The organism is Neobacillus sp. NPDC058068 (assembly GCF_042885335.1).
In the GTDB taxonomy this organism is placed as follows: Bacteria; Bacillota; Bacilli; order Bacillales; family Cytobacillaceae; genus Neobacillus.
On the sequence record NZ_JBHVSI010000009.1, the window covers coordinates 66,579 to 124,249 of the forward strand.

Consider the following 57,671-nt stretch of genomic DNA (forward strand, 5'->3'; position numbering starts at 1 on the left):
GAGCGGTTCATAAAGTCCTTTTCGAAAAAAATCAAGTGGTAACGGTTCATAAGAGAAAGTCTAAAATTTTGTATTAAAACCATTTCCACAAAATAATTTACATTCCCGAAAACGGTCGCCAATAAGGATTATAGGAGCCCGTTTTGATGGAAAAAGCGAGAGAAAGGTCCCCAATAGAGAAATTTGTAAATTTTATACTCAAATCCCAATTTACGCTACAATTCATAGACCTCCCATAACCCTTACCAAAGTTACCAGGTTCTTCTTTTAAAAAAACCAAATAAAACAGTCCCCCGGTTTAAACGCGGGGGACTGCTTTATTCAGTTTATTTATTAGCGCCATAACTTATTAGGTTTGTGAAAATCCGGTAGCCGCCTGGAACTTGGCCTTGGATTTGTCGATAGAAGACTAGGTTTGTATAAAGGTATGTTCCTTTCCCGTAGTCAGCCATCAGAATTCCGCCATCGAATGGGTCTTCGCCCGGGTCAGCCATTCTGACAAATGTTTCGTAATGGTTATCCCACGCCATTGGGAAATATAATCCTCTTTCTTGTACCCAATGATCCCAATCACTATCAGTAATTTTATTTGGATAGTTGAATAGAGGGGAGTTAGGCTGCAACACCGTTACTTTAGCGTTCTCATCCGTAACCCGCCACTTAATGGACACATTTCCAATCGTTAATGGATATGGAGCCGTTGTTTGGGCGTTCCAGCCATCACCAGGTTTATGGTATTGCACGACTAAGTGTCCGCCATTATAGACATATTGTTTGAGACGCTCGTTGTTGGCGATTAAGTCAGCCCGTGAAAGGTAGGCGCGAATTCCTACAACGATGCTATCGAATTTACTTAAATCCGTTGTTTTCAAATCGGATTCCGTCAGTTTTGTTACATTTAACCCAACGTTAGTTAGATAATCTGCGACCTTATCAAATCCACTTTCAACATAGCCAATTTTTAAGTTGTCATTCTTCAAAAGTTCAAAGGCCACGCCGTTAACTTGTGCCGGATACTCGTAATAGAAGGTACCGATATGATCATAGTTAATGGTCTGAACAGTGGAGTTAAATGTTTTGCCGTTAACCGCTGCTTCAGCGTTAATTTTAAAGTCACCATCTTTAATATCTTTTGGAGGTGTTAACGTGAAGTTGACCGCTTTTTCTTCTAAGTGGCTCTTGAAAGTAACGTCTGCTTTACTTGGCGAGACCTTCCACCCTGCCGGAACATGTAAGGTTACGGATGTTTGGGCAGTACCGGCCCGATAATTTTTAACCTTTACGGTAACAGGGATTTTCTCTTGGACATCAGCTGTATTTACAACAATATCTTCAGGAGATAAGGTGAGACCAACATCTGGAAGAACTGCAATGGTACCGTTTAAATCTTTGATTTGGCTTATTTCTGTACCTGTGGATTCATAGGTGATGTTTGCTTGAATGGCCGGAGTTTTGTAGGCATGGTAATACTCGGCATCTACAGGAACTGCAACATGATAGGACAGTTGTCTGGATTCTCCTGGAGCCAAGTTACTCGCATTATTCTTAGAGGTAATCTTCCAGCCTGCTGGAACGAATAAATCAGCGCTGACATTGTGTAGTTTTTGTTTTCCGTTATTCTTTAATGTTACGGTTACATTTGTTGTTTGTCCCTTTGTAAGGATGTTGAATTCAGAAGAAGCGCTCACATCCAATTGTGACGCTGCAAAGCTAGCGGTTTGCAATTGCTCTTCTTTCAAAGAAAGCTTATGAAGCAAATCATTTTTTAGTGCCGGAGAAAGCTTTGATTTTTTTGTTTTGTCCAGCAAATTGCGTACATCCTTTAAACTGCTCTGTGATTGCTCAAATATCTGTTCCTTCTTAGGGTAGGAAGAAACGATGGCGTCTAATTTACTTTGGAGTTTCGTGAAGTGCACTTTTAGGTCATTTTCCGTTTTCGGAAGTTCTTTTGCCCATTCACTGAAATTATATGGGACGCCTGCAAAAAGAGCTGGTTGTTTTCCTACGGCTGTTTTGAGTAATTCAAGGTCAACCTGTCTTGGTGCGGCTGGAATATCATTCCCCATCCCTTGGCTTTTGTGCATATAACGAGATTGTTCCCCTAATTGAGGATAGGTCATTTTGTAAATTGGATCATACTTACCGATTTCAATCGAGGTTGTGGCTGTTGCTTTAGATTCCGCTGGTAAATAAAGTTTTTTAACCTGCCAGATAGTTAGTCCCTCTTTTAATTGCTCAGGGAAAATGGCTGGATTTGCAGCATCTTCAAAGGCACGTTCAGTTAATATTTCCATGGTACGGTGATGTCCGTGCTCAGAAGGAACGTTTCTAAATGAAGGCATGACAATATCAGGCTGATACGTCCGAATAAAGCGGATTAAACGCTCGTAGGTTAAGTCCTCTCCCCATTTGGCTAATGTTTCTTCAGGACTTTTGGAAAAACCAAAATCATAAATGGCATCAGATGTGGTTTCACTGAGATGATAGGCTTTGACGCCGGTAATCTTAGCTGCTTCAATCATTTCTCTTGAGCGGATGATCCCTAACCCATTTCCTAATTCGTCACCAATTTCGTTCTGACCTCCTTCACCGCGGTTAGCGATTAAACTGGATGTTTTAACACCGAGCCCTCTGGATAAATAGGCGAGAAAATCACTTCTCTCATCATCCGGGTGTGCGCCGGTATTAAGGAAAGTAACCGTTGTTTCGAGAGGTTTTACAGCATTCCATAGATCAACATCTGGTTCTTGTGCTTTGGCAGCGCTCCCGCCAAATGGCAGTAATGAAACTACCAAGAGAATAGAAAGTAATCCAAGAAAAAGCTTCTTCATCTTTGTAACCCCTTTCATTTTTTTAAAAAATAAAGGTTTTCACGTACACCCTCCTTTGGACCTTAACAGCTAATAGGTTAGTTAAATTTCCTAACTAACAGGATAAAAACACCCTTGACTTAATAATAAACACCTAGAAAGATAAAAGTAAATACTTACCGTATTTAGAAAATTAAAACAGTTATTTCGTCCTATGGGCAATTCAGGTATAGATATTTTAGACTATATAGTATGTATAGTTCTAATATTCTCTCTTTTCAAATAATCATTGTAAACGGTTTCTTTTTGAGTTATATTTTAGTTAATTATGGAAACTAACTAACTCAACAAAATATGTAAGGCCGTGATGCAATGGTTATCAATGAAAATAAAATGCAAAACAAAAAAAGAATACTGCAGTGTATTTTGGAACATGCGCCAATCTCAAGGGCAGAAATTGCTGCGAAAATGAGAATTAGTAAACCGACAGTCTCACTTATAGTAGATGAATTAATCCAAGAAAAATGGGTTTTTGAAAAAGGAATTGGCGAATCCACCTCACAAGGGGGAAGAAGACCGATTCACCTTTATTTCAACGAAATAGCAGCTTATATAATTGGCACTGATATTGGCGGCACAAAAGTAAAAATGGTTATCAGCGACTTAAACGGAAATATCGTTGCTTCGAGCAGTTTTCAAACAGAACACTACTTAAACACTGGTCTTTTGAAGAAAATGGAAAAAGAAATTGGTGTGATGATTCAAAAGAATGGTATTGATCAGCAAAAGGTTTTAGGGATGGGTGTAGGAGTGCCCGGGATAACTGAAACAACTGGAATCGTTGTAGAAGCGCCCAGCTTAAATTGGATCCGTTATCCCTTCATTAAAGAGGCTGAACGATATTTGCCGTTTCCGATTTACATGGACAATGATGTCAATGTTGCCGCACTTGGGGAACAATGGCTCGGAAATGCCAAACACAAGGAAAATGTTCTGTTCATGGCCATTGGCACCGGGATTGGAAGTGGCATTATTATTCATAATCAGCTATATCGAGGGTCATCCAATGCTGCAGGTGAAATGGGGTATATGGTTACCGATAAATACGATATGAAAAATGAATTCAAGCCGATATTTCATCGGTATGGTTATTTAGAGAGTGTGGCTGGCGGGAAAGCAATTGGCGACAAACTCACAAAATTGGTACAGCAAAATCCGGACCATCCCTTATACGAACAGGCTACATCAGAAGAGCTGACAGGTGAAATGGCATTTACGCTTGCGAAAAAAGGAGACGAGATCGCCCTCAAAGTAGTCGATGAGGCGATTGAGCATATAGCCTATGGAATTATTAACGCAGCTAGTTTATTAAATCCGGAGGTAATTATTTTGGGAGGTGGTGTGTTAAAGTCATCTGAATTCATCTTACCTAAGTTGCGTGAAATTGTGGATCACTATCTTCCTAGTTCAGTAGAATTGAACATTTCACAATTAGGAGAGAATGCAGGTGTTTTGGGAGCCGTTTCATTATTTATACGAGAGCATGATAGTATTATTAATTTTTCTTAAAGAGGGGGATTTTTTGTGAAAAATAAGAAAAAAGTATCGATTCTAACTGCTTTAACACTTTCAGCATCACTTTTACTTGCTGCCTGTGGCGGTGACGCTGAGAAAACTTCAAACACACCTTCAAAGAAACCGGCCGACAAGAAAGAAGCTAAACTAGAAGAGAAAATTGTCGTGTATTCGCCGCATGGAAAAGACATTTTAACGAAGTTCGAAAAACAATTTGAAGAGAAATACAATGTGGATGTTGAGTGGCTCGACATGGGTTCACAAGAGGTGCTTGACCGGATTCGTTCGGAAAAAAATAATCCGCAAGCGGATGTATGGTGGGGAGCACCTTCGGTAAACTTTGATCAGGCAAAGGATGAGGGGCTGCTGGCGCCATATAAACCATCCTATGCAGATAGTCTTGACGACAGCTTCCATGACTCTGACTGGAATTGGTCGGGTACAAGTCAAACGCCTGAAGTCATCATGTATAACAGCAAAGAGGTTAAGAAGGAAGATGCTCCTAAGGATTGGGATGAATTATTGGATGCGAAATGGAAGGATAAAATCATTATTCGTTACCCGCTGGCATCTGGAACAATGAGAACCATCTTCTCTGCTATGATTTACCGTGATTTCAAAGATTCAAATGATCCGGCAAAAGGATATGATTGGCTGAAGAAGCTGGACGCCAATACAAAAGAATATTCTGCTAACCCTGAGATGATGTACAACAAAGTGGCCAAAGGTGAAGGTGTTGTTTCTGTCTGGGCTATGCCTGATGTGGTTATGTTGAAAGAAAACAAGAACTATCCATTTGAATTTATTGTTCCAAAAAGCGGAACACCAGTCTTGACCGAAGGAATCGCAGTTGTAAAGGGCGCGCCGCATCCGAAGGCTGCCGAGGCATTCTACGAATTTGTGAATACACCTGAAGCTGCTAAATTATTGGCAGAAGAATTTTTCCGAATTCCAACAAGAACAGATGTGAAAGACCTTCCAAAGTGGATTACCGATACGGAAATTAAGAAGATGGATATCGACTGGAAAGTCTTCCAAAAAGAAGGCGACGGCTGGATGAAGTATTGGGATGAAAACATCAAGAGCGGTGCAAAAGAAATCAAACAATAGGAAGTGTTAGGTAATGGCGTCGATAAAAATAGATCAAGTCCAAAAAGCGTTTGGAAAAGTAATCGCAGTCGATCATTTAGACTTGGAAATTAAGGATGGAGAATTCTTTACTTTCCTTGGCCCGAGCGGGTGTGGAAAAACCACAACCCTAAGGATGATTGCTGGCTTTTATTACCCGACAAAAGGCATGATTCGTTTTGGCGATAAAGATATGACGCGTGTACCTCCAGAAAAAAGAAATACAGGCATGGTTTTTCAAAACTATGCCCTTTTTCCTCATATGACGGTGTTTGAAAATGTCGCTTTTGGTTTACGAGTAAGAAAAATCTCGGCAAAAGACCTGAAAACACGGGTACAAGACGTGCTTCGTAAAGTAAGGCTCGAGAAATATTCAGATCGTCAAGTGAGTCAATTAAGTGGAGGGCAGCAGCAGCGTGTCGCCTTGGCAAGGGCATTGGTCATTGAACCGGAAATTCTTCTCCTTGATGAGCCGCTGAGCAATTTGGATGCCAAGCTCCGGGATGAGATGAGATGCGAGATCTTAAGACTGCAAGAAGAATATAAGATCACGACCATTTATGTCACCCATGACCAGGCAGAAGCGTTATCGATGAGTGACCGGATTGCTGTTTTTAATTTTGGGGTATGCCACCAAGTCGGGACACCTTCTGAAATTTATAATGAACCTGCGAATGATTTTGTTGCTAGTTTCATAGGTGAAATTAATCTTTTACCGGTTAAAGTTGTAAGGGTTGAACAAGACAATGTCTATGTATCTGCCCAATTTGGTTCTGAGTCACAAGAATTGGTTGTACATAATTCTCCATATAATTTTAATCCTGACACAAAAGGTGATCTTTCCATATCGATTCGACCAGAAGCAATTAAAATTTTTGTACAGCAGACAGACGGAACAAACGTATTTAAAGGGAAAATTGAGGAAGTTGAATTTTTTGGCTCGGTCATCAATCTTAGTGTGAATGTAGCTGGGCAGCTTCTTCAAGTGAATCTATTAAACAACAGGGCTAATAATCTAGAGGCTGGGGCAGATGTGTGGGTACAATTGCGGGAAGACCTGATCCGTATTATTCCTGTTGTAAGTGGTGACGTCTCATGATAAAAAATCGTGATACTAGGTTTACTATACTGCTGCTGATTCCGGTTCTATTAGTATTGGTTGCCTATGTTCTTTACCCTTCGATCAGGACATTTATTGAAAGTTTACAAACAGAACGGGGAGTATCCTTAGCTAACTATTTGGATTTCTTTAGCCAAGGATCAAAAACCAATCTCCAAGCCTTGTGGAATTCGGTTTATATTTCTATATTAAGCGTGCTTGTTAGTGCACTCATAGGTATTCCTCTCGCGTTTATATTTAATCGTTATGATTTTCCAGGCAGAGGCTTTTTCTCCGCGGCGGCCATCATGCCAATCGTTCTCCCATCATTGGTAGGGGTCATGGCATTTATGTTTTTATATGGGGAAACAGGCTTAGTTCCTAATCTAATAAAAGATTTATTTGGTCTGGAAAAAGTCCCGTTTAAAATAGGCGGGGTTTCGGGAATTTTAGTTGTCCACGCCTATACAATGTATGTTTATTTCTATATGACAGTCTCGTCGGCGATTAACAAAATCGACCCGAGTCTAGAGGAAGCTGCCTACAATTTAGGCGCCAATCGATTCAAAGTTTTTTGGAAGGTAACCTTTCCATTATTAACCCCAGCGATTGTTGCTGCCTCACTGCTTGTATTTATGATCTCAATGGCATCCTTCAGTGCTCCTTTCTTATTGGCAGGCGGCTACCGTGTACTAAGTCTGCAAATCTATTTTTCAAAATTAAATGGGGATATGGAGGTTGCCGCAACGCAATCTGTCATCTTGTCCGTTGTTTCGATTGCCTTCTTATTATTTATGCGCTGGTATCAAAACAGGAAGGATTACCGAATGGCCACAAAAGGGATTGGTGCCCATCGCAGTGAGGTGAAAAATCCGTTGATGAAATGGATCATGGTGTTGATTGGCATCATTGGCGTTATAATTTTGCTGCTTCCGCACTTTACCATCTTGCTGCTTTCATTAGTACCAGACGGAACGTGGACATGGCAAATATATCCATCGGTTTTCAACTTTGAAAATTATCGCTTATTGTTACAGGATCCAAATATATTTAAGCCTTTAAAGAATAGTTTAATTTTGGCGTTTATCGCTACAGCTGGAAACTTAGTGTTTGGCGTTTTAACATCCTATCTTCTTGTAAAACGAAAATTTATAGGAAAGAATTTTGTCGATATATTGGTGATGATTCCTTGGGCATTACCTGCAACCGTTATCGGGATGAATCTAATCTTTGCTTTCAATGAGCCTAGTATTTTTTCATTCGGAAATATTCTCGTTGGTACGTTCTGGATCTTGCCGCTTGCCTATTTTGTCCGCCACATTCCATTAGTAGTGCGGTCAACCAATGCTGTTCTTGAGCAATTAGACGATTCCATTGAGGAAGCATCGAGAAATCTCGGAGCCCGCTGGTTTTATACGTTTAGGAAAGTAATTCTTCCGATTATTATGCCTGGTGTTTTATCGGGAACCTTACTTGCGTTCGTAGAGTCTGTTGGTGAATTTCCAACATCGGTATTGTTGTACACGATATCCAATCGACCAATATCAATTGAAATCATGAACCAGCTCAGAATGTTTAATATGGGTCAGGCTGCCGCATATGGAATGATTCAAATTGCCTTAATAGCTATTGTCCTGTTTATTTCAAATAAGGTTTTCGGTGTAAAAGCTGAACAATCATTGTCTTAAAATGAAACTTCAATCATTGGCGGGTCTGTCCGGCCGCTGATTGTTAGTTGAATCAACGGAGATGAAAATATGAGTAAGCTAGAGGAATTTATCAAATCTGAGGGTACTGCTTTTCCGGGAAAAACGTATGTGGAAGAGCTTTTGAAGCCGGTATTTGACGATCAGCGTGATTTCTTATTCGATGTCATGTTTGATATTCATCGTGCCCATGTCATCATGCTTGAAGAACAAAACATCATTAAAACCGAAGAAGCAAGAGAGATGTTAAGCGGCATTAATAAAGTAGCCAAGACGGATATTAGCCAGATTTCATATCTGCCGCAGTTTGAGGATTTATTTTTCATGATGGAGGCAAAAATCGGCGAAGAAATCGGGTCGGAATTAGCAGGAAAAATTCATATTGGCCGCAGCCGGAACGATATGGGTGTAGCCATGTACCGATTAGTATTAAGGGGGCATTTTTTGGAGTTGCTGCAAAGTGCTTATCGGTTGAGCGATGCCTTACTTGAGCAGGCTGAACAACATACCGAAACCTATATTACCGGTTATACGCATACACAGCCAGCCCAGCCTACTACTCTAGGACATTATTTATTGGCGATTTATGATGTGTTACAACGGGATATAAAACGTTTGTGGTCAGCCTATGAGACAGTTAATCAATCATCACTAGGTGCCGCTGCGTTGACTACAACTGGTTTTCCGATTTGCCGCACACGGACTTGTGAGCTTTTAGGCTTTAATAAAGTAATTGAAAACTCCTATGACTCTATTGCTGGGGCCGATTATTTACTGGAAACCTCATCTGCCTTGATGACCTGCATGGTGAACACAGGGAGATGGATTCAGGATTTCTTGCAGCATGTGACAAGAGAATTTGGTTCCTTCTATGTGGCCGACCCCTATGTGCAGGTCAGCAGCATCATGCCTCAGAAGCGAAATCCGGTATCGATTGAACATTCGCGCTCGATTGCGAGCAGTGCCTATGGTGATGCGCTAGCGGCGATGAATATGATTCATAATACCCCGTTTGGCGATATTGTTGATACCGAGGATGACCTGCAGCCCCATTTATATCGGGCATTTACGAATGCAAATCGGGTCATGAAATTAATGTACGCCGTGATTACGACCCTTAAAGTAAACGATGAGCATATGAAGAAGATGGCGAGTAAATCAAGTGTGACAATTACTGAACTAGCCGATACGTTAGCGAGGGACTACGGCATTTCTTTTAGAAAAGCCCATTCGGTTGCAAGCTTTATTTCGAAAAAAACAATCAGTGCTCGGAAGGAATTATATGAGTGGAAGATTGACGAAATTAACGAAATGATTAGCGGATTCGTCGACGTGGCACTGACAGAGGAGGAATGGAAAAAAATCATTTCACCGGAATACTTCGTTGAGATTCGGAGCATCCAAGGCGGCCCGAGTCCAAAAGAAGTCGTTCGGATGATTGGCGAGAGAAAACAGAAGCTAGGCATTCAACTTGAGGATTATGAAGGCCTTGTGGAAAAATTAACTGCTTTGCGGAACAAATTAGTAGAGTATTCGATTTGAGCACTGGATATGTTTTGACAAAAATGGAGGGATTTCAAATTAACGGGTCCCGTTTCCTATAGCAAACATCAATAAAAAATGAGTGCCAATTTGCTTATGAAATTGACACTCATTTTTTATTGATGTAAAGCAATTTGTACGGAAATTACATAAGAATTTGTATAGGAAAATACACCCCAAATTGTAGGGGTGCAATGGCTGTTGTATCCCTACAATTTTACCCTCAATTTGGTATACAATATGTCTTACAAAAAATGCTACACAACACATTGTCATTGGATATATATGTTAATATGGAGTCTTATTCATAATTGAGTAACCAGTGATATTTAAAATAAGCGGAGATTTTCCGGTTAGTCCGCAGAATAGAGCTCGGTTCGGGGTAAATAAGCGGAGGTTTTCCGATTAAGCAAAGCAAAATTACCCATTTTCACGTTTTTCGAGTAAATAGTCGGAATCCTTCCGTCTATTTAAGCTATTTTCAGTGCTTTTTCCTAAATAAGAGAAATTTCTCCGCTTATCTGGTAAGGGGTTAAGAGGAAAAGTCCTTCATAAAGACGATGAAGGACAAATCTCTCAAGGGAACAAAGGCACTTCCTACCTTTACATTCTTTTCCATATTTGATATCCTTAAATCGTAAGTAGTAAGTGATAAGTAGTTGCCACTTATTTTTTGAATCAGGGGGGACGTTTATGAAGGAACTTAGTTTTGCGCAAAACTTTTCCATAATAGCACTCAACGCCCAGGATAGTATTCATTTAACGACAGCAAAGAAGGTATTTTTGCGTTGTATCGCTGCAGCAACGATTTTAGAATTATATTTGGATAACAGCTTTGAAACGGAGGGTGATTTCCTTACATTAAAACGGGAGGATTTGCAGTCTCCGGCGATTACGAGGTATCAAGAAGCTGTTTTAAAAACTCTTTTTGGTAAAAAGGAAACATTAAGTGAACAGCTTCCTCAATATCTTCAGAAGGTTACCAAGCTATCGAAAAAGATGTTGAACGAGGTGGAGCACACTTTTGCCGTTTCTCTGACTGAAGCTAATGCTTTGGAGGAAATTCCAGCACTGCTGGGTTGTGATTTGGAATATGTAACAGCTGGTATCTCAATGAAGGAATACCGCAGTAATCCCGAAGTTTTTTCAAAATTGACGGAAAGCCTTCGTGCTGAGACATTAGAAGCCGGGGCAATGACAGACGAAGCCATCCTAATGCTTTGGTTGTTAAGGGAAAGCGGTTGTATTCATGATTACTTTTCAAGAGAGGAATTGAAACGGGTTGCGGAGCGCATTTATGAATTACTCGGGAGCAGCTCGTTGGCTAAACAGGTATTTCCGATTACGATTCATAAAACCATAGAAATGGGAATAAAGAATTTTTTAAAAGTAAAAAAGGAAGTTATGTCCACACCATCAGGGTCGGGACTCAATTTTGTCTTTCCTGTTATGGAACGATCACAATCTGTTTTTATTGATACGGAAGAGTTCTTTGCCAATAAAGAGGAGCGTTTGCGAGATGTAAAAGCGAGGTTGGAAAGTAAAGGCCATATCTTTACGGTGATACGCGAGGGCGAAGTACCGCTAATCAAGATTGATAATGTCCTGTATGAAGCCGTACCATCTGCCAAGCAATATCGAATACCTGTTCATGGTGTCCGGTTAAGAAAATATCCACTATCCTTATAACAGGGGGGAGAAAATGTCCCGTCAACGTTCGATGGAAAAAATTTTAGCTTCCGAATTTGTGTCTATTGGGGAACTGGTGCGCCTTAGCGGATGTCGTTACAGTACTCTAAAATTCTATACAGAAGAAGGGATGCTTCCTTTTAAGCAGGAACAAGAAAACCTAACCCGCCGTTTCTCCAGAGAAGAAGCATTAGTCAAAATCAAAGAAATACAGGATTTAAAAAAACAGGGACGCAATATTCCGGAAATAAAAGAAAGACTAGCTAAAAAATGTGAGGAATAATACTAATAATGCCTGACACTCGAAAGCATCGGGTGTCAGGCACATTTTTACTTTTATTTACAATTAATCTAAACTATTTACTCATCTTCCGTATATGCTTCAACAGTGGTATCTCTGCACTCCCAGCATTCGGTTCGGTTTCTCTCCATTATTGATAATTCCTTTCCACAAGAAATGCAAATATCCATAGGTAAAGATTCCCCTTTCTAGGCCGATAGGAAAGTAGAACTTTCCAATCAGGCATAAGTGCAACTGCGCCTCATGAACCGCCTAACGGCTCGCCAATCGGCGAGTTTTCTTTATGAAAATGTTTTATAAATATATGAGAAAACCGAATCAATTATGCTGCTTAATTTTTAATGGGACAAGGGACAGGCTCCCATTAATCATCAGCGATGCATTGTCCACATTCCAATATCCTTAAAACCAAGTCGCTTATAAATCCGGCCTGCTTCAGGATTATCGTAAAAAAGACAAAGTGTTTTTCCTTCGTCGAGGACATCCTTAAATAACTTTTGCATGATTGCAGTTGCAAGCCCCTTACGACGATATTCCTTTCGAGTACATACGCCGACAATCATGGCGGACATTGAATTTTCCGCTGTTGTTGACACACATGAAGTCATCACATCATTTTCAACGGTATAATAGGTTCTTCCTGTGTTGGATTCCATTGCTTGAACAAGGATATCGCGCGCATCACTTCTTACTTGAAACTCTTCAATCGAACTGCGGAGTGCAATGATTTTGTCGACATCCTCGATATCAGCCTTTTTAAACTCGACATCTTCGGCACTCAGGCATTCATCCGTCAGACATTCTGCAAAGAAAGTAACTTGTTTTTTACCAAGTATTAGTTCAGGAAAGGCTTCGAATTTCTCTACTATCTCGGACTTCCCGGATAAAGAAACAGGCTGGTTGTACTTTTTCATAATAGAAACAAAACCGCTCGTATCGAATTCTCCTTTAGCATATGGGATAAATGATTGATGAAACCTTAGAAGAACAGCTTTCATCATGTTCTGTTCATCAAACTCTGCCCAAATTTCTTGAAAATCTGAAGAGTAGCCGAAGGTTTCTAGATCCCCAATGATAAAAAGATTAATAGATGGTTCCTCACTTAAAAAAGCAATCACTTGTTGATGATCTTGGTCGGTTAGCTTTCTAATCACGTGACATTCCTCCTTGCTTTTTATTAGAGTATACACGCAATACGGAAATTTCAAGACCTTTTTAATATTCTATATTTTTAAAAGCGGCAGTTTTTATGGCGAACAGTGACTATCAAGTAAACATTCACTATGAAATGCCTAAAATGGATGATTTTTTAGCCTTTATAAATGGTAAAGGTTAATATGGTAAGACGTTTGCATGCCTTCTATCCGAGGGGAGATACTTTTTGGCTAAACGGGAGAAAGCGCTATTCTTATCTCTTTTGATTCTTGAAATAGACCCATTGAAAAGAGAAAGCAGTATTCCTTCTTCTTTAAATAGAAAAGAATGATTTAGAATTATGAAAAATGTGATAATATACCTCATCTATTGAAAGCTTCTTGATTTGGGATATGGTTTTAATCGATTCTTTCATCATGGAGGGTTGGGTCATCTTTCCAGTGAAAGGTCCTTCAAAAGGCCATGGACCATCCGTTTCGACCATGATTTGCTGAAGTGGATAGGATTGAACGAGCTGCTGAATTTCCTCTTCATACAAAACATCGGGCGTGACAGAAATGTAGTACCCGTTATCTGCCATTCGCTTTATTGTTTTGGAATCACCTTTGAACCAATGGAAATGGGCTTTTGGAACGGAGTTTCTCTCCAAAAGATCACAAACGATGAGTGCATCCTCATAAACAGCATGAAGGACGATAGGTTTTTCTAATTCCTTACAAAGTTTGATAAATGCTTCTAATAGTTCAATGTATTGGCTACGTTGAAGAGTCGTTAGTTTTTGTTCTTTTCCTAAATAATAAGGGAGCCCTACTTCACCAATTGCGACCATTTCATCTTGATTGCTCTTGATCCAACTGAAAAGTTCAGCCATTTGTTTCTCCGTAGGGGGCGTCTGCTCAGGATGATAGCCAAAAGCTGGCTTCACCTTTGAGTATCTTTTGGCAAGATCCTTATTTTTCTTACTCGATTCTAAATCGAAAGAAACGGATATTAGTGCTTCTAAGGATGAGTCTCTTTCAATGATATCCTTTATTTCTTCATCGTTGTAATGATCTAAATGAATATGTGCATCAATCATTTTTAACAACGTAATCACTCTCCTGTTTTTGTGGAAAATGGGCGGAGCGTCGCATAAATGCGTCAGCCTATCCCGTCTAAAGTTTGATAAATATATTTACCACTTTAAATTTGTGAGGTACTGCTCTGCTCACACCTCCTTTATTATGTTGGTATATAAACTCATATTAGGCTGATTTCCATGCCTAGATTTCGAGTTGAGACTCATGATAGTTTTTTTAGAGAATAGTAAATTTTCCTTTTCCATTCTAAGAACTCGTCTTCTAGAAATAGACTTTCCTCTCTTGGACGTGAAAAAGGAACATGAAATTCGGCTGCCACCTGAGAAGGTTTATTGGATAAAACAATAATTCGGTCAGATAGAAATAATGCTTCTTCAATATTATGTGTCACGAAAAGGATGGTTCTTCGATGTTCTTCCCAAATCGATAAAAGCCATTTTTGCATATCAAGTCGTGTTAATTCATCTAAGGCCGAAAAAGGTTCGTCCAAGCAAATGATGGATTGGGGACTTAATAATGCTCGAATAAAGGAAGCCCTTTGTTTCATACCACCTGATAATTCATGAGGATATGCATGTTCATAACCCGTTAATCCAGCGATATCGATCATTTCTAATGCTGCTTCTTTTTCTTTTTTTCCTTGAAGCTCTTGCCCAAGCAATACATTTTCGATAATCGTTCTCCAAGGAAGGAGAGAAGGGGTTTGTGGCATATAGCTAATAAACCCCCGTTTTCCGTTAATGACTTGCTGATCTAAGTGAATCGTTCCTTGATCCGGTGAGAGGATTCCTCCGATAAGACTGAAAATGGTACTTTTTCCACTACCTGATGGCCCAAGAATCGAAACAAACTCATTCTTTTCAACAGTAAATGAGAGATCTTTGATGACTTCATTTTTGTCAAATTGCTTAGAAATATTTGAAACAGTAAGATGACTCACTTTCATTTCGCCCCTTTCAACTGCCACCGAACGAGCCAGCGTTCAATCAGAACGATGATAGAAAAAAATAATAAACTTAATGCCACAATAGCAAATATGGCGACAAAAACTCTATCTGTACGGAAGGATGAGGAGGCGAGCGTCATATAAACACCGATACCATCCTTCGCACCAAGCCATTCAGAAATAACTGCACCCATGACACTATAGGTAGCGGAAATTTTTAAACCTGAAAATAGGGAAGGAAGGGCATAGGGAAGCTCTAGCTTCCAAAATAATTGCTTATTCGATGCTCCTGCCATAATCATGTAATGCTTTAACTCATTGGAAGTTTGCTTAAATCCATCTAATGCGGCAACGGTGATAGGAAAAAAGCAAACGAGCGTGATGACGATCATTTTTGGTAATAATCCAAAGCCAAACCAAATCACTAAAAGAGGAGCTAGGACGATAATAGGAATGTTTTGTGAGATGATTAGCAACGGATAAATCGATTCCCGAATGAAAGGGAGCAAGTGCAATAGAATAGCTGTAACTACCCCGATTAATAAACCGAATGCAAATCCGAGTAAGGATAATTTGATCGTTGATAATAAATGAGGGTAAAAGTTAGCCCAACCATCGAAACCCTCATAAAATATTTTTGTCGGAGTGGGTAAAAGCCAATCCGGAACTCCAGTTTTAATCGTAACCGTTTCCCATACAATGAATAAAAGGAGGAGAACCAATACCGGTCTCCACCCTTTCGCTATGATTTTCATCATTATCTATATTTCTCCGTAAGCTGATCCATGGAGATCCCTGATGGCTGGTACAATACTTTTATTTGTGAGATAACGTTACTGCTGCCCATCTCAATCATGCGATCATTCATTTTCGTGATCACCTGTAGTAATTGCTGAAAATCGCCTTCCATTGTGGTTTCAAGCGGATGTACCTCGAATTTTACCCCTGACTCTTGAATCACTCGGATTGCTTCATCTACATAAGGAATAACACTTTCGCCATTTTTTGTTTTTGGTATGATTTGAATACTGATCAGTGAATTTGTCATTTCATTTCCCCCTTATTGTGGTAAAAATTTATTTGTAAATGCTTTTTTAGCATCAAGCTTTTTCTCAAGAAGTCCATTGTCAAACATCCATGTAGCATAATTTTCCCATACTTTTTGTTTTTGCTCGCCCCATCTTGGTGCATCATCCTGATATTTAGAGGCTAGCCATTCTTGACTTTTCTTCACAAGCTTTGGATCCAAGTCAGGCACATCTTTAATTAAAATGTCGGCAGCATCGGATGGATGTTTAATTGCAAATTCATACCCTTTGGAAGCAGCTTTTACAAAAGCTTTTACTGTATCTGGGTTTTCTTTAATCATGTTTTCATTCGTTGCGATAACTGGTGTATAATAATCGAGTTTATCAGAGTAGTCTGTTAGGTATACCATATTGAGCTTTTCTCCACGGAGCTCTGCCTCAACACCAGTCCATCCATAATAAATCCATGCGAAATCGATGTCTCGTTTCACAGCTGTAAAGAAATCAGTATCTCCCATATTGACAATCGAAACTTTATTGACATCGGCATTTTCTTTCTTCATTAAGGAAGAAATAACCGATTTTTCAACAGGTGAGCCCCAGCCACCGTATGTTTTACCTGCAAAGTCCTTTGGTGAAACAATGTTTTTTGCAGCTGGTGAGGCAAAACCAGATGTATTGTGTTGAATAACGGCTGCGACAGAAACAAGTGGAACTCCTTGTATGCGAGCTTGTGTGATCGATTCCTGATAGCTTACGCCAAACTCTGATTTACCTGAAGCCACAAGCTGATCTGCTCCAGCATCACCTGGCATAATGATGTCCACATCTAATCCTTCATCTTTAAAATAGCCTTTTTCTTTTGCCACATATAAACCGGTATGATTCGTGTTTGGTGTCCAATCTAGTACGACAGATACCTTTTTCAGAGAGTGTTTGTCATTCTTGTTCGCTTCTGATGCTGAATTCGAATTGCTACAGCCCGCAATCATTAATAATGAACATATTGCGATTAACCACTTCTTCATTATTCCTATTCCTCCTATGTACATAATAAAAGCGCCCTAGGGGAGAACCCAGGGCGCATATAAGCAAACAAATTTATTTGTTTAAGAATATGTTCCCTCCGCTGGCATTAACCAGATCAGGTTCTAAGAGTCAGCATCTTAAGGATGCTATCTCAACCGGCAACACCGGTCCCCCTACAATTCTAGCTATTAAATTTTATTCCAAACAAATTATAACAGAAACCTTTATTTTGACCAGTGCAAAATATGGTAATTCTTTAGAAAGGAGTGCAACGAAGAAATTCTTCTTTGATATTGCTGTTTTGATTGGGAATAAAAAGGCTATCAGAGCAGTCGGAAGTGCAAATGGCAAAGGATTCATAATTAAGTAATAAGATCAAAAAAAATATCCGGCAATTGGCCGGATAAAAAATATATATTAAAAGGGGGTTGAAAGGGATGAAAAGATTATGTCCGTTTCATGTATTTATCATAACCTTTAGAAATGAACAAACTATGAATAAACGATTAATATTTGATAGTTTTATCAAGCGATTCATTAAATTAATAAGAATTAAATACTGAGGTTGCTAATCTAAAATGATTGCATCACAAAAGTAAATAACTGCTTTATGGTTATTCAACTAGTGAAAGTATGATTCGGCCGCGTCCATGTCCACGTTGACTAAGTTCATGAGCCTTTACTGCTTCTTGCAATGAAAACCGCTGACCAACGTACCCTTTTACTTTCCCTTCATCCATTAATCTTGCAATAGCCTCCAAATCCTTCTTAGCAAACAACCGACTTGGCTTAATCAACTTAACGTTTTCTTCTTGTGCTCTTTCTAATGACGGTTGTCCCGCTATTGAAATTAGTGTCCCGCCTTGTTTAATAACGTTCCAAGATCTCTCAAGTGTCTCTCCTCCAACAGTATCGAAAACAAAGTCCATGTCATGAACGACCTTTTCAAACTGAGTTGAAGTGTAATCAATAACCGTATCTGCTCCTATGGAATAAACGAAGTCCACATTAGCTGGACCAGCTGTCGCTGTGACGTATGCTCCTTTCCATTTTGCAAATTGAACGGCAAACAGTCCTACCCCACCTGCAGCACCATGAATCAGAACCCGATCTTGGGCCGTTACATTCCCGTCATTGATCAATACTTGCCAAGCAGTTGTTGCACCGCCGGATATCACTGCTGCTTCCTCGAATCCAATCGATTCCGGCTTCAACGCGATAGTATCTGTCGAAACGGTCGTATAAGTTGCGTAAGTCCCATTAGAGCTACGTCCAAACACCTTTTGTCCAACTTCAAATTCGGTAACATTTGCTCCTACTTTTTCAATAATACCCGCAAATGCACTGCCTGGAATAACAGGAAAGCGTACTGGCATAGGAATCCATCCTTGACGTAGTTTCCAATCAATTGGCAATACGCCTGAAGCATGAATGCGAACAAGGACTTCACCTTCCTGTGGTTCCGGTCGTTTCAGCTGCGCAACTTTCATTACATCCGGATCGCCAAATTGGTGGTAAAGGACAGCTTCCATCATGTTATCAATCATCGTCCCACACTCCCTTACAGTAATAAATGTGATTTTTTCTCTTTGAATAAACTCGTTAATGAAGTAAGATGGAATTTATTGAGTATACTCACTACTTGTTATATGCTGAGTATACTCAGTATATAACTGTACGTCAAGGAGGTTGTTTATGTCACATTCGGTCGTTCCGACAGCAAGCGATCTGTTACAAATGCTTTTTAAAACCAATCATCTATTGCACCAACAATTCGAAAAGCGCATAACCAATTTGGGCATTCCTGACTATTTAACAGGTCCAAGACTCCGATTTCTCATCGTCCTGGAAGAAAATCCGAATATCCGGATGAACGATATAGCTAAGCAAATTGGAATAAAAGCTCGAACCGTTACTCAATTTGTAGATGCCCTTGAAAAAGAAAAACTGCTCGTTCGTCTGCCGGACCCTGAGGACCGTCGCGCTACACTCCTGCAATTAACCGAAGCGGCTCCCCCTCTCATAAAGAAAGCTCGTACTAGTATGCTTGATGCCGCAGAAACATTGCTTGAACCTTTATCAGATGAACAACGGATTCAGTTTGTAGATATACTGAATACTCTATATAACAATATAATTTAGACGAAAAATGGAAAAAAGATCATTGACACTTTTTTATAACGGGAGTATAGTATGGGTGAAAATTGAATATGTCTCTGTTAGGTGAGGCTCCTGTATAGAGAAACGCTAATGCCCAAAAATGTCGAGAGACGCCAATGGGTCAACAGGAATGATCGGAATGAAGGTCTTTCTTAATTTAGCTGGTATGAACCTATGCTATACAGTGCTAAAACTTCGACGAGGGAGAGGTGCGGTTGTTACTGATGAACTCTGCTTGAAATAAGCAGGTTTATTGGTGCGTGTTTTTAGTATGTAATCAGGCCCTTTCTCGTTGATGAGAAAGGGCCTTTTCATTATGACTCCTTTCTTGGACAATTCATAAAATATCTTGAAAACATAATAGAGGTAAGGAGGTGAGGAACAATGTCGTCTGGAGATACGGTTCCAATACCAATATGTAGCACGTCAATAATGAAACATGTAGGCAGGGAACGACTTGTTCCTCCCTCACTAATAATAGTTAGCTAGGAACAATGGGCTTCCTCCACATGAAAAAAGGAGGAAACGACCAATGTTAAACGCAAAAAAACAACATGGACATGAGCAAATGGACATGTATCGAGCAAATACAAGAGCAAACCGAAAAGGACAAGCTTCCTTTGATCAAGAAATAAACAAGAAAAGTAATGCAATCTTAGTTGAGGTTGCAACAAGAAATGCTAACGCCGCCTTAACTTTTTTAGCAACAACATCACAGGGGCTCTTCGAAAAGGAAGCGGAAAGACGTCTTGAAGTACACGGAAGAAATGAAGTGGCCCACGAAAAGCCGCCAGCATGGTATCTTCAATTTCTTTTGGCGTTTCATAATCCCTTTATTTATGTCTTGTTAGCTTTGGGGGCATTGACCTTCTTTACGGATGATATGCAAGGAACAATTGTGGTAACGTCGATGGTTTTAATCAGTGCAACCATCCGTTTTTTGCAAGAATTTCGTTCGCAGCAAGCGGCTGAAAAATTAAAAGCAATGGTCCGTACGACAGCAACTGTGTCGAGAAAGGGAGAATTTTCAAATAAGTTGGTTGACGATAGCTATACAAAGGAACTTCCGATTGAAGAGCTTGTACCCGGTGACATTATCAAGCTTTCTGCAGGTGATATAGTACCGGCCGATGTTCGTGTCCTTACAGCCAAAGATTTATTTGTAAACCAATCCGCATTAACCGGGGAAGCACTACCAGTAGAAAAGTATGAGAATTGTTTTGGCATAGAGGAAGAGCGTTTTGGTCCACTTAAAGCAAATGGTAACCCGCTTGAAATGGCTAATCTATGCTTCATGGGAACGAATATTGTCAGCGGTAGTGCAGCAGCCGTCGTTGTATCTACGGGTGCCAATAGTTATTTTGGCTCATTAGCAAAAAGTGTCGTCGGAAAACGGCCGCAAACAAGTTTTGATCGCGGGGTTAACAGTGTAAGCTGGTTGTTAATTAAATTTATGCTTGTTATGGCTCCAATTGTGTTATTCATTAACGGTTTTACAAAAGGAGACTGGAAAGAGGCGTTCTTTTTTGCAATCGCCGTTGCGGTGGGGCTTACACCGGAAATGCTGCCAATGATTGTTACAGCGAATTTGGCTAGAGGCGCTGTCAGGATGTCGAAAAAGAAAGTGATTGTAAAACAGTTGAATGCAATCCAAAACCTCGGGGCAATGGATGTACTTTGTACAGACAAAACAGGTACATTGACGGAAGACAAAGTGGTACTGGTCCGTTACTTAGATCCAACAGGTGCCAAAAGTAAAAATGTTCTGCAGCTTGCCTATTTGAATAGCTTTTATCAAACCGGATTAAAGAATCTCATAGATAAAGCAGTCATAGAACATACTGAAGAAAAACATCAATTAGATACTAGTGAATTTTACAAAGTAGATGAAATTCCGTTTGACTTTGCGCGCCGTCGTATGTCTGTCATTGTCAGGGATGCAAGCAATATGAATATTATGGTGTGTAAAGGCGCTGTTGAAGAAATTCTATCCATTTGTACGCACACAGATAGTAACGGTAAAGTCGTGCCGCTTACGGACATGATGAAGCATCAAATTAGACATCTTAGTGAAGAAATGAATGCTGATGGGATTCGCGTCATCGCCGTTGCCTATAAGCGAGATGTACCTGATCGTGAAAAAGCTTATTCACATCAAGATGAAGCGGAAATGGTGCTTGCAGGATATATTGGATTTTTGGATCCTCCTAAGCCATCGGCAGCATCTGCGATTCGAACATTAAAAGCTCAGGGCGTACAGGTTAAGATTTTAACTGGAGATAATGAAATTGTTACACGTAAAGTTTGTAAAGAAGTAGGAATCGATGTTGGTGAACCCGTGCTTGGTACAGAAATTGATCATCTATCTGAACAAGAATTAGCAGACCTTGCTGAAACTACGACTGTTTTTTCCAAATTGAATCCAATGCAAAAGTCGCGTGTGATTAATGCATTGCAAGCAAATGGTCATACAGTAGGCTTTATGGGTGACGGCATTAACGACGCCATTGCATTAAAGGATGCAGATGTCGGGATTTCTGTAGATACGGCGACGGATATTGCCAAAGAATCTTCTGACATTATCTTGCTTGAAAAAAGCTTAAATGTGTTGGACGAGGGGATTATTGAAGGACGAACAACATTCGGAAATATTTTGAAGTATATTAAAATGACCGCAAGCTCTAATTTTGGAAATGTATTTAGTGTATTAGTCGCTAGTGCTTTCATTCCATTTCTTCCAATGCTGGCGATACACTTATTAATTCAAAACCTGCTATACGACTTGTCTCAGCTTTCTATCCCTTGGGATAAAATGGATAAGAGTTTTTTAGAAAAACCAAGAAAATGGGATACTTCCAATTTACGTAATTTCATCATCTGGATTGGCCCAATTAGTTCAATTTTTGACATTATTACGTTTGTCGTCATGTGGAACATTTTTGGTGCGAATACTGCTGCCCATCAATCCTTGTTCCAATCTGGATGGTTTGTGGTTGGTTTGCTCACTCAAACATTGATTGTCCACATGATTCGCACAGAAAAAATTCCATTTATCCAAAGTACGGCAGCTGTTCCAGTTCTGTTATTAACAGCACTGATCATGGCGATTGGAATTTACATCCCGTTTTCACCATTAGGTGCAGCCGTCGGATTGCAGCCACTGCCACTTAGCTATTTCCCATGGCTCGCCGGAATTTTAATCGGCTATGCGTTATTAACGCAATTCTTGAAAAAATTCTATATTAAGAAGTTTAATAGTTGGTTATAGGGATAATATTGTTATTTTTACAAAAAATATTGTTAATAAAATCAAGAGGGGAGGTTACGTCTGTAATCCTCCCCTTTTCTTTTGACGGGGGTGAAAGGAATGGTATGGCAAGACATAATCATTCGCTTAATGGTAGCAATATTTGCGGGAGCCTGTATTGGAACAGAACGTCAATGGCGCCATCGTATGGCAGGTTTACGAACGAACGCCCTTGTTTCATTAGGCGCCTGTTTATTTGTGTTAGTATCTGTCATGATCCCGGGAGAGTCAAGCCCAACAAGGATTGCGGCTCAGGTTGTAAGTGGAATCGGTTTTCTCGGAGGAGGAGTAATTATTCGAGAGGGCTTTAGTATTCGCGGATTAAATACGGCCGCTACACTATGGTGTGCCGCGGCCGTTGGAACCCTTGTTGGAGCGGGATTCCTTTTGCCAGCAATCATCGGAGCCTTAGGTGTTGTTTTAGCAAACATTGTCCTTCGCCCGGTTGCATCAATTATGAATAAAAAATCAAGAGATCAAATATTAGAAAACATGAACTATGTAATCTCTGCAACGTGTTTCGATCATGAGGAGGCACATATTAGAGTATTATTAATGCATATGGTTCATTCAGAGGGTATTGGTCTGAAGGAATTGTACAGTGAAGACATCGATGGCAATAACAAAGTAACTGTTCGAGCAGTTTTACATTGTGATGTAAAAAAGGCAGTACTTATAGAAAAAATCGTGAGCCGGCTGAGTTTAGAGTCTGGTGTCACAGCTGTTGGGTGGAAAGACCTTTCAGAGCCAGATGCTGATTGACACATATATGTTTTCAAATATTTTTAGTGAAAATAAAGAGTGTTGGCTGTAGTTCCTAAGGAAACCGGGTGGGTACACGTAGGACAAAATGGTACTACTTGTATGCAAGCGGGCAAATGGCGGCAAACACAACTATTCAAGGGTATAAGCTTGATTCAAATGGTGTTTGGATAAAGTAATCTTGTGAAAGAAAACTGTTGCCTGCTCCCCGGTGCGTTAACGCTTTTGCACACTGGGGGGCAGGCACCTTTTTTCTGAAGGGCTTGTCCAAACAAGATTACTATGCCAATATATAGGCATATCAAGAACGCCCTAATAAAATTCAAATTCGAAATCCAAATGGAAAGGATTTCGATATTCGGCAATTTCAGGGGTTAATGGAGGAAACAACGATATGTCTAATTTACCAAATTGTCCAAAATGTAATTCAGAATACACGTATGAGGATGGAAGTCTTTTTGTTTGCCCAGAATGTGCTCATGAGTGGGCTTTAGACTTAGAAACTGAAAATAATGAAGATCAAAAAGTATTCAAAGATGCAAATGGAAATGTTTTAACCGATGGGGATTCTGTGACAGTAATCAAGGACTTAAAAGTGAAAGGGAGCTCATCAGTTTTAAAAGTAGGTACGAAAGTTAAAAATATCCGTTTGGTTGATGGGGATCACAATATTGATTGCAAAATTGAAGGTTTTGGCGCAATGAAATTAAAGTCTGAATTTGTTAAAAAGGTTTAAATGATGTAGTGCATGAGCGGTGCCTGATCCCCGAAGCAATAAAGTATTAACGCAACGGGGATCAGGCACCTTTTTCAATATAACTTCACGAATTTTTCATGTTCCTGAATAACAAGACGGATAAATTTTTCTTTCTTATCTTCGTTGCTCTTGAGAATCTTTACATTTTCAGGCTTGCTTAAGAAACGTTTAACCTTCCTATTATGCCAAATGATATAATTATATCGATAATCATTATTCAATTGGGAAAACCATTTCTCTCCCATTAACTGATCAATATTTTTTTCAAGTTTTGACTTTGAAGTAGGAATAATCGACTGCAAAAGACTACTAAGTAAATCAACAATAAAATCACTAATCATCATCACTACTACCCCTTCTCATTACTTTTTCAAGGTAGACTGGAAAGGAACATGTCTTTGTTATTAGAAGTAAATCTATGCTGTGGGCACCACGGCATTAAGGCAGGGTTTTACCTTCTGAATGATAAACCACTTTCCTGCAAAGCAGATCTAAGTTTAGGTAAAGAAGCAGGGCCCATACCGTGAAATTGCAAAATTTCTTTTTCACTATATTTTGAAAGCTGCTGTAAAGAAGTGATCCCATTGTTTTCTAATGCTCGTCTTGCTGGAGCCGAGAGTAATGAAAGAAATCCTTGACTTGGTTTGCGCTCTTGCTCACAAGTCGGACAGGTTGGACAATCGCTGCTTTTATAATAGTTGTGTCCTTTGTTGCAAGTTCTTAAATATTTTTCCGAAGGTGCCATTTGAAATATCCCCTCTTCTAATGAAATTGGCTATTGTACTTAATCCCCGGCTCGCCATAACTTAGCTCCGCTTTTTTAAGGTTACAATTCCTTTTTCCGCAAGGTTTCGTTAAGCAAATGGAGTTCAATCTCGATGGCTGCTAACTGTTGTTCAAGAGGAGATAAATTCCCTTTTACGTTCTCCAATTTTTCTAAGTCATTCTGTAGACGAACATATTCATATTTTAATTCGCGAATTTTATATTCAATTTCTTTTTTATCCATTTTCATTCTCCCTCATTTTTGTTGGTTTAAATGATTATACCATTTAGTATAACGAGCAAAAACAGTACAGGAATAGCTAGTTCCAAAAATGAAGATCCGATCGATTTGTAGCTGTTAAATATTTTAATTTGTCTAAACATCCTTCAAGTATGTAAAAAAGCTTACTCAAAGAGTAAGCTTAACCTTGATAAACACTATCACATGTTCCAGCTTTTGGTTCATAATAACAATGATTTTTAAATTGACCAGAATGAGGTTGACCGTACCATGTTGGAGGGCATGGGGCGTATGGATTAAAATACCAAAGTGCATATTTCCCTGGGTGTTCTCTCCAATATTCCAAATTCTGTTTTGCTAATCTTTTTTCAGCAGATCTCGCCCTTTGATAAAAGACATTCCCTTTCTGAACAGCTTCAAAGGAATAATTTCCTCCTTGTACTTGAAAAATGACTTTGGGAATCGTTCTTACTTCTTTAAAATCTAAACAATCTGCTATCACGCGATTTACAATTACATTTCCAACATATAACATTCCCTGTTTTCCTTCACCTTCGGCTTCAGCTCTCATCATCCTTGCCATTAAGTCGACGTCAGAACTTCGATAATTTACTCGTGGCATTTTTTCACCTCCAAAATATAGTATGAAAAAAAGCCTACATTGATGTAGACTATTTTCAATAAAATCAGCTTTCAGCCTACGTTCAAAAACTTTTGTTTCCCAGAGGATAGGGTATTTTTTTGACATAAGGCAAATTTTTCAATAGTATCATTAGCAATTCGATTTATTTACAGGAGAGATAAAGATGAAAATTTATGTTGATGCAGATGCTTGTCCAGTAAAAGATATTATTATCTCGGAAGGGACGAATGCGGCAATTCCTGTCATCCTTGTTACGAGCTTTTCACATTTTTCAACTGCGGAACAACCATCAGGAGTGGAAACCATTTATGTTGATTCTGGAGCGGATGCTGCGGATTATCGGATTATGAAATTAGCTGACAGAGGAGATATAATTGTTACCCAAGATTATGGTCTTGCGTCGCTCGGATTAGCAAAAGGGTGTAGAGTCCTCCATCATAAAGGCTTTACCTATACAAATGAAAACATTGATCAATTATTACAAACACGTTATTTAAGTGCCATGGCTCGAAAAAGCGGAAAGCGGACAAAGGGGCCAAAGCCTTTTACAGCAGAAGATAGGGAGCAATTTAGGGAGCTTTTTAAAAGAGCCATTGCTCAAAATACATAACCACAAAGTATATTCTTCATTGCTTTTTGCATGATTAGTTACGATGTGAATATACTCGAATGATATGATCTAGCCTTACAAGAATAAGTTCGTAAATGGATGACGATTCTATTATTCTTAAGTATAATTCAAATATAAGAGGCTATTAGGGCGGTGAGTATAGGGTGAAAAAAATAACAGTCGAAAACTTAGTTCGGAAGTTTTCATTGAAAGTTGTGGCCGGTGAAAGCCAGCTGCAAAAAATAATTACGCAATCACGGGTACATCGTCCGGGCCTAGAATTTGTTGGCCATTTTGATTTTTTTCCGACAGAACGAGTTCAAATTCTAGGAAAAAAGGAAATTACCTATTTACATAAGTTAAGTCATGAGGAACGGAAAATACGAATCGGAAATATCGTCCATTATCATCCGCCATGTTTTATCGTAACGGCTGGGGAAGAAGGACTTACCTACCTAACTCACCATTGTGTAGAACAGGGTATCCCCTTGTTAGTAACAAACAAGCCTGAGTCAACTTCAGATTTTATCACAAAATTGGATGCGTATTTGGTGAAGGAATTAGCACCAGAAATTGCTGTGCATGGAGTTTGTATGAATGTGTCCGGCATTGGGATTCTACTTCGCGGTCAATCAGGGGTAGGGAAAAGCGAGACGGCTCATACGTTAATTCGCCGCGGACACCGGCTGGTTGCTGATGATATTGTTGTCCTAAAGAAGCTCAGCCCACAAACCATTCTGGGTACGCATGATGAAAAAACCAAGGAGTTTTTGGCTCTGCGCAGTATTGGGTTGTTAAATGTGGTTCGCTTGTACGGTCGTAAGGCTTTTCAAGACGAATCACGAATTGCTCTTGATATTAATTTAACGAAATGGGAAAAGGATGCCTTGTATAATGATTTGGACCAGGAACTTCACTATACAGACTATATGGGCGTTAAGATTCCATCAATGGAAATTCAACTCCAGCCTGGACGTGATGTGGCGGGGTTAATTGAGGCAGCCGCAAATAACTGGTATTTGAAGCAGCAGGGATACAGTGCAGCAGAAGAGTTCATGAGCAGGATTGAGGCCGATATTACGAATTCAGGTAAGGAATAACGATTAATTTAATAGTTAGCTAGATGAGTTATGAGTAAACTGGAGGAGAATCTGATGTCACTTTTATTAACGGATCATCTGGGGAGGCATGTGAATCTCTCCACTGTACCAAAGCGCATTATTTCCATTTGTCCTGCCATTACTGAGACACTCTTTGCCCTCGGTCTTGAAAAAGAAATAGTTGGCCGCACAAAATATTGCATTTTTCCTAAAGAGGTTGTAGAAAACGTCCCAATCGTAGGCGGTACAAAAGAAGTGAATGAGGAAACCATACGTAAATTACAACCTGATCTTATACTAGCTGAAAAAGAAGAAAACACAAAAGAAATTGTACTTGCACTAGAAAAAATTGCTCCAGTTTTCGTTTTGGAGGTACAAAAGATAGACGATTCCTACCGGCTGATAGAAACGCTGGGATTACTGACAAATAGAGAAAAGAAAGCTAATCATCTCACCGCATCCTGCAAAACATCCTTCCCCGACCGTTCGTATAAGCAGAATCTAAATGCAGCCTATGTTATTTGGAGAAAACCATATATGGTGGTTGGCGGAACGACATACATAAATGATGTATTACATACACTTGGCTTCCAAAATCCCTTCGAAAAGGGAGAATCAAGGTACCCTATCGTTACAAAAGAGGAGCTTGCAGATGCAAATCTTGATGTGCTTTTGCTTGCTTCCGAACCATTTCCATTTCAAGAAAAACATCTAGCAGAATTTCAAGCATTTCTACCGAATACAAAAATCTTCTTAGTGGACGGTGAAATGTTTTGGTATGGAGCGAAAATGGTAATAGCAGGCGCGTATTTAAAAAAATTAACAAAGAAAATAGAGAAGAGCACTATCTAGGTGGCGGTATTAGCATTCTACAAAGGTAAAAAGAATTAGACGAATAAAAGAGGTGCCTGACCCCCGTTGCGTTAATGCTTTAACGCGATAGGGGTCAGGCACCTTTTTACTTTTTATTCCTTTTGCCACTTACATTCCTAGTGAGTCTCTTAGAAAAGTTGTTAAATATTCGGTATCGGTTATTTTCTTATTGCATTCGCTGCTATCGGTACAAATAAGATTGCCGATGGCCCTGTAATAGTCCGAGTTTTTATGTTTTTTCTCTTTTGTTACTGTGGAAAAATAGGAAACCTCGCTAAAACAATTACAGAAGGAACAAATATTTTTTTTACTAGTCGGTGAAAATTTACATTCAATGCCGACCATTTTTCCATCTAGCTCATATACAATTAATTTTTTATTAGAGCTTAGATCGTTCCAGCTTAAATAGGTCAGCATGCTGTGGTCTATATTTGATAAATCAGGCAGCTTTAATTTTTTATTCTTCGGAAACATTTTTTTCAGCTGCTGCTCGGTGATTTTTGGAAATGGCAGCAAAAAGGCAGAAAGACGCTGGATATATTCCTCATACTCGGCATCTGTCTTCAGTCTGGAAAGATCCAGCATTTCTTGTTGATCCAATGCTGCATTTGGAAAGAGGTCCAAGATTTTGGCATTGGCTAAGTCAATCACAGTTGCCAAAACGGTTGGGGCTACATTCTTTTTGGTGCTGTCCTTAATGAAAGCGATCTGTTTTTTTATAAAATTTAACTGTTCGTTTTTAATAAATTTTTCGGTCATTGTGTTTATCTCCTATCATTTTGCCGTACCTCTTTACACTTATTATAAAGAGTACGGCAAGCTTATAAAATGGAGAAAATAACTGTGAAACGTTTTTTACATAAAACAGCACTGATGAAGGATTTCACCAGTGCTGTTTCGCCTACTTTTTATGTGAATAAACAATTTTCTTAATGGTTTCGGTTGAGAGATAATATTCCTCGGCTAAATGCTGGATACTGCTGCCGCTAATAAAAGAATTTCTAATGGCAGCATTACGGCGATCAAGCAGACGTCTTCCGCCACTTGAGGTTCCCCATTTCCGATACTCCGTTTCCGGCTTAGGAATGTAAAGGGTTTCCCCCTGGACATACTTTTGGATTTCCACGATTAGCTTCTCAGGTAAAACTTTGTTCGCATTAATATATTTCAATTTTGCCCGCTCCTTATTTTAGTTTTTGAAAAATAAGGTGCAAAGCCAAAATAGTAGAAAAGCTTGTTCAGCGATATAATTAATTATTTCGCCCCATGCAAAGTATCGCCTTTCTATTAATAGGCTTTGCATGAGTAGTAGTAGTACCAGACAATCTTAAGTGATTCTCCAACTGTAAGCACCCCCGTTAACGTTAATGCTTGTATTATATCATTTTTCCATTAATTGTGGCGTTACCATAATAAAAGGTGCCTGACCCCCATCGCGTTAAAGCTTTAACACGCTGGGGTCAGGCACCGTTTTTTTAATGCTGCAGGAATGCCAGTTGATAAAAAAACAACAGCGCAAACAAGTAAAGCAGTGGATGGACTTCACGCCATTTTCCTTTGACTACCTTTAGCAGCGGGTAGCTAATGAAACCGAGGGCGATTCCCGTTGAAATGCTAGATGTGAGCGGCATGCTTAGAATAATTAAGAATGCCGGGAAGGCTTCTTCAAGTTTGTCCCAACGGATTTTTGAGATGCTGCCCATCATTAAGCTGCCGACAATAATGAGAGCTGGTGCGGTAATCGCAGAAAGACCAGATACTGCGCCAACGAGCGGCCCAAAGAAGGCTGATAGAATAAACAGAATTGCAACTGTAAGCGAAGTTAAACCAGTCCGGCCGCCGGCTGCGACGCCTGAAGTAGACTCAATAAAAGCAGTTGTCGGGCTCGTGCCAAACATTGCGCCAATGGTAGTACCAATCGAATCGGAAAGTAAGGCTTTGCGGGCACGCGGTAATTTGCCGTTCTTCATTAACCCTGCCTGATTCGCGACACCTATCATGGTGCCAGTTGTGTCAAAAATCGTGACAAGAATGAACGAAAATACAACGGTATAAAGGCTGTGCTGAATGACATCTGTCAGCGCCGTTATTGGATTGGCAACAATTAGTCCCACGGGAAGGGAAGGTGCTGACATAAATCCTTTGTCGAAGGAAAGTTGGTTGGTAAAGTAGGCGATTATGGCCGTAATAACCATTCCAAAAAATAAGGCACCATTCACGCCAAGTACCATTAATACAAGGGTGACGGCTAGTCCAACAAGCGCCAGAATTACTTCTGGGGAGTGAAGGTCTCCCAAAGTGACTAAATTAGTCGGATGAGCCGTGATAATCTTTGTAAGGCGCAGGCCGATAAAAGCAATAAATAAGCCAATCCCTGCCGTGATCCCATGTTTCAGGTTTTCTGGGATTGCTTCCATTAATTTTTCCCGAAACGTAGTTAACGATAAAATGACAAAGATAATCCCAGCAACAAAAACAGCAGCAAAGGCCGTTTGGTAGGTGATTCCTTGATGAGCTCCGACAACGGAATAGGCAAAGTAAGCGTTGAGTCCCATTCCCGGAGCGATAGCGATGGGGTAATTGGCAAAAAGCGCCATCCAAAGTGTACCAACAACAGCGGCAATAATGGTCGCTGTGAAAACTTGTTCAAACGGAACGCCTGCATCAGAGAGAATAATCGGGTTAACAACCACAATATATACCATGGTGAAAAAGGTTGTGATTCCGGCAATTAATTCCGTTTTTGTATTTGTTTGATTTTCTTTTAACTTAAACATCAATGTTTCCTCCAAAATACGAACTATTTTTTAAGAACCTATATATATTATTCGTTTTTAGATGAAAATTCAATAGTTAAATGTTATTTTACCCAATTTGATGGCTTTTATTATGGAGGTGCCTAACTTACGCTGGGGGTCAGGCACCTTTTCCTGAAGGACAAAATAAATCAAGGCGAACAGTATCTGAAACTGTTCGCCTTGATTTAAAGGAAATTAAGATCCATTTTAGTGTGGATACTTCTGACTATGTTAATGATTCTTGATTTGTTGAGGTTGTTTTTCTTCGTTCTTGTGGGATGATTAGATTTAGAATTAACGTAGCGATCGCCCCAACAGCTGTTCCGGAAGATAAGATATAATTTGCAAAGTCCGGGACGCCGTTTAGAATTTCCTTGGGAAGAACGATAGTACCAACTGTTAATAGGATAGGTACCCCAATTACCATCATATTGCGGTCATCAATGACAACATTCTGGATTACCTTTAATCCGTTCATGACAATTGCTACACAAACGACACCGAAAATTCCATTGATCACTGGTTCAGGAACGCATGTAATAACAGCTGATAATTTAGGGATTAAGCCCAATGCGACTAGAATAATACCAGCACTGATGATTGCCATTTTGCTTGCTACTCCAGTAATAGCAATGATTCCGGCGTTGGAGGAATACCCAGTCATAGGTGTTCCTCCGAAAAGCGAACCTACGAAACAGCCAATTCCTTCACCGACAGATGCTCGGTTCAATCTCTTTTCATCTAATTCACTGCCAGTTACAGTTGATACAACGAACCATGTCCCGGTGGTCTCAATTAAGATAACCAAATAGATAAATATCATTGTTAATATAGCTTGTAAATTAAATATAGGTTTCCCGAATGGAAAAAAACTAGGAAAGGAAATCCAAGATGCCTCTTTTACAGAGGAGAAATCAATTGTTCCAAAAAGTGAAGCAGTAATGGTTCCAGCAATAATGGCAAGGATGACAGAAACTAAGCGGAAAAATGTGCCATACCCTTTTTTCTTTCGTCCAAGAAGAATACAAATGATTAACACTGCAGCAGAAACAAACGCAATTAATACATTGTGCCCTACGTTTCCAGGTGCACTATAAATGCTAGTAAAGGCACTAGGCATTAATGAGATCCCTACAATGACAATAACTGTTCCTCCGACTAGCGGCGGGATAATTTTATGAACAGCTTTAGCAAACCATTTTAACGGGTATCCAAGGACTGCAATAATTAATGCACCAGGAAGAAGACTCCCAAAAACGGCTCCCAATCCCAGCTTGCCTCCAATTGCGGCCAAAGCACCTATCGGGACGTATGAGGGACCCTGAACTACCGGCAATCGCAGGCCGCCAATTGTTTGAATAAGTGTCGCAAGTCCTGCTGCTAGAAAACACATTTGAATGAAAAACGTAGTATTCATCGAATCTAACGAAAGCAATCCAGCAATGATGATTGGAGCAATATACAGATCCATCGCAAGTACATGCTGCATACCAAGCAAAAAGGCCTTTCCCCAACTAATTTTTTCATCGATGTTTACAACAATGTTCGTGTTTTGCCCTCTTTGTTCCACGGGAATATTCCCCTCCATTTAATATATATTTTAAAAATAACCAACCGGAATACAAGAAAAAATAGCATTTGATCATTAAAAACAAGTGGATCTTTAGGTGTTTTTCGCTAATTTTTATCATTTTGTAATTTGATTATCACTATCGATTTAGTTAAAACTATACTTGCATTATAAAGAAGGATTACCTAGATGTAAATATTAAAAATACGTATATTAAAAATAAAATTTAAATAATTGTTCGTGTTTTTATTGACTATTTATTAACGGCTTCATAGAATATAGGTATCATAGGAATAATGAAGGGAAGGTCAAAATGATATTGGAAGATAACGTTTTACGCAGTGATTGGATCGTTGTTTGTAAGATAGATGACGTGAAAGAAGAGCCAATGCAAGTTACGGTAATGGGTGAGAGGATTGTCCTCTTCCGAAATGAAGAAGGCATCCATGCCTTTAAGGACTTATGTATTCATCGAGGTGCTGCACTTTCCCTAGGCTGCGTGAAAGACGGAAATCTCGTATGTCCTTACCATGGCTGGGAATATAATTCTGAAGGTACATGTACAAAAATTCCACAGCTCCCTGAAGGAAGGTCGATTCCTTTAAAAGCAAAGGCAATAAAATATTTATGTAAAGAAGCGTATGGATTTGTATGGATTAATCTTAATAATAACAATCCAGAATTCTTCTCATATCCTCAATATTCCGATGCTATTTACAGAAATGTATTGTGGGGACCACAGGAAGTAAATGCTAATCCACCAAGAATCGTCGAGAACTTTCTTGATGTTGGTCATCTTTCCTTTATACATGAAGGATTTCTTGGGGTCCAGGAGCATCCAGTTATTAATGATTATAATGTTCATACGATAGCAGACAGGATTTACTCTGATGAAATCGCCGTATTTCAGCCAGACCCGGATGGCACCGGACAATCTAAGGATGTTTTTTATACCTATGAAATCATACGGCCACTGACGGTTCTCTTCACTAAAAGAGACCCGGATACTGAGAATAAGATGACGATACTGCTAACGATCCTTCCAATTGCTGAATGTAAGTCCATTGCCTATGGAATTATGTCGTTTAACTATGAAACTGGTACAAGTGACCAGGAAATTATAGAGTTTCAAGATATGATTTTCGCACAGGACAAGCCTATCGTCGAAAACCAGAAACCGGAGGAATTACCTCTTGATTTACAAGTAGAACTTTCATTGAAATGTGATCGGATGAGTATTGCCTATCGACAATATTTAAAAAAACTCGGCGTTATCCTTGGCACTGAATAAATTTTAGTGGAACCCAAACCTGAAAAAAAGCTGTCCAAATTCCCCACTTTCACAGAAGTAAATTTATAACATAAGATGGATTACAGAAAAGAATGTGAAAAAAGGGGAGGACTATGGAGTGCCTTCAGTCATTAATTTAGGAATATTTAATGTTAACTCTCCACAGCCCAGCTCAGCAATCTTTATTGGTGAATCAATTGTTACCGGGATGGACGCCAATAGAAAATATAATTTAGGCTTTGGGGGTATTTATGGATTTGGAAATGTGCAGGCCGGAAACTTAGTCAATAATTTAGATAGCTTTGAGGTCATAGACGGGGCAATCTTTGACAATGATATTAAACCAAATTTTGGTCCGAATATATAATGATTTGAACGATATACCTCAATCCATCTATTTGGTCCAGTTTTGGATTGAAGAAAAAAACAACAAGCCCTTATTTTAATTGGGGTTTGTTGTTTTTTCTTGTTGGGCCTTTTCTTCCATTTGTTCTTGTTTGGTTCCTTTCTTTTTCTTCGGAACGCGCTCGTAATTGGTTAATGAGGCAGTGGCATGATCAAAGGTGTTCCGATCTCCGTGGATATTCCCTAAGCCCTGGTTATGTTTTTTTCTGCTTTGGAAGTCTTCAATAAAATTGTTTCCTATACTAAAGCAAGAAGCTTCTTCAATGGTCCCGATTTTGATGGTCCCGATATGAAAGGTCGGGGATAAAATGGGGGAAGACATGAGCTATTCATCCTCCCATGTTTCTTTGTTTTTCACCCAACAATTATAGGTTAACTTATTTTCATTTCCGGACAAGGTTCCAACTGCTTCGTTTATCGTCGTTCCACAAGAAAAATGTTGGTTTCGGTTTTTTTCACCAATGAAAATACCGGCAGCTGTTTTCAGTTGGTCTACGGTAATATTCCCGAATGTCATTTCAATCATATGCAGGATCTCCTTTCCTTTCTTAAGTAGCTTATTCAATGATTTGGGCGTTTGACACCTTTCTTTGCTATTTCTTAGGCAATCGTCACCATCCTAGATCTAAACACATAAGGTACATTAAATAGAAGGAAAGGTGTATAAGAACGATACCTGAACAAGATCTTAACGGAAACGTGGTGATCAGGATATGAAAAATTCGTCACAATTTAATTTTATCGGAGATATCAATGTCCAAACCATGCAAAGGCAATCTGGTATTTTTATAGGGGAAGAAAATAATGCCATCGGCTGGAGTACCCATGGCAAAGAAAATAATGTGATTGGGGGGATTAGTGGTCAGTCTAATCTTCTTTTTCACAATATCTCTATTCTAAATGATCCTGATTTTATCGATACTCCCATTGATGACCGTGATATTAATATTTCATTTGGGAATCCTAGTAAGGAAGATGTTTCGAACATCACGCTTGGATCAGTTAATGTCAATACGATGGAGCAAAATAGCTCTGTATTCCTTGGAAATTCTCATGTGACGGGGATGGACGCCAATGAAAAAGTGAATTATTCACAAGGTGCTGTATTTGGAAATCAAAATCAATTGTTGAATAATGTAAATACAAACAATGATCAAGATTTTATAGATGGCATAATGGAGGATCAAGATATTAAGATTGCAAATTTGAGGTAAAAATTCAATGATTAGTGAAACGATAACCTTTTGCTGTTTTGGTTATTTTTTTTTGAGCTGGTTCGTTAGTTTCTGACATTGTCTTTTGCTTCGCCTTTTCTTTATCCATTTTTAAAATGTAAGGGTGGGAAAGGTCTTCCGTGCTTCCAATATTATTTCCAATAATAAGTTTTCCGCTCAACTCGTCAATTTCTAGATTGTCTAGTCGGAAAATAATGTTTTCTAAATAATCAATTTGGACATGATCAAATTGAATGTTTTTTCCATTCTCCTCTTTTTGTTTTTGCTCAAGCAGTTCAATAATTCGATCTAATTTATTGAGAAGAAGAGAGTCTATTTTATTTTCTTTTTCCATCTGTTTCTTTTTAAAAGAAAAAAATTTAAACATAAACTCCCTCCAAACGGATATATGGGGGAACTTAAAATCAATAGGAGTCCGTCCATTTCCGCTTTCTGCATGATTATGTATAGGCTGCATTTTTCGTATCGCTTAAGACACCTTTTTTTAATTTATGCGGTGGATAGTAGACATATTCCAGTGCCTGACACCTTCAATCAAGTCATATACAAAGCTGTTACATTAGGCAGAAAAAGCGGAGGGGAACCGACCCCGCCGCTTTAAATTTTCCATGATGGCCAATAGTGATCCGGTGCCTGACCCCCAATGCGTGTGGGACAAGGGGATAGTTCCTTGTCCCCTGGTTTTAGAATATAAGTGAATCATGCAATGTCTATGGTCATCTTCTATCTGCTTTTTATTTGATAGATGAAGAGGTATTGGTTAAGTTTCGTATTACTTTTTTGTATTGTTTTAAAGAGACTACTTTACCTATATAGCTATTCTTGCGTTTTAAATCAGAGGAAATAAATTGGATGGCAAGGTAAGGGAAAAACTTTTTTGTACGAAAACGGAGATCCTTCCAATAAACCAAAAAACCGTTTTTTCTTACATATACAAATGGATAAGCATATGTTGTACAAGCTAGAAAATCTGAAATAGACTGGTCCTTTCGACTGTCTGAAACTAACACGGGATATTCAATTATTTTGGAAAAAGTGTGTTCAATAGATAGACTTTCTTCTGAATAGGTACCTAATAAGAAATCTACATCCGTTTCAATGATGACATCCCATTTAAATAAAGTGATTCGGGGAATTAGCTTGATCCGGACGGCGTTTACAAAGTGGTTGTTTAAGTGCCGTTTCACCGCTGCCGTTGAAAAAATCCGAATCCCCAAGTATAAAAAAATAAATAGATAAATGGCCAAAAAGGTTACGCTAGATTGATAGAAGGGGAGTAATCCAAACCCTAGAAAATGAAGGGCTAGAATGTAAGGGTCCATTAAAGGAACAGCATCAAAGGCAATCCATTTTCGTGAAAAAGGCAGCAGGATTTGTGTTCCGTGGACATTGAATAAATCAAATAGAACATGCAGAATGACGGCTAAAAACGTCCATAAAAATAGATGAAGAAAATTCGTCCCTGGGAAGAAAGGGTACACGAAACCTGAAACCAGGATTGCCCATAAAGGAAGTGTGGGAAGGGAATGCGACAGTCCTCTGTGATGGCGGAAATAACTTCCTTTACCATGTAATCGATAGATAAAGTCAAAATCAGGTGCATTAGAACCAATGAGAGTACCTATCATAACTGCCTGTGATAGAGCCAGTTGATCAGAGACAACAGGATCAATTTGAGCAAGCGCTCCTATACCTAATCCGATAACGATATGCGAAGCAGTATCCACATAACCACCCCTTACTCATATTTATTAATAGGTAAAAACCTCATTAGCAATCAGGCAAATTTTTGTATACTTGTTTCCTCGAAAACAGATTGATAATGCCAAAGTAAATGGTCAAAAATCGTATCCCAGTTTTGTGTTAAAGCATAATCTCTCCCTTCCTGTCCAAAATGGATTAGCAGGCTGTCATTTTCTAATAGCTTGAGGATGGCATCGGCAAACTCTGCTGCATTACCTGTTTCACACAAATAACCTGTAACCCCAGGCTGAATAATATTTTTTACGCCGCCCGAATTAGCTGTAATGGCGGGAGTACCGCTTGCCAAAGCCTCAATCACCACATTTCCAAAGGTTTCAGTGGGAGAAGGAAATACAAATAAGTCAGATGCGGAATAAATTTCAGCTAACTCTATTCCTGTTTGGTATCCTGTAAAAGTCATATTTGCGGGAGAAGTGGCCTCCAGTTCTTCCCTTAACGGACCGTCACCAACTACTAACCATTGAACTTGCTCATTAACCTCAGCTGGAAGTGACTTTGCCACATCCAGTAGTGTCTTGACATCCTTTTCAGGTGCCAACCTACCCACAAAGGTTAGAAGGTGCTTTTTGGTAATTCCGTGTTGTTCGCGTATTAATTGTTTATCGTAATAAGGATGGAAATGCTGACAGTCTACTCCATGCGGCCAAATTTCTAAATTAGTAAACCCTCGGCGATGAAGCTGAGTATAGGTTTCCTGTGATGGGACGAATAATTTTTTAAACGGCTTATGAAACCATTTCATGTATTTCCAAAGGATTTTTGAAAGAAATTGAAGGTTATAAAATTTCAAGTAATAGTTAAAATCAGTGTGATAGGAGCCGACTAGCGGAATCGATAATTTTTTGGCAAGGTAGATACCACAAAGTCCCATGTTAAATGGCGTAGCAACATGGATGATATCGGGAGAAAAGGCTTCTAATTCAGCCTTAATCCGAAACAGGTTGGGAAAAGCCAGACGGCACTCGGGATAGAAGAACAGGGACCAGCTCTTAAAGCGGCAAATGTAAGACGAAATGTATTCATTTGAATGAGAATTCGAATCAGGTGCAAAGACTTTAAAGGTGATGTGTTGTTTCTCTAAATAATTGGTAAAGTGCTTAAGAGTTCTCGCCACGCCATTGATATCCGGATAAAATGTATCTGTAAAAATAGCAATTTTCATAACATTCTCCTCCTCAACAGATTAATACTGCCGCAAGAATTGTGCACTGATCCCTCAATGCTTTCCTCATATAAACCCTGCTAATGTAAGTTCCTCTTTATTGTATTAGATAACTATGGCGTATCTTCTTAAGGAACTGTTAAACAATTGTAAAAGTTATGTATACTCAATCCACTTATATGTCTTTAAAGATTTTTTAAATAAAGTTGATTAATGCTATACTTGGGGAACGAATTGGGTTTCTGAAGGGAGATTAATATTTTGAAGTATATAAAATCGCAAATGCAACAGCTAATCAAGGATAATAAAGAATTGCATACACGCTTAAAAGAGTTGAAAGTAGAACACGGCCTTGAAAAAAACAATGCTCTCAAGGCTTTGTATCATTCAGAAGTTGCTGACGGGGGAAAGTATCAGTTAGCCTACCAAGCACTTGACCAGCCAAAAAAGTAGACTTACTTAAGGCTTTGAGGTTAAATATTGGGACGATTTCGCTAGGGTTTAATAAGGTTAGTCGGACCACAAGAACCGCCCCACTGGGTTCTTTTAAAAGCTTTTATACGCTGGGTGTCAGGCACCACTTTTATGAACAAATAACCCTATTAAAATGGAAGTTCATCATCCGAAATGAATTGGGATGGCGTCTCTAATGGCTGCTTTACTCTTACAGTTTCGTCGTCCAGAATCCCCACTTAAATATAATGGAAATTCTTTACAAACGGTGAAAAATACAGTATAATCTTAATTGACCAGTGGTCAATTAAGGAGGAGGAACATGTCACCGCGAAAGTCTGTCCAGAAAGAATTAACACGAGAAATGATTATGGATGCTGCAAGGGACTTATTTGTAAGCAAAGGCTACCAGCATGTTTCCATGAGGCAAATTGCGAAAGAACTTGGTTATAGCCATGGATCTATCTATTATCATTTTAAAAATAAAGCTGAGTTATTTTATGCCTTGGTGGAGGATCATTTTGAGCTGCTTGATCAAAAGCTTCATGATGTACTCAAGCAAAAACTTGATCAAAAAGAAAAGCTTAAACAAATTCTAGTCGGATATATACAATTTGGTCTCAATCATCAAAGTCACTATGAGATTATGTTTTTAATCAAGGATGAAGAAGTCAGGAATTTTATCAATCAGGGGGGGAATAGGAGCTACGAAAACTTTGCCCAGAGTGTTTCCCTTTTAAGCGGGAAGGAGTTAAAGGTACAGGAAATATGGTTATTGTTTTTGTCCCTTCATGGGTTTGTCACCCACTATTGCCGGATTGTGAACAGCTATGAAGAGGTAAGGGGCCTGGCTGAAGCTCATGCTGATTTTTTATTAAAATCAATTCATTAATTTTTTTTGAATTTAATTGAACGGTGGTCAATTAATTGAGGGGGAGGACTTTATTATGAAAAAGGCATTAGTTTTAGGCGCATCAGGTGGGATGGGGTATTCGATTGTGAAGGAATTATCGGCTAGAGGGATTTCGGTGATTGCTTTTGCCCGAACAAGGTCTAAATTGGAAAAATCGTTTGCGGCGGATTCCAAGGTTAGGATTTTTCCAGGAGATCTCTTTAAGCTTGACGATTTACGGGAAGCCGCCAAAGGTGTAGATGTCATTTTTCACGCGGCGAACATTCCGTATGAAGAGTGGGAAGCCAAACTGCAAGGTTTTGTCAGCAATATATTGACTGTCGCTAGGGAGGAATCAGTAAAACTAGCTATCGTTGATAATATTTACGCCTATGGAAGAGCAACCGGAAAGAAAGTGGATGAAATTTCACCGAAAAACCCACATACGAAAAAAGGGAAAATCCGTCTTCAAGTAGAAACAGCAATTAAAGATTCAGCTGTTCCGGCTTTAATTGCCCACTTTCCAGACTTTTATGGGCCCAATGCGGAAAACACGCTTTTGCACCATACTCTAAAGGATATCGTAAGGAACAAGAAATCCCGTTACGTTGGAGACCAAAAGATTGCCAGAGAATTTATTTTCACTCCTGATGGTGCTAAAGCAATTATCAACCTGGCCTTGAATGATGAAGCTTATGGGCAAAATTGGAATATCCCGAGCTATGGTGTCATTTCGGGCGAAGAATTAATTGAAACACTCAGACAAATTCGAAATTATGATAAAAAGGTTTCGACCATAACCAAAAATATGATTCGGTTCCTTGGTTTGTTTAATGCGGGTATGCGTGAAGTGGTTGAAATGTTCTACTTAAATGAAGAGCCTGTTGTGTTGGATGGAGAGAAATATGAAAGGTATATTGGTCCTATACCCAGAACCCCCTATAAAGAAGGTTTGGAGAGAACGCTGAAGTATATGACCTCCCCTGAAAACTAATGGGCAATTGAAATACGAATGGCAAAGAATAAAATTTCTTTCAATTAAATATGAAAATACCAACAACTTTAAAATATAAACCAGTTATTGAATCCGCCAATTACGAGAATTGATGGCAAAAACGCTGAAATTTGGTGCCTAATCCTCAGTGTGTAAAAGCTTTGACGCATCGGGAGTCAGGCACCTATTTTATGTTACTTTTGCATTGGTTTATACTAAAATGAACTTAACAAGCTTTCTAAGCGGGATAAGTATTTTAGACAAGGACAAATACATTTTTTACAATCGTTAGCATCAGGAGGATTACTTGAAATGATAACAGAAGGGACATTTAATGGTGTCGATGGGATAGGACTATTTTTTCGAGTGATTGAACCATTAACGGCTCCAAAAGCAGCAGTTATAGTTGTGCATGGACATGGAGACCACAGCGGAGGGCTACAAAATATTAGTGCAAGCCTGGTTGATAAAGAATATATTGTTTATGCCTTTGATTTACGCGGTCATGGAAAAAGCGCTGGAAAAAGGGGATATATACAGTCTTGGGATGAATTTAGAGGAGATTTACACGAGTTTCGAAAGCTCGTTTCTCTCGATCAGCCCGAATTGCCCTTGTTTATCGTAGGACATAGCATTGGCGGTCTGATTACTCTCGAGTATGCTTTGGAACATAGTGCAGGTATTTTAGGAATTATGGCGATTTCCCCTGCAATCTCTTATGAAGTAACACCATTTGAGCACTTAGGTATAAGCCTAATGGGTAAGATTAAACCAGACTATAGTATCAAAAAACCGGGCAGGATTCGATTGCTAAAGAAAAAATCAGCGATGCGGGCTAAATACGAATCCGATAGTTTACGTCACAATATCGTGACCCCAGGTTTAGGACGCAGCTTAATCGAAGCGGTATCACGGGTGGTAAATAAAGCACCGTCGATTACCCTGCCAATTCTATTGCAATACGGTCTGGATGATAAAATTACTCCCCCGACAAAGCTGCGCCACTTCTTTAACCTTGTCTCCTCATCGGATAAACAGCTATATGAATACCCTTCAGCTAGGCATCGTCCGTTTGATGAAGTAGGAAAAGAGAAGTCTTTAAGCGATTTAGTCGACTGGTTAGATCAACAGCTTGATAAACAACAAAAGGTTACTTGCAGAGAGTTTGGTTAGCCGGTGTTTACGATTTAACACAAGCGAACATTCACCAATTTGTTGAAGGGATTGGACAAGGCCGTTTTTGGGAACGCCAACTATGAAGATTTTTTTTGTATGGCTCTATAACTGAATGTTGATTTCACTGTGTTTGAAAAATAAACGGAAAAATTCCGTTTAATTTGGGAAATACCCATATTTCCTTAAAAATAAAGGGAGTTTTTCCGTTTATATTAGCCAAATCACTGGATTTTGCCTAAGTTTGAGAAGTTAATCGGAATATCTCCGCTTATATCTACTTCTTAAGCTTCTTCTATAGACATTAGCCGGAAATTCTCCGCCTATGAATGCTCAAACTTACACGAAAATTAACAATGAATAATAACAGAGCCTTTAATATAGAAAATAGTTTAGTATAAAAACGGTGCCAGAGCCTCGATGCGAATGTATTATCACACCGGGGAACTAGCACCGTTCTATGTTTTTTATTTTGATGATGGTGTTATGTTTAAAACATGACTTAACTTTTCATAAACGGGTAATGTCGGTGCGATAATAACTTTCCCGGTACCTCTAAATGTTTGAAGCAGACCCTCGCCGGAAGCAACAGAGCCGAAAATGCTTTTTGTTGATTTTTCAACGGTAAAATCAATGTTTCCGAGCCGGAAAAGCGTGAAATTCCCGTCCACTTGAACCATTTCATTTTGAAGTTCAAACTCCACCAGTTCCTCTTCTGGAACAGGGATTTCAAATAGGCAAAATCCGCTTCCAGATACTTTTGTTTGAAATAATCCTTCACCGCCGGCAATGGCAGAGGAAACATTTTTCATTGCCTGAACAGAAACAGAAACGCTCGATTCACAGCAATAAAAAAGACCTTTATCCGCAATGATTTCTTCGTTATTAAGTTCTACTATCATAAAGTGTTTAAAACTTGGTTCCAAGTAAATAATCCCGCTGCCCTGGTATTGTGGTTTAATCATGGATTCATTGGCTAAAACACTGGAGGCTAATCCTTTTAAAAACCCTTTCGCACCAGTTCCTCCTAAACTTTTTAGCGTAATATTTCCTTTCATAAACTGCAGTGCACCGGATTCAGCGGTAAGGGAGCTATTTTTGAGTGTAACCCTAACTTGTCTTAGTTTAATATTTGATTTTTGCGCAAAATATAGCTTTTCAGCAACAGAAAAATTATCATTTCCGCCTAAATTCTGATATTCTAAAACCTCAATTTTTATATTTTGATTTTCGACGAAACTAACCACTTGGTATGCTTCAGACATCTCAATTTCTCCTTAAAAAATCCATTCTTTTATAATCTTTTTCTTTTTCCTCATGTTTTAATCCCAAACACTTTCAGCAATAGTAATGACGTGTTTTATCTTATTCCATTGATCTTCTTCGGTTAAATTGTTGCCTTCCTCCGTACTTGCAAAGCCGCATTGAGGACTTAATGCTAGGTTTTCTAAGGGAATAGATTGGCTTGCTTGTTTAATTCTTTCTTTAATCGTATCAGGGTCTTCTAGTTCCGGGAATTTAGAAGTGATTAATCCTAGGATAACCTTTTGGTCTGCGCGTTTAAAGCTTTTTAATGGTTCAAAATCTCCCGAGCGCCCGTCATCATATTCTAAGAAGAGTCCATCTACCTTTAAATCAGCAAATATGGCATCAGATATCTGATCGTAACCGCCGCTAGTTATATAAGTAGACCTGAAGTTTCCACGGCAAATATGCATCGTAATAACCATATCTTCAGGTTTTTTAGAAATGGCTTCATTTAAACAGCGTACTCTTGTTTCGATGATATCCTGTACTTCCATATTAAGTTTTTCAACGACTGCTTGAATCCGTTCTTCCGAAACAAAATCAATCCAAGAAGTATCATCTAATTGTAAATATCGGCACCCTGCGTCATAGAAGGCTTGAATGGCTTTTTGGTAAGCTACAACTGTATCATGAAAGAACTGTTCTCTGTTATCGTGATAATATTCATCCCCCTGAATTCTAGTAAATAACATATTAGGGCTTGGAATCGAGAACTTAGCCACTTGACTGCCATCGCCATAGCGGTCGACTGCCTGTTTTAAGAACTTGAAATGTTCTAACATATAATGATCATTGAATTCTACTTTACCAACGACTTTAATGGCTTTATTTTTTGTTTTCGCTCCTTGGAAGTTACTAATATATTCCGTTTCAAACTCTTCTACGCCATCTAAGCCTGATAAGAAATCCAAGTGCCACCATGAACGTCTAAACTCACCGTCTGTGATGGAGTTAAGGCCAACTTCAATTTGTTTTTGGACAAGTTTCTCAATTTCTTGATCCTCTATCGTCTTTAAGGCATCTTTATCAATTTCTCCATTTGCAAAAGCTTTTCTTGCCTCTTTAATTGGTTCTGTTCTTAAAAAGCTGCCTACATGATCGGCTTTAAATGGTGCTTTCACTGCTGTCTTTATCATGTTAAATTCCTTCTTTCTTTAAAAATTAAAAAACCTCTTCTCATAAATAAGAAGAGGATATCATTACCGGCACTGGTTCTCTTCTTATCTTCAAGCAAATCGCTCCTGGAATTGGCACAGTACTAACGTAAGTCTGCTGCCGAGGTATCGCGGGGCCAGTCCCTCCACCTCTCTTGATAAGAGTATTCTAAACTATTTAATTATTAATTACGTTACATTCGTTTTACTATTCTGTCAAATAAGAAGTAAATCATGACGAAATACTAATATACTGGTCCCAATGGTCTCCGGGAAAAAAAGTTAAAAAGGTCACACCAGATTCCCCGTGCCAATGTTATTATATATGTATCACTTTTGGAGGTTAAGAAATATGCAAATAACTTTAGATAACCCTAAAACTGCCCTAAAGGACAAACTGCTTCAAACAACATTTTCACGAACAAATCCTTTTCAAGCAAAGATTCTTAAGAATATAAATATAAACGGAGCCGGTTCTAGTAAAGAAACGAGGCATATTGAGTTATCACTAGAAGGGTCAGGCCTTTCTTATGTCCCTGGTGATGCCCTTGGGATAGTCCCTTCCAATGATCCAGAACTTGTTGCGTCCATTCTTGAGGGAATGCACTGGGATGAAGATGCGGTAGTTACCATCAATAAGCAAGGGGAGACACTTCCACTAAAGGAAGCACTGACCACCTACTTTGAAATTACACTGTTATCAAAAAAGGTTTTACAACAGGCAGCTGCATTTACAGAAAATGAAGAGTTACAAAAGCTTCTGCTGGTTGAAAATGTGACCCAACTGAAAGAATATTGCTATGGACGTGATTTGCTTGATATGTTACGTGAATTCGGCCCATGGAATGCGGCAGCACAAGAAATCGTTTCTTTATTAAGGAAAATGACGCCGCGCCTCTATTCGATTGCAAGCAGCATTACTGCTAATCCAGATGAAGTTCATTTAACCATCGGAGCTGTGCGTTTCACAGCTTATGGACGCGTACGTAAAGGGGTTTGCTCTGTATTATGTGCTGAACGTGTAAAAGAAGGAGATACGCTTCCAGTCTTTGTTCAAGCAAATAAACACTTTTATCTACCAGAGTCTCATGAAAATGATATTATTATGGTTGGACCTGGGACAGGTATAGCACCATTCCGTTCCTTTATACAAGAACGTGCAGTGAATAATGCAACAGGCCGGTCATGGCTATTTTTTGGAGACCAGCATGCGGACTCTGACTACCTTTATCAAGATGAGTTGGAAAAATATCAACAAGATGGGGTACTGACAAAACTAGACGCTGCCTTCTCCCGAGACACAGCTCAAAAGGTTTATGTTCAACATAAAATACTTGAACATAGTAAAGAACTGTTTGATTGGCTTGAAAAAGGCACTTATTTCTACGTTTGTGGGGATAAGGAATATATGGCGAAAGACGTCCATGAAACGCTTATTAATGTGATTGAAAAAGAAGGAGCGATGAGTCGCGATGCAGCAGAGGCGTATCTAAAAGATATGCAGAAGCAAGGGCGTTATCAACGTGACGTATATTAAAAGGTAAGAGTAAAAATCTACAGCACCCTTCGTCCGGTCAGGTCGAAGGGTTTTTTTAATCATTAACCAAACTCGTAATACGGATGTGCAAAGGCAATTTCCCTCTAACACGATATTATCCCCTAATTGTTTTATGAAAATTTTCCCATTCCTTCGATAATGTGTATCTTTTCGTTTTCACCATTGTTCCTCTATCCATTTTGGATTTTTATTTGGTTTCAATTTCCTCGTATATAAAAAATTTTATCCAGCAGTATAACTGGATTCATTGCATAATTTAAAAGTTCAAAGGAAAACTATGCTAAGCCTTATGAAACAAAAGAAATGGAGGAGTATAGTTGAAGGCCTCAGATTTGTTCGTAAAATGTTTAGAAAATGAAGGCGTTAAATATATATTCGGAATCCCAGGTGAAGAAAATACTGATTTTGTTGATTCTCTCATTGATTCAGACATTGAACTAATTCTTGTTCATCATGAACAAGCCGCTGCTTTTATGGCTGATGTTTATGGCCGTTTGACGGGAAAACCCGGTGTTTGTTTGGCAACTCTTGGACCAGGGGCAACAAATTTATTAACCGGTATTGGTGATGCCTATCTTGACCATGCGCCAGTTGTTGCGATTACGGGTCAGGCAGGTCTGGAACGAATTCATAAGGAATCACATCAGTATGTCGATATTATTGGCGTTTTTGAAAAAGTAACGAAATGGAATCAGCAAATTCGCGTAGCACATACCATTCCCGAAATTACCCGTAAAGCATTTAAACAAGCCGTCCTTGAAAAACCAGGTGCGGTTCATATTGAGCTTCCAGAAGATATTGCCATGACAGATACAGAGGGGAAGCCGCTTCCAGTCACACCACCGCCAAATTCGCGGCCAACAGAAAGTGAAATCAAAAAGGCAGCAGAAGCGATTAACCATGCGAAAAGGCCAATTATATTAGCCGGAAATGGAGTAATTCGTGATGGAGCCTCTGGGGCATTAAGGGAATTTGCCGAAGCCAAAAATATCCCGGTCGTAAATACTTTTATGGCCAAAGGCGTTTTGCCTTCTAATCATCCATTAACACTTTATACCGTTGGAATGCAGGCAAAAGATTATGTGCTTTGCGGCTTTGACCAAGCCGATCTCATTATTACCGCCGGATATGATTTTGTTGAGTATTTGCCAAAATATTGGAACGATGAGGCGATGAATCCAATTATCCATATTGATAGTCTTCCTGCAGAAGTGGATGCCTACTATCCTCTCGAAGCGGAATTAGTCGGTAATGTAAAAGAGGGAATTGAAGCCTTAAGCCTTCTAGTCGAAAAAAAGGAGCTGTGGCCGGAAGTAAAAAAGTTAAAATCACAGTTAGTTGAAAAACTTCATGCATCTGATGGGTTATCAGGAAGCCCTGTTAAACCGCAAAGAATTATTGCTGATTTGAAAATGGCTGAGAAAGGCGAGGCCATTATCATTTCTGATGTGGGGGCACATAAATTATGGATTGCGCGGCTTTATCAGCCGGAAAAGCCGAATCATACCATTATTTCGAATGGCTGGGCCTCTATGGGGATTGCCGTGCCTGGTGCCATTGCGGCAAAACTTGTTTACCCAGATAAACCGGTAATTGCTGTAACAGGTGATGGCGGTTTCCTTATGAATGGTGTTGAACTGGCAACAGCCAAACGGCTCGGACTTGCCTTTGTCGTGATCATTTTCCATGATTCAAAATTTGGTTTAATTGAGTGGAAACAACTGAATAAATTTAATCGCTCTGCTGATATTGAATTTACTGATCCTAATTTTTTAGAGTTTGCTGACAGCTTTGGTGTGAAAGGGATTAAAGTCACCCATTCTGATGAATTGTTACCGGCCCTAGAAAAGGCCATTTCAAGTAATGAGATTGTGTTAATTGATGTCGATGTTGATTATTCAGAAAATGTGAAACTGTCGAAAACACTTGGTGATTATATTTGCAGACTATAAGCGGGTTAATCCTAACAGGATGGAGGAAGGAAAGTGAAGAAAAAATGGCAATTGTGGATTGGCGGAAAATGGCGCGAGGCGAAAACGTATGAGCCATTATTTAACCCCCATACTAATGAAGAGTTGGCTCAAATCGGACAGGCTGAACCGGCTGATGCTGTCGAGGCGGTTGTCGAGGCAAATGCTGCCTTTCAAAAATTTAGGGGATATCCGGCACACGCCCGCGCCAAAATTTTAGCTAGAGTGGCAACAATCATGGAGGAACAAAGTGAAGAGTGTGCGAAAATCATGGCTTTGGAGGGGGCAAAGTCGATCCGGAATGCCCGTGAGGAAATCGTCCGGACCGTCCAAACGTATCGGTTCGCAGCAGAGGCGGCAAAGAGTAATTATGGTGAACAAATTCCAATGGATGCGGCTGAAGGCGGGGAGAATCGCTTTGGCTTTACTACCCGAACACCAATGGGTGTGGTGACAGCCATCACCCCGTTTAATTTTCCCTTTAATCTTGTGGCGCACAAAGTGGGGCCAGCGATAGCTGCCGGGAATTCGATTGTCTTAAAGCCTGCTGAACAAACTCCTTTAAGCTCTTTATATCTTGCCGAAGTGTTTAAAGAAGCAGGACTTCCGGATGGCGTGCTCAACATCATTCCAGGAAAAGGGGATGTTTTGAGTGAGGTGCTAACGACACATCCTTATGTTAAAAAGGTGACTTTTACGGGAAGTGTTGAGGTTGGGCATATTATTCAACAGCAGGCAGGTTTTCGTAAACTCACACTTGAGCTTGGATCGAATTCACCCTTTATCATTGATGAAGGTGTCGATATTGATAAATTAATCGAACGCAGTGTCATGGGGGCTTTTTCCTATAATGGCCAAGTGTGTATTTCTATCCAGAGAATCTATGTCCATCAATCATTATATCAAGAATTTTTGGATCGATTTGTCAGCAGGACAAAGCAGCTTGTCATCGGTTCACCTCTTGATGAAAAAACCAATATTACCGCGGTTATTTCAAAGAAATCCCGTGAACGGTTGCAAGCTTGGCTCGATGAGGCAGTAAATGAAGGCGCAAAAATTGAATGCGGCGGAAAAGTGGAAGGCAATATTATGGCCCCAACTGTATTAACGAATGTAAACCGTGATTCAAAAGTATCTCGGTTTGAAGTATTTGGCCCTATCGTCTGCATTTCCCCATTCGATACATTGGATGATGCGATTAATGAGGCAAACGACTCCCGCTACGGACTGAATTCAGGAATCATTACACCAAGCATTGAACGAGCATTCTATGCAGCGCAACGCCTGGAAACAGGCGGAGTCATTGTGAACGATATTCCAACTTATCGGATTGACAACATGCCGTATGGCGGCTGGAAGGATAGCGGGGTTGGAAGAGAAGGTGTCAAATATGCAATGGATGAAATGATGGAGCAAAAGTTTATTAGTTTTAAAATTAGTGATTACAGTTAGGTATTTAGCTTGGGCTGCCCAAGAAAGAGGAGACCTTGACCAAGCAATTGAATATGTAACAAATGCAGTCAGACTAGACCCTAACGACCAACAAATTCGCCAGGAATATCTCTCGATACAAGAACATTCTTAGCCCGAACTACAAATATATTGGTGTGGGTTATGTCTCACAAGGGAATTATTGGACACAGGAGTTTATAGGCAAATAAAAACAAGAAAGGCTTGAGGAAAGTGATCCTCAAGCCTTTCTTGTTTCATGAATTCTTGATAGTCCTTTTGTCTCCGAAGTGTAATGGTGGGATTTTATCATTTATATTAAAAATTTTAATATTATTTTTAAATAATGAATTATTGAATTTGGTAACAAAAAGGTTTCTGAAAACGATTGCAAGAAAAATTTTAATAGTTGCAATTGACAGAATAATAAAACTATATTACTATCTTAATATAAATTAAACCTTCGTAACACGAAAAAATACATCATAGAAAGTGAAGGTAATCGTTATGTCACAAATGCTAGCTTTAGTCATTGTCGTACTTATTCTATTAATTGGGGACTGGGTAGCGGTACGAACCAAAGCCTGGGTGCCATCAATCTTTATCTCAGCCGTTTTATTTCTTATTGGTTATTGGACATTCTTTCCTAAGGAAATCGTTTCAGTAGCAGGGATACCGCCGGTTGTTGCAACCATGCTGATGTACCTCCTTATTACGAATATGGGAACATTGCTTTCTCTAAAGGAATTGAAGGAACAATGGAAAACCATTGTCATTGCCCTTTCGGGGATTTTAGGGATTATTGCACTATTGTTTGGGATTGGAACCTTTATTTATGGGTTTGAAACAATTGTTGTTGCCATCCCGCCATTGGTTGGCGGTGTAGTATCGGCGTTGATTATGTCTGAGGGGGCCAAGGAAGCGGGCCTCGCATCCCTATCGGTGTTCGCTATCGTCATCTACGTTATGCAGGGGTTTGCAGGATATCCACTTACCTCAATCATGTTGAAAAAAGAAGGGAAAAGACTTCTTACCCAATATCGCAAGGGAGATATGGCAGTTAAAGGCCAACCGGAAGCGGCTGCAGAAGTAGCAGCATCAGTTGAATCAGCTAAACCGGAGCTTAAGCTATTTAAAAAGCTGCCTGAAAAATACAACACCGAGTACTTTAAGTTTTTTAGACTTGCTTTAGTTTCTTTTCTTGCTTACTTGGTTTCCACTCTATTGGCACCTATTGTTTCCATTAGCCCGTTTGTTCTTTGCTTATTGTTTGGGATTATTGCAAAAAGCATTGGTTTTCTGGAGAAGCAAGTCTTGCAAAAGGCAAATGCATTTGGTTTTGCCTTAATGGGTCTTATGCTGTTTGTATTTGATGGGTTAAAACAAGCAACACCAAGCATGATGTTGGAAATTATTTATCCGCTAGTGGGTACAATTGTGATTGGTGTAATCGGAATGTACATCTTCTCCTTTATTGCAGGTAAAATCCTGAAAGTAAGCAAAGAAATGGCATTCGCAGTGTCCTTAACAGCCTTATATGGATTTCCCGCTGATTACATCATCACAAACGAAGTAATCAAATCATTAACAATTGATGAGAAAGAAAAAGAGATGCTGACAAGCCGCATGCTTCCGCCAATGTTGGTCGGCGGGTTCATCACCGTTACGATTGTATCGGTTATACTAGCAGGCATCTTTGTGAAATTTTTGTAAATAAAGAGGCGATTTGAATGGAGACTCTTCAACTACGAATTGAAGAACATATAAACAAATTAAGTCAGTTTACAGCCACACCTGGAAAAGGGACTACGAGGCTGACTTATAGTAAAGAAGACAGGCAGGCACGGGATTATATAATTGATAAAATGAAGGAATACGGTTTAGCGGTCCATGAAGATGGATTGGGTAATATCTTCGGAAAGCTGGAAGGTACGCTAAAGGGTGCGCCGAGCGTTCTAATCGGATCCCATTTTGATTCTGTTCCAAATGGGGGCTCTTATGACGGCCCCGCAGGTGTAGTCGCAGGGCTTGAAGTGGCTGCACTTTTTGCCGAAAAACAATTAACACCCAAATACCCATTAGAAATTATTGCCCTTATCGAGGAAGAAGGAGCACGATTCGGCGGCGGTTTGATGGGTTCAAGAGGCATTACCGGTTTGCTGAGTGAGGATGATTTTAAAAATTTAAAGGACAAAGATGGGATCTCCACAGAAGAAGCGATGGTAAAAATCGGATTGGATCCATCGTTTCCTAAAAAAAGAGATCCCAAAACGATTAAGGCATTCCTGGAAATGCATATCGAACAGGGGCCAATTCTCGAGGAAAAAAATATTCCGATTGGTGTAGTAGAGGCTATTGTCGGGCTGACCCAATTTGAGATAACCGTAGAAGGGCAGGCAGGACATGCGGGTACGACACCGATGGATCGCCGCGCGGATGCACTTGTGACCGCTGCTAAGATGATTGCTCAATTTCCTGGCCTCGCCATCGAAGAAGGGGAAGGAACCGTAATTACAACGGGGAAATTGAATGTTTTTCCAAACGGTGCCAATGTCATCCCGAAAAATACCGTTTTTACAGTAGATATACGGTCCGGCAAGGAAGAACATATCCAAAATGTCATCCGGAAACTGAACGAACTAATAGAATCATATAGTACGAATGGAATTAAGATTACGGCTGAACAGCAGTTATTTATGCAGCCAAAAGCCATGAACCAAGAAATTGTTGCTCTTATGAAACAGATCAGCAGTGAATTGGAAACACCATATTGTTCAATTAACAGCGGAGCCGGCCATGATGCCATGGTGTTTTCTGATGTTACGGATGTAGGGATGTTGTTCATTCCAAGTAAAGATGGACTGAGCCATTGTCCGGAGGAATGGTCAGATTCTAAGCATATCGCAAATGCCGTACAGATATTTTTTGAAACAGCAAAGAAACTAACGGAGGCCTTGTAAAATGATTAATGGAAAAATAAAACAAGCAATTCAACAGTATAGTGAGGAATTAACAGCCATTCGGAGAAAGCTTCATAGTGATCCTGAGCTATCCTGGGAAGAAGAAAACACAACCGCTTTTGTCTGTGACTATCTTGAAAATCTAGGAATCTCTTATCGAAGAGCTGTGCCAACAGGTGTCATTGCCACAATCGAAGGCGGAAAGCCAGGGAAAACAGTAGCATTAAGAGGAGATATGGATGCCTTATCAGTGGAAGAATTGAATAAGGATCTGCCATATGCATCAAAAACCGAAGGGAAAATGCATGCGTGCGGTCATGACGCCCATACAGCGATGCTCTTGATTGCTGCCAAAGCTTTAAATGAGAGCAAGGAAGATCTGCCCGGTAATGTCCGGTTATTGTTCCAGCCTGCTGAAGAGGTAGCAGAAGGTGCTAAAGCCTTCGTAAAACAAGGGGCTGTTGAAGGGGTGGATAACGTCTTCGGTATTCATATTTGGTCACAAATGCCTACAAACAAGGTTTCTTGTCCAGCGGGGCCATCCTTTGCGTCAGCTGATCTCTTTACGGTAACCTTCAGAGGAAGAGGCGGCCATGGCGCACTGCCGCATGCTTGTATTGATGCAGCGATTGTAGCCTCTTCGTTTGTGGTGAATGTGCAAACAATTGTTTCGAGAACGGTTGATACCCTAAATCCTGCTGTTCTAACCGTTGGAAAAATGACAGTAGGTACCCGCTTCAATGTTATTGCTGAAAATGCGGTAATTGAAGGAACAGTCCGCTGCTTTGACCCTAAAACAAGAGATCATATTGAAACACAGCTCAAGCATTATGCAGAACAGGTCGCAGCTATGTACGGTGCAACAGCAAAAGTGGACTATATCCGTGGTACCCAGGCTGTTAATAACGATGAGTACAGTGCTAAATTGGTTCAAAAGGTGGCTGCAGAGGCATTTGGCGCAGATGCTGTCTATTTTGAAAAGCCGACAATGGGCGGCGAGGATTTCAGCGAATATATGGCTGAAGTACCCGGCAGTTTCGCACTTGTGGGCAGCGGTAACCCTGAAAAGGATACAGAGTGGGCGCACCATCATGGTAAATTCAACATCGACGAAGACGCACTCGTTACCGGTGCGGAATTATACGCGCAATATGCTTGGGCTTATTTACATGAATAAGGCTGGCGCCAGACCCCAAGGCTTTAAAGCTTTAAACTACTTGGAATCAGGCGGATTTTTCCAAATCCGGGACGTGACTGGGCACCGAAATCCATTTTTAAAAAAGAAGTAAAAGAAAAATTCTCTTTGTTTGGCAGGTAGGAAAGTATAACTTTCCTATCTGGCATAAGTGCAACTACGCCTTTGTTAAAATGCCTCCAAATATGAGAAGGGCCTCCAAGTGCTAGAACCGTCCCCCTGGGTCTACTTTGGGGACTTTTAGACTTCAAACAAACAGTATTTCACGGGAGCTTTCCTTCCCTTCTATAAAATCTAATAGTCGAGTTGCCTCTTCCATTAATGCGTTGTGTTCCTCATCAGGAAGCTTTTTAAAGAGCTCAATAATGAGTCTCACTGCCCCTTTTTCTTTCTGCACTTTCCATATTCCCGAGACGAAGCCATCAATGAGAATGGTTGGCCTGATGATTCCGTTTTTAGTAAATACTATGTTACGGTAGGCCTCATCAATGATTCGTTTCCGATCGGCATAGGATAGCAAAATGTTGTCAAAGCCTCCAAGGAATCTTGGTGGAGATGGAGTGTTCTGATCAGGTCTTGGGGCATTAGGAATGTCTATAAGCTCTTTTCCTTCGCTGTCTTGGAATATGACGAGCTGCGGTAGAAGTTGTTCTACTTTTTCATTGAGCCGAGTGAGGCCCGACCAAACCTGTATGTCCTGAATAGTAGCTGGACCAAATGCAGCTAGGTAACGCAGTATAATATCTTCTATTGTTAATTTTGAGAATGGCAGAGTGCCGATCCATGCTTCAGATGAAGTATGGACAGCCTTCCCGCTCTTACCCCATATTCCACGGGGTGGCAATTGCACAAGTGGAACCATAGTCCGAACGACAGCTGCGAGAGCTGCCGATTCAACATTCGGCCACTGTTTACCTAATAGTTGGCCAAGTTCGCTAAATGTACGAGGCTTTGTTTCAACTAGAGTACGGCCAGCATTGGCAACGGCCAGTATATCCAAACCCTTTAGGTATTTACCAAAAGAACTTTTTAAGCCGTTTTCTTGGACAGGCTGAACTAAGGGGCGCAATCTCATACCATCCTGGGATGACACTAAGTGGATGGTGGAGCGCATCAAGGCGAGCCGCACGACCTTTTTGTCTTGAAGGAGATTGGATAGATCTTCTGGACAAAATTCTTCAAGCCGCGTCCAAAGACCAAAATAAGGGGCATTCGGGTCTTGAGCCTGTATCCCAACAAGATGCTCTAAAGCATCTAATACCGATATATTTACACGAGTTAGCAACATTTGCCTTGCAAGTAAAGCGCGGTTCAAGGCCCGAGTGCTAAGGACTAGAGGCATCCCTCGAAAACTATCTTTGCTTGGAGCTTTATTACTAATCTTCAAATGTTAAGCCCCCTCATCATTTGTAGCAGCTTATTCTACCTTAGCATTTTCTCTTTTATATAAATAAAGACCATAATCTTGCATCACCGATGGGTGTCCAAGTTGTCTGAGCATTGTGGCAATATTACCACGGTGGTAATTTCCATGAGTAACAACGTGGAGAACTGATTCAGAAATAGACGTTTCCAATAATCCAGCATAAGGATTATTAACGACAATGACTTGATCCATATTTTCCTGATTGGCCAGAAATGATTTGTTTTTGAGGGACAGGCTGTCATAGAGGGTTTCCATCTCTTCGATGTCTTTTGATTCTAACTGGTTTTGTAATTGATTAGCCAAGACAAAAGCTTCATCCATAGTTTGACCGTTGATAATACCAAACCATGATTGCTCTACGAGATAAATATGGGTTAACACATGTGAAATGGTGGAAAAGCCACTTTGTATGTCTTGATGATAAATGTCCTTCGGAAGTTCTTTTAAGCGATTAATAATTTCCTTATTTGCCCAAACATTGTAATCATACATATCTTTTGTGGGATTCTTTTTCAATACATTGTCCTCCTTGTTCTCCATTGCCTAATAATCATTACGTGGAATATAATACCATTTTCTGGAGTGTATGTATATCGTTGTCTTTATCCCCAACAAACATTGTGGAAAATATAAGTGGTGCCTGACCACCAAACGATAAAGCTCTAACACGTTGGCGGTCAAGCACCATGGCCCAGGTAGAATATGAATATTAAAAATTACTAACCCCAAGCGAACCGTGACAGCCACGATTCGCTTTTGTATGGTGTTTATTCTGTTTCTTCCCCAGAAGGCCGAGTCGTTTGGAATGGAAGGGTATCCCAGAAGCTTGTATTAGCTTTCTTAATTGAACCATCGGCGATCGCTCTCGTTGTTGCATCAAGGGTGGTGATTGTTTGCTTAATCAAATAACCATTGCTTTTTTGTCCGAGCACGTAAGACTCATAGTTGTGATCAGACATGCCCCTCATTTCAAAAAGGAGTGTTGAAATATCGTATTGAACTGCGGCTCCATTGCGGCCAATAGTTTCCTCTGAACCGCCATTGTATTTTCCGATATTTCCCCATCCCTTTGCGTTAACAGCATTGAACACGACAGCTCCTAATTTTTTCGACCGTTCTAGGACTTCCGGCTTAACATTCCGATTTGTCGGATAAAGGATGGAACCTGATACATATTTCCCATCTATTTCACTTTGAGTTCCTTGATGATGGAGATCAATCATATAATCAATTTTATATTTTTTTAACACATTATTATGCAAGGCTTGGGTCTCTGGGTGTATTTTGGCAACATGGTCACGGTTTAAATCGGCACCAACAGCATTATAGCGAGTCAAATGCCTGCCGCCGTCAGCGACATAGTCATCAAGGGAAAAGTTGACATCACCCATAGCTCCATCAGCATTTAACATTGGTACAATCAGGATGTTTACGTGATCAAGAACTCCCTTCATTTTACCTGTTCCTAAGTGTTTAATAAATTCTAAAGCACCTTCTGTCGTCAGCTGTTCATTTCCATGCTGCTGGGTTAAAAAGAGAATAGTCGGATTGCTAGGGTTTGACATATATTTCGCGAGGAAAATGTCACGGCCTTTAACAGTTTGACCAATTACTTCTAGTTTCATAGCACTTTGTTTAGCATCTTGGGTTTTTAGAAAATCAACTAGACCAGTGTATGTATGTAGAATAGAAGTCTGAATCGACTCATTTCCGCCATAGATTGGCCCTTCTCCCACTGCACCAACAGAAACGGGAACGCTTACAATTCCGCCAATTGCCATTAAACTGGATAAAGATAATGCTAGGACTTTCTTTTTCATTTTTAGAACCTCCAATTGATATAATCATTGAAAAATTAAAAATATTCACTACAAGAAGAATGTTATATATAAAATGGCAGCTTGTACATAGTGATTAATTACCGAATTTTAATCCAACAAATTTCCTATTGAGGCGAATTTTAGGAATAAATATAGCCTGGCCCCCTCAGTCGAAGACATTAAGATAGTCTTATCTTTCGATAATCTGAGGGTGTAAGACCAAACGTTTTTTTAAACGTCTTTCTGAAAACTATGTGGAAATTGGCGAGATTAATCCCATTCCAGTAACAGAATTGGAAGATATGATAATTGGTGACGTACCACAGGAAATAGAGGATACACTTTACGATGTGATGGAAGAGGACCAGAGTTCTCAGCCATTTTTCCACCCCTTTGTGGATCTATTTCCAAATGGGGAGATCAAACGGACTTTGCCAAGAAATAAGAAAAAATTTGTTGATGGTATCTATACTTTTAAGCCTTCCATTGCGAAGTCGGTCTGGAGAAAGGTTGTTTTATCAGGAAAACATACGATGGGTCATTTGCATGAAATCATCCTTGACGCCTTTAATTTTGATGACGATCTGTATAAAGGTAAAAAAATCCGGCACATGGCCGGATGAAAAAACGTATACAAAAATAAAAAGACAAGCAAAAATCTAGAGGAGATTTTGCTTGTGAATTTTAAAGCGGTTTATCTTTGGTTGCCTGGCACCCTGAAAGTTGGTGCCTGACCCTAGTGACTCAAAATCATTATTCAAAAATGTACCTTATTACATCCAAGGCTTG

Annotated in this window: 57 protein-coding genes, 1 pseudogene and 3 riboswitches (1 of these 61 only partly in view); of the genes and pseudogenes, 31 read left to right on the plus strand and 27 right to left on the minus strand. The window is 39.6% G+C overall.

The window, feature by feature from the left end:
• Positions 1-326: 326 nt before the first annotated feature.
• Positions 327-2,831, minus strand: coding sequence for an NEW3 domain-containing protein (locus ACFVSW_RS12190; RefSeq protein WP_387316191.1), 2,505 nt, complete (start codon positions 2,829-2,831; stop codon positions 327-329).
• A 351-nt stretch (positions 2,832-3,182) separates the two neighbouring features.
• Here ACFVSW_RS12190 and ACFVSW_RS12195 point away from each other — a divergent pair, with 351 nt between their 5' ends.
• The 7 genes from ACFVSW_RS12195 to ACFVSW_RS12225 all read left to right on the plus strand — a co-directional run bounded on the left by ACFVSW_RS12195 (position 3,183) and on the right by ACFVSW_RS12225 (position 11,832).
• A complete protein-coding gene (locus ACFVSW_RS12195; RefSeq protein WP_387316194.1) occupies positions 3,183-4,379 on the plus strand; it encodes an ROK family transcriptional regulator in 1,197 nt (398 codons plus the stop codon).
• A gap of 15 nt (positions 4,380-4,394) precedes the next feature.
• Complete coding sequence (locus ACFVSW_RS12200; protein WP_387316196.1) at positions 4,395-5,495, plus strand: extracellular solute-binding protein; 1,101 nt, start codon at positions 4,395-4,397, stop codon at positions 5,493-5,495.
• A 13-nt stretch (positions 5,496-5,508) separates the two neighbouring features.
• Complete coding sequence (locus ACFVSW_RS12205) at positions 5,509-6,612, plus strand: ABC transporter ATP-binding protein (protein ID WP_387316199.1); 1,104 nt, start codon at positions 5,509-5,511, stop codon at positions 6,610-6,612.
• The gene (locus ACFVSW_RS12210; RefSeq protein ID WP_387316202.1) at positions 6,609-8,300 is read left to right on the plus strand and encodes an ABC transporter permease; all 1,692 of its coding nucleotides are present in this window, start codon (positions 6,609-6,611) and stop codon (positions 8,298-8,300) included. Before ACFVSW_RS12205 ends, ACFVSW_RS12210 begins: the two co-directional genes overlap by 4 nt.
• Positions 8,301-8,369: 69 nt before the next feature.
• Positions 8,370-9,860, plus strand: coding sequence for an argininosuccinate lyase (gene argH, locus ACFVSW_RS12215; protein WP_387316204.1), 1,491 nt, complete (start codon positions 8,370-8,372; stop codon positions 9,858-9,860).
• Between the two features lie 693 nt (positions 9,861-10,553).
• The gene (locus ACFVSW_RS12220) at positions 10,554-11,549 is read left to right on the plus strand and encodes a hypothetical protein (RefSeq protein ID WP_387316206.1); all 996 of its coding nucleotides are present in this window, start codon (positions 10,554-10,556) and stop codon (positions 11,547-11,549) included.
• A gap of 13 nt (positions 11,550-11,562) precedes the next feature.
• Positions 11,563-11,832: a helix-turn-helix domain-containing protein gene (locus ACFVSW_RS12225; protein ID WP_387316209.1), complete on the plus strand. Its 270-nt coding sequence runs from the start codon at positions 11,563-11,565 to the stop codon at positions 11,830-11,832.
• A gap of 389 nt (positions 11,833-12,221) precedes the next feature.
• Here the strand turns inward: ACFVSW_RS12225 and ACFVSW_RS12230 are convergent, their stop codons facing one another.
• The 7 genes from ACFVSW_RS12230 to ACFVSW_RS12260 all read right to left on the minus strand — a co-directional run bounded on the left by ACFVSW_RS12230 (position 12,222) and on the right by ACFVSW_RS12260 (position 18,634).
• Positions 12,222-13,004: a GNAT family N-acetyltransferase gene (locus tag ACFVSW_RS12230; protein ID WP_387316210.1), complete on the minus strand. Its 783-nt coding sequence runs from the start codon at positions 13,002-13,004 to the stop codon at positions 12,222-12,224.
• Positions 13,005-13,318: 314 nt separating this feature from the next.
• Positions 13,319-14,092 (minus strand): TatD family hydrolase, encoded by a 774-nt coding sequence (locus tag ACFVSW_RS12235; RefSeq protein ID WP_387316212.1) that lies wholly within the window; start codon positions 14,090-14,092, stop codon positions 13,319-13,321.
• A 194-nt stretch (positions 14,093-14,286) separates the two neighbouring features.
• A complete protein-coding gene (locus tag ACFVSW_RS12240; RefSeq protein ID WP_387316215.1) occupies positions 14,287-15,024 on the minus strand; it encodes an ABC transporter ATP-binding protein in 738 nt (245 codons plus the stop codon).
• Positions 15,025-15,026: 2 nt separating this feature from the next.
• A complete protein-coding gene (locus ACFVSW_RS12245; RefSeq protein ID WP_387316218.1) occupies positions 15,027-15,788 on the minus strand; it encodes an ABC transporter permease in 762 nt (253 codons plus the stop codon).
• The gene (locus ACFVSW_RS12250; protein ID WP_387316220.1) at positions 15,788-16,078 is read right to left on the minus strand and encodes a thiamine-binding protein; all 291 of its coding nucleotides are present in this window, start codon (positions 16,076-16,078) and stop codon (positions 15,788-15,790) included. The genes ACFVSW_RS12245 and ACFVSW_RS12250 overlap by 1 nt, the downstream gene beginning before the upstream one ends.
• Before the next feature lie 12 nt (positions 16,079-16,090).
• Complete coding sequence (locus tag ACFVSW_RS12255; protein WP_387316223.1) at positions 16,091-17,086, minus strand: ABC transporter substrate-binding protein; 996 nt, start codon at positions 17,084-17,086, stop codon at positions 16,091-16,093.
• 76 nt (positions 17,087-17,162) lie between these two features.
• A riboswitch (TPP riboswitch) is annotated at positions 17,163-17,272 on the minus strand.
• Positions 17,273-17,701: 429 nt separating this feature from the next.
• A complete protein-coding gene (locus ACFVSW_RS12260; RefSeq protein ID WP_387316226.1) occupies positions 17,702-18,634 on the minus strand; it encodes an NADP-dependent oxidoreductase in 933 nt (310 codons plus the stop codon).
• Between the two features lie 148 nt (positions 18,635-18,782).
• Here ACFVSW_RS12260 and ACFVSW_RS12265 point away from each other — a divergent pair, with 148 nt between their 5' ends.
• From ACFVSW_RS12265 to ACFVSW_RS12285, 5 genes are all read left to right on the plus strand, one after another.
• Positions 18,783-19,229: a MarR family winged helix-turn-helix transcriptional regulator gene (locus ACFVSW_RS12265; RefSeq protein WP_387316229.1), complete on the plus strand. Its 447-nt coding sequence runs from the start codon at positions 18,783-18,785 to the stop codon at positions 19,227-19,229.
• A 66-nt stretch (positions 19,230-19,295) separates the two neighbouring features.
• Positions 19,296-19,460, plus strand: a riboswitch (M-box (ykoK) riboswitch).
• Positions 19,461-19,779: 319 nt separating this feature from the next.
• Positions 19,780-22,515 (plus strand): magnesium-translocating P-type ATPase, encoded by a 2,736-nt coding sequence (gene mgtA, locus ACFVSW_RS12270; protein WP_387316232.1) that lies wholly within the window; start codon positions 19,780-19,782, stop codon positions 22,513-22,515.
• A gap of 99 nt (positions 22,516-22,614) precedes the next feature.
• Positions 22,615-23,316 carry an MgtC/SapB family protein gene (locus ACFVSW_RS12275; protein ID WP_387316233.1) on the plus strand — a complete coding sequence of 234 codons (702 nt, stop codon included), beginning with the start codon at positions 22,615-22,617 and terminating at the stop codon, positions 23,314-23,316.
• Positions 23,317-23,384: 68 nt separating this feature from the next.
• On the plus strand, positions 23,385-23,495 hold the full coding sequence (locus tag ACFVSW_RS12280; RefSeq protein WP_387316235.1) for a hypothetical protein: 111 nt from the start codon (positions 23,385-23,387) through the stop codon (positions 23,493-23,495).
• A gap of 215 nt (positions 23,496-23,710) precedes the next feature.
• Positions 23,711-24,052, plus strand: a complete 342-nt coding sequence (locus ACFVSW_RS12285; protein WP_387316236.1) for a zinc ribbon domain-containing protein YjdM — start codon at positions 23,711-23,713, stop codon at positions 24,050-24,052.
• Between the two features lie 74 nt (positions 24,053-24,126).
• Here the strand turns inward: ACFVSW_RS12285 and ACFVSW_RS12290 are convergent, their stop codons facing one another.
• The 4 genes from ACFVSW_RS12290 to ACFVSW_RS12305 form a co-directional block, all read right to left on the minus strand.
• Positions 24,127-24,417 (minus strand): hypothetical protein, encoded by a 291-nt coding sequence (locus ACFVSW_RS12290; RefSeq protein WP_387316238.1) that lies wholly within the window; start codon positions 24,415-24,417, stop codon positions 24,127-24,129.
• Positions 24,418-24,524: 107 nt separating this feature from the next.
• Positions 24,525-24,818 (minus strand): RNA polymerase alpha subunit C-terminal domain-containing protein, encoded by a 294-nt coding sequence (locus tag ACFVSW_RS12295; RefSeq protein ID WP_387316240.1) that lies wholly within the window; start codon positions 24,816-24,818, stop codon positions 24,525-24,527.
• Positions 24,819-24,899: 81 nt separating this feature from the next.
• Complete coding sequence (locus ACFVSW_RS12300; RefSeq protein ID WP_387316243.1) at positions 24,900-25,082, minus strand: SE1832 family protein; 183 nt, start codon at positions 25,080-25,082, stop codon at positions 24,900-24,902.
• Positions 25,083-25,260: 178 nt separating this feature from the next.
• A complete protein-coding gene (locus ACFVSW_RS12305; protein WP_387316244.1) occupies positions 25,261-25,701 on the minus strand; it encodes a cell wall hydrolase in 441 nt (146 codons plus the stop codon).
• A gap of 184 nt (positions 25,702-25,885) precedes the next feature.
• Here ACFVSW_RS12305 and ACFVSW_RS12310 point away from each other — a divergent pair, with 184 nt between their 5' ends.
• The 3 genes from ACFVSW_RS12310 (at position 25,886) to ACFVSW_RS12320 (ending at position 28,284) form a co-directional block, all read left to right on the plus strand.
• Positions 25,886-26,332: a YaiI/YqxD family protein gene (locus ACFVSW_RS12310; RefSeq protein ID WP_387316247.1), complete on the plus strand. Its 447-nt coding sequence runs from the start codon at positions 25,886-25,888 to the stop codon at positions 26,330-26,332.
• 164 nt (positions 26,333-26,496) lie between these two features.
• Positions 26,497-27,432: an HPr(Ser) kinase/phosphatase gene (gene hprK / locus ACFVSW_RS12315; protein WP_387316249.1), complete on the plus strand. Its 936-nt coding sequence runs from the start codon at positions 26,497-26,499 to the stop codon at positions 27,430-27,432.
• A gap of 54 nt (positions 27,433-27,486) precedes the next feature.
• Complete coding sequence (locus ACFVSW_RS12320; RefSeq protein WP_387316251.1) at positions 27,487-28,284, plus strand: ABC transporter substrate-binding protein; 798 nt, start codon at positions 27,487-27,489, stop codon at positions 28,282-28,284.
• Between the two features lie 129 nt (positions 28,285-28,413).
• Here the strand turns inward: ACFVSW_RS12320 and ACFVSW_RS12325 are convergent, their stop codons facing one another.
• The 4 genes from ACFVSW_RS12325 to ACFVSW_RS12340 all read right to left on the minus strand — a co-directional run bounded on the left by ACFVSW_RS12325 (position 28,414) and on the right by ACFVSW_RS12340 (position 32,673).
• The gene (locus ACFVSW_RS12325) at positions 28,414-29,064 is read right to left on the minus strand and encodes a FusB/FusC family EF-G-binding protein (RefSeq protein WP_387316253.1); all 651 of its coding nucleotides are present in this window, start codon (positions 29,062-29,064) and stop codon (positions 28,414-28,416) included.
• A gap of 142 nt (positions 29,065-29,206) precedes the next feature.
• A complete protein-coding gene (locus ACFVSW_RS12330) occupies positions 29,207-29,476 on the minus strand; it encodes a CD3324 family protein (protein WP_387316255.1) in 270 nt (89 codons plus the stop codon).
• Between the two features lie 304 nt (positions 29,477-29,780).
• Complete coding sequence (locus ACFVSW_RS12335; RefSeq protein ID WP_387316257.1) at positions 29,781-31,082, minus strand: NCS2 family permease; 1,302 nt, start codon at positions 31,080-31,082, stop codon at positions 29,781-29,783.
• A gap of 247 nt (positions 31,083-31,329) precedes the next feature.
• Positions 31,330-32,673 (minus strand): uracil-xanthine permease family protein, encoded by a 1,344-nt coding sequence (locus ACFVSW_RS12340; RefSeq protein WP_387316259.1) that lies wholly within the window; start codon positions 32,671-32,673, stop codon positions 31,330-31,332.
• A 313-nt stretch (positions 32,674-32,986) separates the two neighbouring features.
• Between ACFVSW_RS12340 and ACFVSW_RS12345 the strand changes: the two genes are divergently transcribed.
• Positions 32,987-33,964 (plus strand): Rieske 2Fe-2S domain-containing protein, encoded by a 978-nt coding sequence (locus ACFVSW_RS12345; protein WP_387316262.1) that lies wholly within the window; start codon positions 32,987-32,989, stop codon positions 33,962-33,964.
• Between the two features lie 118 nt (positions 33,965-34,082).
• Positions 34,083-34,331: a hypothetical protein gene (locus ACFVSW_RS12350; RefSeq protein ID WP_066082834.1), complete on the plus strand. Its 249-nt coding sequence runs from the start codon at positions 34,083-34,085 to the stop codon at positions 34,329-34,331.
• Positions 34,332-34,406: 75 nt separating this feature from the next.
• On the opposite strand, the gene ACFVSW_RS12355 is transcribed toward ACFVSW_RS12350, so the two are convergent.
• Positions 34,407-34,691, minus strand: a complete 285-nt coding sequence (locus ACFVSW_RS12355; protein WP_387316264.1) for a hypothetical protein — start codon at positions 34,689-34,691, stop codon at positions 34,407-34,409.
• A 3-nt stretch (positions 34,692-34,694) separates the two neighbouring features.
• The gene (locus ACFVSW_RS12360; protein WP_387316266.1) at positions 34,695-34,895 is read right to left on the minus strand and encodes a hypothetical protein; all 201 of its coding nucleotides are present in this window, start codon (positions 34,893-34,895) and stop codon (positions 34,695-34,697) included.
• Between the two features lie 187 nt (positions 34,896-35,082).
• Between ACFVSW_RS12360 and ACFVSW_RS12365 the strand changes: the two genes are divergently transcribed.
• Positions 35,083-35,583: a hypothetical protein gene (locus ACFVSW_RS12365; RefSeq protein ID WP_387316268.1), complete on the plus strand. Its 501-nt coding sequence runs from the start codon at positions 35,083-35,085 to the stop codon at positions 35,581-35,583.
• Between the two features lie 4 nt (positions 35,584-35,587).
• Here ACFVSW_RS12365 and ACFVSW_RS12370 read toward each other — a convergent pair whose 3' ends face one another.
• The 3 genes from ACFVSW_RS12370 to ACFVSW_RS12380 form a co-directional block, all read right to left on the minus strand.
• Positions 35,588-35,971, minus strand: a complete 384-nt coding sequence (locus tag ACFVSW_RS12370) for a hypothetical protein (protein WP_387316270.1) — start codon at positions 35,969-35,971, stop codon at positions 35,588-35,590.
• Positions 35,972-36,338: 367 nt separating this feature from the next.
• The gene (locus ACFVSW_RS12375; RefSeq protein ID WP_387316272.1) at positions 36,339-37,331 is read right to left on the minus strand and encodes a metal-dependent hydrolase; all 993 of its coding nucleotides are present in this window, start codon (positions 37,329-37,331) and stop codon (positions 36,339-36,341) included.
• 50 nt (positions 37,332-37,381) lie between these two features.
• A complete protein-coding gene (locus ACFVSW_RS12380; RefSeq protein ID WP_387316274.1) occupies positions 37,382-38,530 on the minus strand; it encodes a glycosyltransferase family 4 protein in 1,149 nt (382 codons plus the stop codon).
• A gap of 261 nt (positions 38,531-38,791) precedes the next feature.
• Between ACFVSW_RS12380 and ACFVSW_RS12385 the strand changes: the two genes are divergently transcribed.
• From ACFVSW_RS12385 to ACFVSW_RS12400, 4 genes are all read left to right on the plus strand, one after another.
• A complete protein-coding gene (locus ACFVSW_RS12385) occupies positions 38,792-38,983 on the plus strand; it encodes a hypothetical protein (RefSeq protein ID WP_034723466.1) in 192 nt (63 codons plus the stop codon).
• 322 nt (positions 38,984-39,305) lie between these two features.
• A complete protein-coding gene (locus ACFVSW_RS12390; protein WP_387316276.1) occupies positions 39,306-39,875 on the plus strand; it encodes a TetR/AcrR family transcriptional regulator in 570 nt (189 codons plus the stop codon).
• Between the two features lie 55 nt (positions 39,876-39,930).
• Positions 39,931-40,869 (plus strand): SDR family NAD(P)-dependent oxidoreductase, encoded by a 939-nt coding sequence (locus ACFVSW_RS12395; protein WP_387316278.1) that lies wholly within the window; start codon positions 39,931-39,933, stop codon positions 40,867-40,869.
• A 312-nt stretch (positions 40,870-41,181) separates the two neighbouring features.
• Complete coding sequence (locus ACFVSW_RS12400) at positions 41,182-42,042, plus strand: alpha/beta hydrolase (protein WP_387316279.1); 861 nt, start codon at positions 41,182-41,184, stop codon at positions 42,040-42,042.
• Between the two features lie 467 nt (positions 42,043-42,509).
• Here the strand turns inward: ACFVSW_RS12400 and ACFVSW_RS12405 are convergent, their stop codons facing one another.
• Positions 42,510-43,307 carry an AIM24 family protein gene (locus ACFVSW_RS12405; protein WP_387316281.1) on the minus strand — a complete coding sequence of 266 codons (798 nt, stop codon included), beginning with the start codon at positions 43,305-43,307 and terminating at the stop codon, positions 42,510-42,512.
• Positions 43,308-43,364: 57 nt separating this feature from the next.
• Positions 43,365-44,486, minus strand: a complete 1,122-nt coding sequence (locus ACFVSW_RS12410; RefSeq protein ID WP_387316283.1) for a 5-methyltetrahydropteroyltriglutamate--homocysteine S-methyltransferase — start codon at positions 44,484-44,486, stop codon at positions 43,365-43,367.
• Between the two features lie 81 nt (positions 44,487-44,567).
• Positions 44,568-44,669, minus strand: a riboswitch (SAM riboswitch).
• 187 nt (positions 44,670-44,856) lie between these two features.
• Here ACFVSW_RS12410 and ACFVSW_RS12415 point away from each other — a divergent pair.
• The 8 genes and pseudogenes from ACFVSW_RS12415 (at position 44,857) to ACFVSW_RS12450 (ending at position 53,618) form a co-directional block, all read left to right on the plus strand.
• Positions 44,857-46,041 (plus strand): sulfite reductase subunit alpha, encoded by a 1,185-nt coding sequence (locus tag ACFVSW_RS12415; protein ID WP_387316285.1) that lies wholly within the window; start codon positions 44,857-44,859, stop codon positions 46,039-46,041.
• 338 nt (positions 46,042-46,379) lie between these two features.
• Positions 46,380-48,014, plus strand: coding sequence for an acetolactate synthase large subunit (locus ACFVSW_RS12420; RefSeq protein ID WP_387316286.1), 1,635 nt, complete (start codon positions 46,380-46,382; stop codon positions 48,012-48,014).
• 33 nt (positions 48,015-48,047) lie between these two features.
• Positions 48,048-49,484 carry an aldehyde dehydrogenase family protein gene (locus ACFVSW_RS12425; protein ID WP_387316288.1) on the plus strand — a complete coding sequence of 479 codons (1,437 nt, stop codon included), beginning with the start codon at positions 48,048-48,050 and terminating at the stop codon, positions 49,482-49,484.
• Positions 49,471-49,617: a tetratricopeptide repeat protein gene (locus ACFVSW_RS12430; RefSeq protein WP_387316290.1), complete on the plus strand. Its 147-nt coding sequence runs from the start codon at positions 49,471-49,473 to the stop codon at positions 49,615-49,617. The genes ACFVSW_RS12425 and ACFVSW_RS12430 overlap by 14 nt, the downstream gene beginning before the upstream one ends.
• Positions 49,607-49,693: pseudogene (locus ACFVSW_RS12435) on the plus strand (CAP domain-containing protein); the annotation flags it as partial. The gene ACFVSW_RS12430 and the pseudogene ACFVSW_RS12435, both read left to right, overlap by 11 nt.
• Positions 49,694-49,988: 295 nt before the next feature.
• The gene (locus ACFVSW_RS12440; protein WP_387316293.1) at positions 49,989-51,194 is read left to right on the plus strand and encodes a hypothetical protein; all 1,206 of its coding nucleotides are present in this window, start codon (positions 49,989-49,991) and stop codon (positions 51,192-51,194) included.
• A 17-nt stretch (positions 51,195-51,211) separates the two neighbouring features.
• On the plus strand, positions 51,212-52,441 hold the full coding sequence (locus ACFVSW_RS12445) for a Zn-dependent hydrolase (protein ID WP_387316296.1): 1,230 nt from the start codon (positions 51,212-51,214) through the stop codon (positions 52,439-52,441).
• Between the two features lies 1 nt (position 52,442).
• A complete protein-coding gene (locus ACFVSW_RS12450; RefSeq protein ID WP_387316297.1) occupies positions 52,443-53,618 on the plus strand; it encodes an amidohydrolase in 1,176 nt (391 codons plus the stop codon).
• Between the two features lie 265 nt (positions 53,619-53,883).
• Here ACFVSW_RS12450 and ACFVSW_RS12455 read toward each other — a convergent pair whose 3' ends face one another.
• The 3 genes from ACFVSW_RS12455 to ACFVSW_RS12465 all read right to left on the minus strand — a co-directional run bounded on the left by ACFVSW_RS12455 (position 53,884) and on the right by ACFVSW_RS12465 (position 56,882).
• A complete protein-coding gene (locus ACFVSW_RS12455; RefSeq protein WP_387316299.1) occupies positions 53,884-55,023 on the minus strand; it encodes a winged helix DNA-binding domain-containing protein in 1,140 nt (379 codons plus the stop codon).
• A 30-nt stretch (positions 55,024-55,053) separates the two neighbouring features.
• Positions 55,054-55,578, minus strand: a complete 525-nt coding sequence (locus ACFVSW_RS12460; RefSeq protein ID WP_387316301.1) for a DinB family protein — start codon at positions 55,576-55,578, stop codon at positions 55,054-55,056.
• A 251-nt stretch (positions 55,579-55,829) separates the two neighbouring features.
• Positions 55,830-56,882: a M14 family zinc carboxypeptidase gene (locus ACFVSW_RS12465; protein ID WP_387316303.1), complete on the minus strand. Its 1,053-nt coding sequence runs from the start codon at positions 56,880-56,882 to the stop codon at positions 55,830-55,832.
• Between the two features lie 302 nt (positions 56,883-57,184).
• On the opposite strand from ACFVSW_RS12465, the gene ACFVSW_RS12470 reads away from it, so the two are divergent.
• Positions 57,185-57,505 (plus strand): plasmid pRiA4b ORF-3 family protein, encoded by a 321-nt coding sequence (locus ACFVSW_RS12470; RefSeq protein WP_387316306.1) that lies wholly within the window; start codon positions 57,185-57,187, stop codon positions 57,503-57,505.
• A gap of 130 nt (positions 57,506-57,635) precedes the next feature.
• Here the strand turns inward: ACFVSW_RS12470 and ACFVSW_RS12475 are convergent, their stop codons facing one another.
• Positions 57,636-57,671 carry the final stretch of a YtoQ family protein gene (locus tag ACFVSW_RS12475; RefSeq protein WP_387316308.1) on the minus strand. The gene runs 405 nt beyond the window's last position, so the window shows 36 of its 441 coding nt (coding positions 406-441); the start codon falls outside the window, past its right edge; its stop codon occupies positions 57,636-57,638.

Excerpts from the sequence above, each read along its gene's own strand:
- ACFVSW_RS12190 (WP_387316191.1), bottom strand. The coding sequence starts at position 2,831 with ATGAAGAAGCTTTTTCTTGGATTACTTTCTATTCTCTTGGTAGTTTCA.
- ACFVSW_RS12195 (WP_387316194.1), top strand. The coding sequence starts at position 3,183 with ATGGTTATCAATGAAAATAAAATGCAAAACAAAAAAAGAATACTGCAG.
- ACFVSW_RS12205 (WP_387316199.1), top strand. The coding sequence starts at position 5,509 with ATGGCGTCGATAAAAATAGATCAAGTCCAAAAAGCGTTTGGAAAAGTA.
- ACFVSW_RS12210 (WP_387316202.1), top strand. The coding sequence starts at position 6,609 with ATGATAAAAAATCGTGATACTAGGTTTACTATACTGCTGCTGATTCCG.
- argH (WP_387316204.1), top strand. The coding sequence starts at position 8,370 with ATGAGTAAGCTAGAGGAATTTATCAAATCTGAGGGTACTGCTTTTCCG.
- ACFVSW_RS12220 (WP_387316206.1), top strand. The coding sequence starts at position 10,554 with ATGAAGGAACTTAGTTTTGCGCAAAACTTTTCCATAATAGCACTCAAC.
- ACFVSW_RS12225 (WP_387316209.1), top strand. The coding sequence starts at position 11,563 with ATGTCCCGTCAACGTTCGATGGAAAAAATTTTAGCTTCCGAATTTGTG.
- ACFVSW_RS12245 (WP_387316218.1), bottom strand. The coding sequence starts at position 15,788 with ATGATGAAAATCATAGCGAAAGGGTGGAGACCGGTATTGGTTCTCCTC.
- ACFVSW_RS12250 (WP_387316220.1), bottom strand. The coding sequence starts at position 16,078 with ATGACAAATTCACTGATCAGTATTCAAATCATACCAAAAACAAAAAAT.
- ACFVSW_RS12255 (WP_387316223.1), bottom strand. The coding sequence starts at position 17,086 with ATGAAGAAGTGGTTAATCGCAATATGTTCATTATTAATGATTGCGGGC.
- ACFVSW_RS12260 (WP_387316226.1), bottom strand. The coding sequence starts at position 18,634 with ATGATTGATAACATGATGGAAGCTGTCCTTTACCACCAATTTGGCGAT.
- ACFVSW_RS12265 (WP_387316229.1), top strand. The coding sequence starts at position 18,783 with ATGTCACATTCGGTCGTTCCGACAGCAAGCGATCTGTTACAAATGCTT.
- mgtA (WP_387316232.1), top strand. The coding sequence starts at position 19,780 with ATGTTAAACGCAAAAAAACAACATGGACATGAGCAAATGGACATGTAT.
- ACFVSW_RS12275 (WP_387316233.1), top strand. The coding sequence starts at position 22,615 with ATGGTATGGCAAGACATAATCATTCGCTTAATGGTAGCAATATTTGCG.
- ACFVSW_RS12285 (WP_387316236.1), top strand. The coding sequence starts at position 23,711 with ATGTCTAATTTACCAAATTGTCCAAAATGTAATTCAGAATACACGTAT.
- ACFVSW_RS12290 (WP_387316238.1), bottom strand. The coding sequence starts at position 24,417 with ATGATGATTAGTGATTTTATTGTTGATTTACTTAGTAGTCTTTTGCAG.
- ACFVSW_RS12295 (WP_387316240.1), bottom strand. The coding sequence starts at position 24,818 with ATGGCACCTTCGGAAAAATATTTAAGAACTTGCAACAAAGGACACAAC.
- ACFVSW_RS12300 (WP_387316243.1), bottom strand. The coding sequence starts at position 25,082 with ATGGATAAAAAAGAAATTGAATATAAAATTCGCGAATTAAAATATGAA.
- ACFVSW_RS12305 (WP_387316244.1), bottom strand. The coding sequence starts at position 25,701 with ATGCCACGAGTAAATTATCGAAGTTCTGACGTCGACTTAATGGCAAGG.
- ACFVSW_RS12310 (WP_387316247.1), top strand. The coding sequence starts at position 25,886 with ATGAAAATTTATGTTGATGCAGATGCTTGTCCAGTAAAAGATATTATT.
- ACFVSW_RS12320 (WP_387316251.1), top strand. The coding sequence starts at position 27,487 with ATGTCACTTTTATTAACGGATCATCTGGGGAGGCATGTGAATCTCTCC.
- ACFVSW_RS12325 (WP_387316253.1), bottom strand. The coding sequence starts at position 29,064 with ATGACCGAAAAATTTATTAAAAACGAACAGTTAAATTTTATAAAAAAA.
- ACFVSW_RS12335 (WP_387316257.1), bottom strand. The coding sequence starts at position 31,082 with ATGTTTAAGTTAAAAGAAAATCAAACAAATACAAAAACGGAATTAATT.
- ACFVSW_RS12345 (WP_387316262.1), top strand. The coding sequence starts at position 32,987 with ATGATATTGGAAGATAACGTTTTACGCAGTGATTGGATCGTTGTTTGT.
- ACFVSW_RS12355 (WP_387316264.1), bottom strand. The coding sequence starts at position 34,691 with ATGTCTTCCCCCATTTTATCCCCGACCTTTCATATCGGGACCATCAAA.
- ACFVSW_RS12360 (WP_387316266.1), bottom strand. The coding sequence starts at position 34,895 with ATGATTGAAATGACATTCGGGAATATTACCGTAGACCAACTGAAAACA.
- ACFVSW_RS12365 (WP_387316268.1), top strand. The coding sequence starts at position 35,083 with ATGAAAAATTCGTCACAATTTAATTTTATCGGAGATATCAATGTCCAA.
- ACFVSW_RS12370 (WP_387316270.1), bottom strand. The coding sequence starts at position 35,971 with ATGTTTAAATTTTTTTCTTTTAAAAAGAAACAGATGGAAAAAGAAAAT.
- ACFVSW_RS12380 (WP_387316274.1), bottom strand. The coding sequence starts at position 38,530 with ATGAAAATTGCTATTTTTACAGATACATTTTATCCGGATATCAATGGC.
- ACFVSW_RS12390 (WP_387316276.1), top strand. The coding sequence starts at position 39,306 with ATGTCACCGCGAAAGTCTGTCCAGAAAGAATTAACACGAGAAATGATT.
- ACFVSW_RS12395 (WP_387316278.1), top strand. The coding sequence starts at position 39,931 with ATGAAAAAGGCATTAGTTTTAGGCGCATCAGGTGGGATGGGGTATTCG.
- ACFVSW_RS12400 (WP_387316279.1), top strand. The coding sequence starts at position 41,182 with ATGATAACAGAAGGGACATTTAATGGTGTCGATGGGATAGGACTATTT.
- ACFVSW_RS12405 (WP_387316281.1), bottom strand. The coding sequence starts at position 43,307 with ATGTCTGAAGCATACCAAGTGGTTAGTTTCGTCGAAAATCAAAATATA.
- ACFVSW_RS12410 (WP_387316283.1), bottom strand. The coding sequence starts at position 44,486 with ATGATAAAGACAGCAGTGAAAGCACCATTTAAAGCCGATCATGTAGGC.
- ACFVSW_RS12415 (WP_387316285.1), top strand. The coding sequence starts at position 44,857 with ATGCAAATAACTTTAGATAACCCTAAAACTGCCCTAAAGGACAAACTG.
- ACFVSW_RS12440 (WP_387316293.1), top strand. The coding sequence starts at position 49,989 with ATGTCACAAATGCTAGCTTTAGTCATTGTCGTACTTATTCTATTAATT.
- ACFVSW_RS12445 (WP_387316296.1), top strand. The coding sequence starts at position 51,212 with ATGGAGACTCTTCAACTACGAATTGAAGAACATATAAACAAATTAAGT.
- ACFVSW_RS12450 (WP_387316297.1), top strand. The coding sequence starts at position 52,443 with ATGATTAATGGAAAAATAAAACAAGCAATTCAACAGTATAGTGAGGAA.
- ACFVSW_RS12465 (WP_387316303.1), bottom strand. The coding sequence starts at position 56,882 with ATGAAAAAGAAAGTCCTAGCATTATCTTTATCCAGTTTAATGGCAATT.
- ACFVSW_RS12470 (WP_387316306.1), top strand. The coding sequence starts at position 57,185 with ATGATAATTGGTGACGTACCACAGGAAATAGAGGATACACTTTACGAT.